Annotated in this window: 47 protein-coding genes and 1 riboswitch (2 of these 48 cut by a window edge); of the genes, 13 read left to right on the plus strand and 34 right to left on the minus strand. The window is 45.9% G+C overall.

Features of this window, described 5'->3' with window-relative positions:
- The 5 genes from PAENI_RS08635 to PAENI_RS08655 all read right to left on the minus strand — a co-directional run.
- On the minus strand, window positions 1-132 hold the 5' end (the start) of the coding sequence (locus PAENI_RS08635; RefSeq protein WP_042191506.1) for a sugar phosphate nucleotidyltransferase. It extends 600 nt beyond the left edge of the window; only the first 132 of its 732 coding nucleotides appear in the window; the start codon lies at window positions 130-132; its stop codon lies beyond the left edge, outside the window.
- Between the two features lie 47 nt (window positions 133-179).
- Window positions 180-917: a glycosyltransferase family 2 protein gene (locus PAENI_RS08640; protein ID WP_042191509.1), complete on the minus strand. Its 738-nt coding sequence runs from the start codon at window positions 915-917 to the stop codon at window positions 180-182.
- Complete coding sequence (locus tag PAENI_RS08645) at window positions 914-1,897, minus strand: glycosyltransferase family 2 protein (protein ID WP_143764120.1); 984 nt, start codon at window positions 1,895-1,897, stop codon at window positions 914-916. Before PAENI_RS08645 ends, PAENI_RS08640 begins: the two co-directional genes overlap by 4 nt.
- Window positions 1,894-2,736 carry a glycosyltransferase family 2 protein gene (locus tag PAENI_RS08650; RefSeq protein ID WP_316502762.1) on the minus strand — a complete coding sequence of 281 codons (843 nt, stop codon included), beginning with the start codon at window positions 2,734-2,736 and terminating at the stop codon, window positions 1,894-1,896. Before PAENI_RS08650 ends, PAENI_RS08645 begins: the two co-directional genes overlap by 4 nt.
- Before the next feature lie 207 nt (window positions 2,737-2,943).
- On the minus strand, window positions 2,944-8,703 hold the full coding sequence (locus tag PAENI_RS08655) for a WIAG-tail domain (RefSeq protein ID WP_149644981.1): 5,760 nt from the start codon (window positions 8,701-8,703) through the stop codon (window positions 2,944-2,946).
- Window positions 8,704-8,942: 239 nt separating this feature from the next.
- Here PAENI_RS08655 and PAENI_RS08660 point away from each other — a divergent pair, with 239 nt between their 5' ends.
- Together PAENI_RS08660 and asd are read left to right on the plus strand one after the other, a co-directional pair.
- Window positions 8,943-10,037: a YheC/YheD family endospore coat-associated protein gene (locus tag PAENI_RS08660; protein ID WP_149644982.1), complete on the plus strand. Its 1,095-nt coding sequence runs from the start codon at window positions 8,943-8,945 to the stop codon at window positions 10,035-10,037.
- Window positions 10,038-10,123: 86 nt separating this feature from the next.
- Entirely contained in the window at window positions 10,124-10,915 is a 792-nt protein-coding gene (gene asd / locus PAENI_RS08665; RefSeq protein ID WP_042191516.1) for an archaetidylserine decarboxylase, read from the plus strand.
- Window positions 10,916-10,988: 73 nt separating this feature from the next.
- Here asd and PAENI_RS08670 read toward each other — a convergent pair whose 3' ends face one another.
- From PAENI_RS08670 to pdxR, 5 genes are all read right to left on the minus strand, one after another.
- Complete coding sequence (locus tag PAENI_RS08670; protein WP_262495559.1) at window positions 10,989-17,855, minus strand: glycoside hydrolase family 3 C-terminal domain-containing protein; 6,867 nt, start codon at window positions 17,853-17,855, stop codon at window positions 10,989-10,991.
- 665 nt (window positions 17,856-18,520) lie between these two features.
- On the minus strand, window positions 18,521-19,516 hold the full coding sequence (locus PAENI_RS08675) for an ABC transporter substrate-binding protein (RefSeq protein WP_149644984.1): 996 nt from the start codon (window positions 19,514-19,516) through the stop codon (window positions 18,521-18,523).
- A gap of 218 nt (window positions 19,517-19,734) precedes the next feature.
- Entirely contained in the window at window positions 19,735-20,478 is a 744-nt protein-coding gene (gene gpmA, locus PAENI_RS08680) for a 2,3-diphosphoglycerate-dependent phosphoglycerate mutase (RefSeq protein WP_042191518.1), read from the minus strand.
- A 471-nt stretch (window positions 20,479-20,949) separates the two neighbouring features.
- Complete coding sequence (locus PAENI_RS08685) at window positions 20,950-21,735, minus strand: helix-turn-helix domain-containing protein (protein WP_042191520.1); 786 nt, start codon at window positions 21,733-21,735, stop codon at window positions 20,950-20,952.
- Window positions 21,736-21,906: 171 nt separating this feature from the next.
- On the minus strand, window positions 21,907-23,412 hold the full coding sequence (gene pdxR, locus PAENI_RS08690; RefSeq protein WP_149644985.1) for a MocR-like pyridoxine biosynthesis transcription factor PdxR: 1,506 nt from the start codon (window positions 23,410-23,412) through the stop codon (window positions 21,907-21,909).
- A 143-nt stretch (window positions 23,413-23,555) separates the two neighbouring features.
- On the opposite strand from pdxR, the gene PAENI_RS08695 reads away from it, so the two are divergent.
- From PAENI_RS08695 to PAENI_RS32575, 3 genes are all read left to right on the plus strand, one after another.
- Entirely contained in the window at window positions 23,556-24,173 is a 618-nt protein-coding gene (locus PAENI_RS08695) for a pyridoxamine 5'-phosphate oxidase family protein (protein ID WP_149644986.1), read from the plus strand.
- Between the two features lie 178 nt (window positions 24,174-24,351).
- Entirely contained in the window at window positions 24,352-25,653 is a 1,302-nt protein-coding gene (locus tag PAENI_RS08700; RefSeq protein WP_149644987.1) for an aminotransferase class I/II-fold pyridoxal phosphate-dependent enzyme, read from the plus strand.
- Window positions 25,654-25,801: 148 nt separating this feature from the next.
- The gene (locus PAENI_RS32575) at window positions 25,802-25,924 is read left to right on the plus strand and encodes a YjcZ family sporulation protein (RefSeq protein WP_262495560.1); all 123 of its coding nucleotides are present in this window, start codon (window positions 25,802-25,804) and stop codon (window positions 25,922-25,924) included.
- A 141-nt stretch (window positions 25,925-26,065) separates the two neighbouring features.
- On the opposite strand, the gene PAENI_RS08705 is transcribed toward PAENI_RS32575, so the two are convergent.
- From PAENI_RS08705 to PAENI_RS08725, 5 genes are all read right to left on the minus strand, one after another.
- Complete coding sequence (locus PAENI_RS08705; RefSeq protein ID WP_149644988.1) at window positions 26,066-27,286, minus strand: ABC transporter permease; 1,221 nt, start codon at window positions 27,284-27,286, stop codon at window positions 26,066-26,068.
- A gap of 1 nt (window position 27,287) precedes the next feature.
- A complete protein-coding gene (locus tag PAENI_RS08710) occupies window positions 27,288-28,034 on the minus strand; it encodes an ABC transporter ATP-binding protein (protein WP_076285232.1) in 747 nt (248 codons plus the stop codon).
- A complete protein-coding gene (locus tag PAENI_RS08715) occupies window positions 28,031-29,533 on the minus strand; it encodes a DEAD/DEAH box helicase (RefSeq protein ID WP_149644989.1) in 1,503 nt (500 codons plus the stop codon). The genes PAENI_RS08710 and PAENI_RS08715 overlap by 4 nt, the downstream gene beginning before the upstream one ends.
- 97 nt (window positions 29,534-29,630) lie before the next feature.
- Window positions 29,631-30,407 (minus strand): SDR family NAD(P)-dependent oxidoreductase, encoded by a 777-nt coding sequence (locus PAENI_RS08720; RefSeq protein WP_076300333.1) that lies wholly within the window; start codon window positions 30,405-30,407, stop codon window positions 29,631-29,633.
- Window positions 30,408-30,435: 28 nt separating this feature from the next.
- Window positions 30,436-30,891 carry a chemotaxis protein CheX gene (locus tag PAENI_RS08725; RefSeq protein ID WP_042130872.1) on the minus strand — a complete coding sequence of 152 codons (456 nt, stop codon included), beginning with the start codon at window positions 30,889-30,891 and terminating at the stop codon, window positions 30,436-30,438.
- Between the two features lie 253 nt (window positions 30,892-31,144).
- Here PAENI_RS08725 and PAENI_RS08730 point away from each other — a divergent pair, with 253 nt between their 5' ends.
- A complete protein-coding gene (locus tag PAENI_RS08730) occupies window positions 31,145-32,047 on the plus strand; it encodes a LysR family transcriptional regulator (protein ID WP_042191539.1) in 903 nt (300 codons plus the stop codon).
- A gap of 69 nt (window positions 32,048-32,116) precedes the next feature.
- Window positions 32,117-32,926 carry a histidinol-phosphatase gene (locus PAENI_RS08735; protein WP_149644990.1) on the plus strand — a complete coding sequence of 270 codons (810 nt, stop codon included), beginning with the start codon at window positions 32,117-32,119 and terminating at the stop codon, window positions 32,924-32,926.
- Window positions 32,927-33,025: 99 nt separating this feature from the next.
- Here the strand turns inward: PAENI_RS08735 and PAENI_RS08740 are convergent, their stop codons facing one another.
- From PAENI_RS08740 to PAENI_RS08770, 7 genes are all read right to left on the minus strand, one after another.
- Window positions 33,026-33,766, minus strand: a complete 741-nt coding sequence (locus PAENI_RS08740) for an NADPH-dependent oxidoreductase (protein ID WP_149644991.1) — start codon at window positions 33,764-33,766, stop codon at window positions 33,026-33,028.
- 174 nt (window positions 33,767-33,940) lie between these two features.
- A complete protein-coding gene (locus tag PAENI_RS08745; RefSeq protein WP_052404410.1) occupies window positions 33,941-34,483 on the minus strand; it encodes a GNAT family N-acetyltransferase in 543 nt (180 codons plus the stop codon).
- Window positions 34,484-34,514: 31 nt separating this feature from the next.
- Window positions 34,515-35,459, minus strand: coding sequence for a metallophosphoesterase (locus PAENI_RS08750; protein WP_149644992.1), 945 nt, complete (start codon window positions 35,457-35,459; stop codon window positions 34,515-34,517).
- A gap of 19 nt (window positions 35,460-35,478) precedes the next feature.
- Window positions 35,479-36,270, minus strand: coding sequence for a DUF3891 family protein (locus PAENI_RS08755; RefSeq protein ID WP_149644993.1), 792 nt, complete (start codon window positions 36,268-36,270; stop codon window positions 35,479-35,481).
- A gap of 188 nt (window positions 36,271-36,458) precedes the next feature.
- Window positions 36,459-37,223: a succinate dehydrogenase iron-sulfur subunit gene (gene sdhB, locus PAENI_RS08760; protein ID WP_042130877.1), complete on the minus strand. Its 765-nt coding sequence runs from the start codon at window positions 37,221-37,223 to the stop codon at window positions 36,459-36,461.
- Window positions 37,224-37,297: 74 nt separating this feature from the next.
- Window positions 37,298-39,040: a succinate dehydrogenase flavoprotein subunit gene (gene sdhA, locus PAENI_RS08765; RefSeq protein ID WP_042191550.1), complete on the minus strand. Its 1,743-nt coding sequence runs from the start codon at window positions 39,038-39,040 to the stop codon at window positions 37,298-37,300.
- 68 nt (window positions 39,041-39,108) lie between these two features.
- Window positions 39,109-39,774: a succinate dehydrogenase cytochrome b558 subunit gene (locus tag PAENI_RS08770; protein WP_042130879.1), complete on the minus strand. Its 666-nt coding sequence runs from the start codon at window positions 39,772-39,774 to the stop codon at window positions 39,109-39,111.
- Between the two features lie 401 nt (window positions 39,775-40,175).
- On the opposite strand from PAENI_RS08770, the gene PAENI_RS08775 reads away from it, so the two are divergent.
- Complete coding sequence (locus PAENI_RS08775) at window positions 40,176-41,078, plus strand: LysR family transcriptional regulator (protein ID WP_149644994.1); 903 nt, start codon at window positions 40,176-40,178, stop codon at window positions 41,076-41,078.
- A gap of 72 nt (window positions 41,079-41,150) precedes the next feature.
- Here the strand turns inward: PAENI_RS08775 and PAENI_RS08780 are convergent, their stop codons facing one another.
- Both PAENI_RS08780 and PAENI_RS08785 read right to left on the minus strand, forming a co-directional pair.
- Window positions 41,151-41,819, minus strand: coding sequence for a potassium channel family protein (locus PAENI_RS08780; protein WP_042191554.1), 669 nt, complete (start codon window positions 41,817-41,819; stop codon window positions 41,151-41,153).
- Between the two features lie 13 nt (window positions 41,820-41,832).
- Complete coding sequence (locus PAENI_RS08785; RefSeq protein ID WP_149645076.1) at window positions 41,833-43,128, minus strand: TrkH family potassium uptake protein; 1,296 nt, start codon at window positions 43,126-43,128, stop codon at window positions 41,833-41,835.
- A 134-nt stretch (window positions 43,129-43,262) separates the two neighbouring features.
- A riboswitch (cyclic di-AMP (ydaO/yuaA leader) is annotated at window positions 43,263-43,444 on the minus strand.
- 314 nt (window positions 43,445-43,758) lie between these two features.
- Between PAENI_RS08785 and PAENI_RS08790 the strand changes: the two genes are divergently transcribed.
- Entirely contained in the window at window positions 43,759-45,444 is a 1,686-nt protein-coding gene (locus PAENI_RS08790; protein ID WP_149644995.1) for a CPBP family intramembrane glutamic endopeptidase, read from the plus strand.
- Between the two features lie 89 nt (window positions 45,445-45,533).
- On the opposite strand, the gene uvrC is transcribed toward PAENI_RS08790, so the two are convergent.
- Both uvrC and trxA read right to left on the minus strand, forming a co-directional pair.
- Window positions 45,534-47,486: an excinuclease ABC subunit UvrC gene (uvrC, locus tag PAENI_RS08795; RefSeq protein ID WP_316502764.1), complete on the minus strand. Its 1,953-nt coding sequence runs from the start codon at window positions 47,484-47,486 to the stop codon at window positions 45,534-45,536.
- A gap of 121 nt (window positions 47,487-47,607) precedes the next feature.
- Complete coding sequence (gene trxA / locus PAENI_RS08800) at window positions 47,608-47,925, minus strand: thioredoxin (protein WP_042130884.1); 318 nt, start codon at window positions 47,923-47,925, stop codon at window positions 47,608-47,610.
- Between the two features lie 358 nt (window positions 47,926-48,283).
- Between trxA and PAENI_RS08805 the strand changes: the two genes are divergently transcribed.
- The gene (locus tag PAENI_RS08805; RefSeq protein WP_143759540.1) at window positions 48,284-48,439 is read left to right on the plus strand and encodes a YqzM family protein; all 156 of its coding nucleotides are present in this window, start codon (window positions 48,284-48,286) and stop codon (window positions 48,437-48,439) included.
- A 165-nt stretch (window positions 48,440-48,604) separates the two neighbouring features.
- Here the strand turns inward: PAENI_RS08805 and dnaI are convergent, their stop codons facing one another.
- The 3 genes from dnaI to PAENI_RS08820 all read right to left on the minus strand — a co-directional run bounded on the left by dnaI (window position 48,605) and on the right by PAENI_RS08820 (window position 51,707).
- Window positions 48,605-49,561, minus strand: a complete 957-nt coding sequence (gene dnaI / locus PAENI_RS08810) for a primosomal protein DnaI (RefSeq protein WP_149644997.1) — start codon at window positions 49,559-49,561, stop codon at window positions 48,605-48,607.
- A gap of 18 nt (window positions 49,562-49,579) precedes the next feature.
- Window positions 49,580-51,118, minus strand: a complete 1,539-nt coding sequence (locus PAENI_RS08815; protein WP_042191562.1) for a replication initiation and membrane attachment family protein — start codon at window positions 51,116-51,118, stop codon at window positions 49,580-49,582.
- Window positions 51,119-51,410: 292 nt separating this feature from the next.
- A complete protein-coding gene (locus PAENI_RS08820) occupies window positions 51,411-51,707 on the minus strand; it encodes a YuiB family protein (protein ID WP_042130887.1) in 297 nt (98 codons plus the stop codon).
- A 349-nt stretch (window positions 51,708-52,056) separates the two neighbouring features.
- On the opposite strand from PAENI_RS08820, the gene hemQ reads away from it, so the two are divergent.
- Window positions 52,057-52,809, plus strand: a complete 753-nt coding sequence (hemQ, locus tag PAENI_RS08825; RefSeq protein ID WP_042191564.1) for a hydrogen peroxide-dependent heme synthase — start codon at window positions 52,057-52,059, stop codon at window positions 52,807-52,809.
- Between the two features lie 59 nt (window positions 52,810-52,868).
- On the opposite strand, the gene PAENI_RS08830 is transcribed toward hemQ, so the two are convergent.
- Together PAENI_RS08830 and PAENI_RS08835 are read right to left on the minus strand one after the other, a co-directional pair.
- The gene (locus tag PAENI_RS08830) at window positions 52,869-53,147 is read right to left on the minus strand and encodes a hypothetical protein (protein WP_042191567.1); all 279 of its coding nucleotides are present in this window, start codon (window positions 53,145-53,147) and stop codon (window positions 52,869-52,871) included.
- 1 nt (window position 53,148) lies between these two features.
- Window positions 53,149-54,342: an NAD(P)/FAD-dependent oxidoreductase gene (locus tag PAENI_RS08835; protein ID WP_042130890.1), complete on the minus strand. Its 1,194-nt coding sequence runs from the start codon at window positions 54,340-54,342 to the stop codon at window positions 53,149-53,151.
- 331 nt (window positions 54,343-54,673) lie between these two features.
- On the opposite strand from PAENI_RS08835, the gene PAENI_RS08840 reads away from it, so the two are divergent.
- Window positions 54,674-55,648 carry an NAD(P)/FAD-dependent oxidoreductase gene (locus tag PAENI_RS08840; protein WP_094877850.1) on the plus strand — a complete coding sequence of 325 codons (975 nt, stop codon included), beginning with the start codon at window positions 54,674-54,676 and terminating at the stop codon, window positions 55,646-55,648.
- A 131-nt stretch (window positions 55,649-55,779) separates the two neighbouring features.
- On the opposite strand, the gene sda is transcribed toward PAENI_RS08840, so the two are convergent.
- Together sda and PAENI_RS08850 are read right to left on the minus strand one after the other, a co-directional pair.
- Window positions 55,780-55,923, minus strand: a complete 144-nt coding sequence (gene sda, locus PAENI_RS08845; protein ID WP_036685584.1) for a sporulation histidine kinase inhibitor Sda — start codon at window positions 55,921-55,923, stop codon at window positions 55,780-55,782.
- 314 nt (window positions 55,924-56,237) lie between these two features.
- On the minus strand, window positions 56,238-56,900 hold the full coding sequence (locus PAENI_RS08850) for a YheC/YheD family protein (protein WP_076285243.1): 663 nt from the start codon (window positions 56,898-56,900) through the stop codon (window positions 56,238-56,240).
- Between the two features lie 330 nt (window positions 56,901-57,230).
- Here PAENI_RS08850 and PAENI_RS08855 point away from each other — a divergent pair, with 330 nt between their 5' ends.
- Complete coding sequence (locus PAENI_RS08855) at window positions 57,231-57,440, plus strand: hypothetical protein (protein WP_042191571.1); 210 nt, start codon at window positions 57,231-57,233, stop codon at window positions 57,438-57,440.
- Between the two features lie 67 nt (window positions 57,441-57,507).
- On the opposite strand, the gene PAENI_RS08860 is transcribed toward PAENI_RS08855, so the two are convergent.
- A protein-coding gene (locus tag PAENI_RS08860) for a GNAT family N-acetyltransferase (RefSeq protein WP_149644998.1) crosses the window boundary here: on the minus strand, window positions 57,508-57,671 show its final stretch. The gene runs 289 nt beyond the window's last position; the window shows 164 of its 453 coding nt (coding positions 290-453); its start codon lies beyond the right edge, outside the window — the gene reads right to left on this strand; its stop codon occupies window positions 57,508-57,510.

Consider the following 57,671-nt stretch of genomic DNA (forward strand, 5'->3'; position numbering starts at 1 on the left):
TCCCCGGCGAAGCCGATCTATGCCGTAACAGACCATAGGATATTTGCCGACCGGAAGCAAATGTTTGTTCATAAGCCGGGTCAGCGGTTGAAGTCTGGATCCTGTTCCGCCCGCCAGTATGACTCCTTTCACTTACTTTCCTCCTCTTTATCTAAGTCCTTTGCCTTCGGATCTGCACTTTATATGAAACTCGTTGGATCCACATTCCATTTGTTCATAAAGAGCTTACGATTTCGTTCCACCAGCTCCTGCAGCCCAGTGTGGTATACCTGCTTGAAGCTCGCACTTCCTTCATGGTGTACAAGGCAATCCCCTGCGATGAGCAATCGGTATCCCTTTAGCCTGGCGCGATAACAATAGTCATCATCCTCGTAATGTCCAGGTGAGTATCTCTCATCCAACAGACCTACGGAAGTAAGTAGCTCTCTTTTGAATAAAAAACATAATCCTACCAAACGTTTAGTCTCCAACCATTTTTGAGGATTGGAACGGTTAGTTATCTCTGCAGCCTTATGAAAATCTAACAGACTTTCATAATCAGTCTTCACCTGTTGACGTCCACTCGCATAGTTTGTCACTGGCCCAACAATACCAACTTCAGGAGCACTATATAGCGATCTCTTCAGATTAGTTAACCATCTATGGGAAACCACCACATCATTATTCAGCAGTAACAATTCATCCCCTGATGCTAGCAGTAGACCCAAATTGCAGGCGGATGGAAAGCCTCGATTCTCAGGCAACGAAATAAACGTTATACGATTCGCGCGGCAATAGGCATCCGTTCCATCTGATGAAGCATTATCTACAACGATGATCTCGTAAGGCAGTGGAGTATAAGCACGTATCGATTCCACACAGGACCGCAGCAGTGGCAACGCGTTGTAGGTCGGAATAATAATACTAGTCATCGTCATATCCGGTTCCTCCAAGCGGCTACTTGTCTGCGGTATTCACGCTGCGTTTCGCTATTAAGTAGGCCCCCATCATCTCGACGGGAAAGCACCTCAAGGAGAGCCTCTGCGTGATCCCCTATGATCAGTTTCTCCACAGCATTTCCAGCGCCTATGTTCGCTTGACGCAGCCGATTATGCTTAATCACATTCACCGTTCCAACTTTCTCCACCCTTAGCTTCTCTAATACAGAACGAGCTTGGGCTTTAGGAGGAACTATTAATTCACGGTAGCCTATAGTCTCAAGTGCTCTCCGGGAAAGCGCGTGAGGGACAGCCGTCATAGAGCTAACTCCGAGATCGTACCGTCCAAGAGCATAATTCAGAAACAGCTTGCTGCGAGTAACATCATCGCATAATCCAAAAGAAGGCATCAGTGGATCCAAATCATTAAGAGCCACGTCAATTCCACCATCTACAGCAGCTGTGAATAATCCGAGCTGAGATGCAGGGATAACCATATCTCCGTCCAGGAAGAGCAGAATATCTCCTCGACTCAGCTTCGCACCAATAGCCCGCCCTACATCATGTCCAACTGACTCCGGACAATGCACAACTATTGCTTGACGATGTTGTCTGGAAATGGGAAAGCTGCTATCGCTGCAACCGTTAAGCACGACGATAATTTCAGTAGGTCCCAGCCGCGATACCTGTTGCAGCAGACGTCCCAAGGTCTGCTCCTCGTTACGCGCGGAGATAATAACTGACAAGGTCCCACGTAAGCTCGGTAAATTCAGCACCTCGCGACCTACCTTGGATTGCCGAGACAGAATCGGTGGCCGAGCGGTAGGGATGCCTCTTTTTACCGAACGATTCGCTACCCTTTGGCGGGGTGCCAGTGTTGTTTTGGCCTGACTAGATGCTGAACGTTTCTTTACCGTACGAGTTGCTGTTCCTCGTCGAACGGCAGAGCTACCAGACACTTGTAACAGAGCAACCATCATCTCACCATCTCTCTGCGCCGGGTTCCGTCGGTGAACCCCGCCCTGTTTCCCCGGTGTTCAAGCAAGAGGGATACAGCCTCCATATGATCTGCTGTAATCAACTGCTGCAAAGGATCTGTGCCATCTTCCTTACGTCTGACCGCATTCAGTTTCCCTACATGTACTTTGTGAGCAGCTACCACACGTAAACCATTCAGAACTGCCTGAGCATGTGCCAGAGGGGGACGAGATAATGATTGACTCCCTAAGATTTCAAGCGCTCTTCGGCTGATTGCGTGCGGAACGGCCGTCATCGAACATCCTTTTAGATCCGGACGGCCAAGCAAAATATTAAGTGCATGTTTGGACAGCACCACCGGATGGGGCGAAAGTCTCCGTACTGGTCCGGAATAATCATTAAGCGCTATGTCTGCGCCACCGCTAACAGCGGTGACGAAAGGACGTAGCCCCGAGGCAGGAATCACTAAATCCCCATCTGTAAACAAGAGAACCTCTCCCTTAGCTGCCTCTGCTCCGACACTACGGCCAGCGTCGTGTCCAAGCGGTAACTCATAGGAAATAACATGCGCACCAAGCGAAAGGGCAATTTCTGCCGTTTGATCGGCTGATCCGTTGACGACTACAATAACCTCGCAGCGCGGATGGACCCCTCTAGCTCCGGCTATCACTCCCGCAATGGTCTTCGCTTCATTCATGGCCGGAATAATAACCGAAACATAGGGATTTGGATGGTTAACAATAGGGACTGCAGCGACTTGCCGCACCGGACGCGAAGTCCGCCGCTTGATCCGAGAGACCCGCCGTCCCGTGCGGCGGGCAGAAGTACGTTTGGGCTTCATGCTCATCCACCTTCCTTACGGAGCCTATTCGTCAGGCTGAGGGTTACATCACAGTTTATGTACTACGCCGAACAGGGTAACGGCCTTTGTCTCTTGTCATGTGGAAAACAGGACAAATGTACTCACCCTCTTAATTGCTAGGAGGACAACACAACAAAAAGCGCAGCCATCGGCTGCGCTTAGCATTTTGTACATCATCATTGCGAATTAATCAAACACACGATCATCCACTGCCGGTCTGGCTAATGGAGCGCCGATAGCAATCCAAGAGATGACCCCATAGAAATGCGGAGTTTCACGCAAGCGCACCACTTGTATCACTGCATCTCCATTGGCTCTGCTCTTCAAGGAAGCATAGAAATATGGTTGATTCGTCATGGCGACGAGCACATAACCGGTATGACCAAAGTTCTCATCGAACGATACGGTCACTTCCACACTCTCAGCATCCCCATTGAACATGAATGCTGTCATTCCAAACTGCTGAAGCGCCTCTCGCTTCCCTGCTGTCTGAATCGGACTGAAGGATAGATGCTCAGCATTCACAGAACTCGGTGCCAAATGGAACCCATTTACTGCGCCGGGGGCAATATGATAATCTTGAACGCTCTCTTCCTCTAGATGACGCGCTTGAATAGCGAAGGAAGAGATTTTGGAAGCCACCACCGCTTCATCTTGAAGCTCTGTCGTTCCCACACTACCTTCACTCAGATGAGAGGACTCAATACTTCCTGCCTTCAGCTTTACTCCATCGATGCTAGCATCCGGAAGCAGCGCTGAGGTGCGAGTTTCATCTGCGAGATGCTCCAATTTGATGATACCGGGCTGCAAGTGCCGATCTTCTACGATTTTGTCAGCCAGATGCTCTCCGTACACACTCCACGACTGCAAATGTAAAGCATTCACTGAGCCTTCGGCTAACTTTTCTTCAGTAATACTGCCTTGCGGCAATAGATCGGAACTGCGGACCTCTTCTGACAAATGCTTCAAGGTGATGCTGTCTGATCGAATGTGGTGACCATCCACCGCTTCCTCTACCAAATGCCCACCAAAGACGCTACCTGGGGCCAAATGGAATGATTGGATAGTTCCGCCTTCAATCTTTCCACCTGTTATGCTGCCATCCGGTAACAGATCGGAGCTGTGCACCTCTTCTGACAGATGCTTCAAGGTGATACACCCAGATCGCAGATGACGGCTATCTATCGTATCCCCCGCTAAATGCCCCCCATACACGCTGCCTGGGGCCAGATGGAAAGCATGAATGGATCCACCCTCCAGCTTCTTACCAGGAATGCTACCATCTGGCAGCAGATCAGAACTACGAACCTCTTCTGACAGATGAGCCAGAGTAATCTCTCCGTGCCGGATATGACGGCCTTTTACTGTACTTGGACTCAGGTGACTTCCATTTACACTTCCAGGCACAAGATGATTTGAATCTACGGATGCTTCCGCCAACTTCTCTCCGGTAAGGCTGCCGTCCGGCAGCAGATCAGAACTACGAACCTCTTCTGACAGATGAGCTAGGGTAATTTCACCGTATGCGATATGACGTCCTTCTACTGTACCCGGGCTCAGATGACTGCCATCCACACTTCCTGGTACAAGATGCTTTGAATTTACGCTTTCTTCCGCTAGCTTTTCTCTGGTAATACTTCCGTCTGGAAGTAAGTCAGCGCTTCGTGCATCTTCGGCTAGATGAGCCAGTGTAATCTCACCGTATCCGATATGACGTCGTTCTACTGCACCTGAGCTCAAATGACTGCCCTCTACACTTCCTGGTGCCAGATGGTTTGAATCTACGGATTCTTCTGCCAGCTTCTCACCGGTAATACTACCATCTGGCAGGAAATCGGAGCTGCGTGTTTCTGGTGCTAGATGAGCCAGGGTAATCTCACCGTACCCGATATGACGTCCTTCCACTGTATCCGGGCTCAGATGACTGCCATCCACACTTCCTGGTACAAGATGCTTTGAATTTACGCTTTTTTCCGCTAGCTTTTCTCTGGTAATACTTCCGTCTGGAAGTAAGTCAGCGCTTCGTGCATCTTCGGCTAGATGAGCCAGTGTAATCTCACCGTACCCGATATGACGTCGTTCTACTGCACCTGAGCTCAAATGACTGCCCTCTACACTTCCTGGTGCCAGATGGTTTGAATCTACGGATTCTTCTGCCAGCTTCTCACCGGTAATACTACCATCTGGCAGGAAATCGGAGCTGCGTGTTTCTGGTGCTAGATGAGCCAGGGTAATCTCACCGTACCCGATATGACGTCGTTCTACTGCACCTGAGCTCAAATGACTGCCCTCTACACTTCCTGGTGCCAGATGGTTTGAATCTACGGATTCTTCTGCCAGCTTCTCACCGGTAATACTACCATCTGGCAGGAAATCGGAGCTGCGTGTTTCTGGTGCTAGATGAGCCAGGGTAATCTCACCGTACCCGATATGACGTCGTTCTACTGCACCTGAGCTCAAATGACTGCCCTCTACACTTCCTGGTGCCAGATGGTTTGAATCTACGGATTCTTCTGCCAGCTTCTCACCGGTAATGCTACCATCTGGCAGTAATTCTGAGCTGCGTGTCTCTGGTGCTAGATGAGCCATTGTAATTTCACCATACCCAATATGATGGCCTTCTACTGCACCCGAACTCAGATGACTACTCCCTACACTTCCAGGTTCAAGATGAATAGAACTAACGGATTCTTCTGCAAGCTTCTCACCGGTAATGCTGCCGTCCGGCAGTAATTCAGAGCTACGCGTTTCTTTTGCCAAATGAGCTAACGTAATCTCACCATTTCGGATATGACGGCCTTCCACTGCATCTGGACTCAAATGACTGCCATCTACACTTCCTGGCACTAGATGATTTGAATCTACGGATTCTACTGCCAGCTTCTCACTGGTGATACTACCGTCGGGTAACAATTCAGAGCTGCGCGTTTCTTTTGCCAAATGAGCTAATGTGATTTCACCATTTCGGATATGACGGCCTTCCACTGCGTCCGGACTCAGATGACTACCATCCACACTTCCATGTATTAGATGATTTGAATTTACAGATTCTCTCGCCAGCTTTTCTCTGGTAATACTGCCGTCTGGAAGCAAGTCTGCGCTACGTGCATCTTTGGCTAGATGAGCTAAGGTGATTTCACCGTACCCGATATGGCGGCCTTCTACTGTATCTGGGCTCAGATGGCTGCCATTCACACTTCCAGGTATAAGATGATTTGAGTTCACAGATTCTTCCGCCAGCTTTTCTCTGGTAATACTGCCATCTGGGAGCAAGTCTGCGCTACGTGCATCTTTGGCTAGATGAGCTAAGGTGATTTCACTGTGCCCAATATGACGTCCCTTCACTGTATCCGAGCTCAGATGACTGCCATCTACGCTTCCGGCCATGAGATGAATAGAACCTACGGATTCCTCAGCGAGCTTCTCGCCGGTAATACTACCGTTAGGCAGTAGCTCAGAGCTAAACGTTTCTTCTGCCAAATGAGCAAGTGTGATTTCACCATGCTGAATGTGACGACCTTCTACTGCACCCAGCCTCAGATGACTTCCGTCTACACTTGCAGGTACTAGATGAATAGAATCTACGGATTCTTCTGCGAGCTTCTCTCCGGTAACACTGCCTTCTGGCAGCAAGTCGGAGCTACGTGCATCTTCAGCTAGATGAGCCAGCTTGATCTCACCATGCCCGATATGACGTCCTTCAATCGTATCCATGCATAGATGGCTTCCGTCTACACTCCCCGCTGAAAGATGCTGGGAATCCACAGCCCCTTTTGCTAGCTTAGAGCCACTAATGCTGCCCTCCTGTATTTGAATCGAAGAGATGGAATTAGGAATGATATGGCCATTTCCGATGGACAACGGTCGGATATGCGCCCCGCCAATGCTTCCCGGATTCATATGTCTGCTCTGAACCGCACTATCGCTAATGGATTTCGAATGAACCACATTCACAGATAAATGCTCTGCCTGAACTGCCGACACTGCTAATTTACTGGAATCTACGCTTCCATCAGCAAGCTTAGCCGAAGTGACCGACAAATCACTAATTTTATCCGTCGATACACTTTCGGGGGACAGCTTTAACGATGTCACCGCATGATCAGCCAGATGATGTGGCTGCACTGCTCCAGCGGCCAAATGAATCTCTCTTACCGCAGCAGAAGCCAGCTTATCTCCCGAAACCGAGCCGGACTGAATCGCAGCGGTAGTCACACTATTTTCACCGAGATGTCTCCGTTCCACAGCTCCAGTGGCAAGATGATCTTTATCCACTACAGCATCCTGCAAGGCACGACCGCTCACGCTGGCATCTGCTAGATGTTTCTCCTCCACAGCACAAAAAGCAATATGCTCCCCACTCACCACTTCCCGAGCAATCGTGCTTCCAATCACCGATCCTGCTGCTAGTTTAGCTGAACTTACCACTCCGTCCGCTAACTTGGCGGATGTAACACTCTGTGGACGCAGATGCTCCGCACCCACAGACTCTGAAGCCAGCTTTTCTCCAGTAACAGCACCAGAGGATAGATGATCCGTATGCACAGCTTCATCCATAAGCTGCTCCGAGCCTACCGCTTCCGAAGCTAAATGGGAGTGGTTCACAGCCTCACGTTCCAGATGATTAGAGGAAACAGCTTGCATAGCGATTTGCGGTCCGCGTATGGCGGATTTGGCAATATGTCTGGTGGTTACAGCTTCATCTGCTAACTTATGTGCGAGTATGCTTTGATCAGCGATTTTCGATGAGGTGACCGCTTGTTCAACCAGCTGTGCAGTACCTACCGCACCCTCTGTTAGCTTTAAAAAGGAGATACTTCGGTCAGCTAGGTGGCGACTCGTTATTTCCCCGTCGCTGATATGGGAACCGTGTACGCTTTCTGCACTTAGGTGGATGCCTCTCACTACTTCTGCACCTAGCTGCTTGGAACCAATAGCACCATCCGCTACATGTGCACCTTCGATCACACCCGGCTGGAGCTGTCCCTTGCCAATCAGCTTGCTGGCAAGCTGCTCTGGACCGATCGCTCCCGGAGCCAAATGTCTGGCGGTGATCAGAGCATCGCTAAGATGGCGCCCCTCAATAACAGCATCAGCCAGCTTGGAGCTGCTGATTTCACCATCGGCTATAATATCGCCAGATACCGCTGCATCAGCTAGCTTGGAACGGTCAATACTCCCGTTTGCCACGTGGCGGCCTGTGATACTGCTACTTCCTATTTTTTCACCAGTAACCGCGCCATCTTCCAGTAGATCCGCCGTAATAATCAGATCGCTCAAATGACGGCTCTCTATAGCTTTATCTGCAATTTGACCGCCGCCGATAATCCGATCAGCCAGCTTCTCTGGACTAATACTACCGTTCTTCAGCTTCTCTCCACTGATGGAATGATCCAGCAGCTTTCCACCACTAACGCTTCCTTCTGCTAAATGCTCACCCACTATAGATTCAGGCGCGATTTTCGAAGAAGTAACTGCCTTGTCCGCGATATTGATACTCTGCACAGCGTAATCTTGCAGCCATGGTGTACCAATAATGCCGAACTTCAGCTTAGAACCGTCAATGGTGCGTGGAGCAATTTTGGCTCCAGTAACCGCTGCATCTGATAGATCATCTGTATAAACAGGCTGAAACCGTTCTTTCTCGGGAGCGAACCATATGGTTTCAGAAAGATTATCCGCCTGTTTCTGAAGCTGCACCTCCACCATAGGCTCCGGCTGCAGGACTGGAGCAGAAATGAGTTCCTCTTGAACGACTTCAGCTACTCCTCCTCCACTTACCTGAACTTCCGCAATCTCTGAATTGCTGACTCCGTCACTGATACTCCCTGAATCCTTAGAGCTGCTTTTGGTATCCAGCATACTCAGTTCCTCTGTATTGGGATTATCTACAAAATAAAGTCGTTTTTGTGGACTGCGCGGCTGCTTTTTTTTGGAACCCCTCACAAGCAGTCTCCTCCTTCCATCTATTGTTTCTCCTAGGCATCATATGCAGCGGTATGGGCTGATGACACCCTTTTGCGATAAGCCCTTTATAAGATTCTGATGAAATTTATACTTTCTTATATTAAAAAAAAGGCTTCTGCCACCGCGCATTCGTCCACCCTGACATGCGGGTACAAACATACAATGACTAGAGTAGTAAAAACGGGAATCACGTGACCGAAGAAACAGGAGGAACAAACATGGGGCATAAGCTCGTTGGAATACTACTAAATGCCGATATGCACCGGGGCGTTCCCCGGCTAAAAACAGGACAGGAGTCTCTATCCAATTATGAAGAGGCGGCCGCTGCATACGGCTTAGTCCCCTGCTTTCTGAAGCTCGCGGACATCGATACAGACTCAGGCTTCAGCGCCGCCTATATAAAGGGATCTCATGGATATAAAAGCGTAGTAGTTCCTACGCCAACTGTCATCCATAACCGGGCCATATACAGCCAGAATAGCCCAGGAATGCAACGTCTGCTGCGGCACCATCCTTTGGTGTACAATACTTGCAATCGATACGGTAAGGATGAGATCCATGAACTGCTTGAGCAGCATGAAGAGCTGCGTGAGGTTTTGCCAGCAACAACTGGCGTATCTGGACTCAAACAAATGATGAATCGTTACCCCGATCTTATTCTTAAACCTTGCCGTGGAAGCATCGGGAATGGGGTCATGCGACTGGTTCGTAAAGGGCCTCAGCGCTGGAGCTTAAATTATCTATCCCCCTCCATGCGGCGCTGGATAAGTACTCCCGTATATCAGGGGGCGCTGCCAAAAATGCTCCGAGCACGTCTTGCCTCTGTCCCTTATCTCGTGCAGGAGCGTATTCCCCTTGCTGAGATTGGAGGACGTCCCTTTGATTTACGTGTCACCGTTCAACGTGGCTGGGGAGGCGATTGGCAGGTTACCGGTCTCTTTGCTAAACTAGCGCCCCCTGGGGGGTTTGTCTCTAATATAGCCCGTGGAGGAGAAGCGTTAAGCTCTTCCTTTGCGCTGGAAAAAGCCTTCTCTAGAGCAATAGCGGCCCATATCCGTATGGCAGTCGAAAAACTTAGCCTTGTTATAGCTCGTTGTCTCGAACAAGACCTTCCAGGGCTGGCCGATATCGGACTGGATATAGGCATTACAAAGGATGGTCGCATCTTCTTCATAGAATGCAATGGCCGCGACCAACGCTATGGATTTCACAAAGCCGGCCTTACGGAGATTTGGAAGGAGAGTTACCGAAGACCTATGGGATACGCACGTTTTTTACTAGAAAAGAACAGCCTCATATATAACAGTTATTGATTTGTCTCCTATTCTATGTCAATATAATGCAGAGCAGAAGGCGGCCACATACGACCGTACTGCTGTATTATGGAAGGGAGATGGGCATGGTAAAACAATTGCTGCGGCTAATGACCGAGCTATCCTCGCACCGATGGCTTTCACGGTTAATGGGGTCTTTTTCTCATAGTAGACTCAGCCGTTTTCTAATCCCGGTATTTATTAAGACTTATCAAATCCCCTCCGCCCAAGCGGAGAAGAATCCTGGAGAATATCTCACTCTTAATGAGTTTTTCAGCCGCCGGCTGAAGCCTGGCATGCGGCCTATTGCAACCGATGCTGACGCTTTAGTTAGTCCCGTAGATGCAATGATTACTGCTATGGGTGACATTTCCTCTGGTACGATTATGAATGTAAAAGGGCAGGATTATAAGATCGAGGATCTACTGAATCATTCTCCGCATCTGGAGCTATACAAGAGAGGATTTTTCTTCGTCCTTTATCTAAGTCCTACGGATTATCACCGGATTCACTCTCCCCTTACTGGACATAAGGTTGAGAGTGATCATATTCGTGGACGAGCCTATCCTGTCAACGATTTCGGCATGCGACATATGAAGGGCGTACTGAATCGCAATGAACGTCTTATCACGTATATCGCCGGAGACTACGGAGAAACCGCAGTAGTAAAGGTAGGCGCGATGAACGTCAGCAGCATCGGGTATACGGATGCTAACGCTACCGAGTGGCAAATCGGCGATGATCTAGCCTATTTCGAGTTCGGCTCCACTGTAGTACTGCTTATGGAGAGCGGTACTTTTACCCCGAGACCCAAGCTTGAGGTCAACACGAAGGTAAAGATGGGGGAATTGCTGGGGACGCTACATCGGCCGCTTTAGTAAAGCTACGATATAACAAAATAAGGGTATCCTTAACCGATTGAAAATCGGCGCCGGGATACCCTTATTTTGTTTATTTCACTTTAGAGCTTGTTACGCTAGCATAGTAATCCAGTACATTGTTGATGATCACAGCTGCTTCAGCTCTTGAGGCCGAAGCTGTCGGATCCATTTTTCCACCGCTGCCTCCATTTACTATACCAAGATCTTTGAAGGCATAGACCGCTTCTTTAGCATAACCCGCAATAGAAGCATCATCTGGGAAGTCATGGTTAGTCGCTTGCGGCAATTCAACATTCAGTTTCTTCAATGCATTGAATAGAATTACACACAGATCCTGACGGCTAATGCTGCTATTAGGAGCAAACATGCCATTACCGATACCATTGATCAGTTGATTAGAAGTCCCAATCTCAACATAGTTTTTATACCAAGCATCTTTCAGAACGTCAGTAAACTGCTTTTGATTCTCGCCCATGCTGAAGTTGAAGCTTTTTACTACCATGGCAACAAACTCGGCACGGTTTACCTTCCCACTTGGATCAAAGCTTCCGTCTGTGCGTCCGCCGATAATATTTCTCTCCACCAGCGTTGCAATCGCAGATTCTGCCCAGCTAGGAATTAGAGTAGCATCTTTAAACTTATTCTTAAGCTCTTGTCTGATTAGTTCCGGTGTCTTCGTTTTTCCATCTGTTTTTGGAGGCTGAGGCTGCTGTTCTCCAGGTTTTACGACTTCTCCAGGAATCGATGGTACTGAAGGTACCGCTGGGGTAGTCGGTGTTGTTGTACTTGGTTGACCACCAGCTCCACCGCTGTAAGGTTTAACGATCACAGAGATCTGTACCTTCAGGCCAAGTGGATTAGCTATACCCTCAGGCAAGATCAGATCCCCCTTGATGGTGTACGTTCCTTCCGTATTACCGTTATAGCCTTCCTTGTTCCACTGAACAGAAACGACCTTATTCATCCCGGTATTCAAGGTTACTGATACTGAAGCTGGTAGCTCCAGTGCGTCAAAACTGGTACCATAAGCAACGCTTTTACTTGCTAGTGCTTGCACTGCCGTGATTTCCGGTATCGTAATGACCTCCGGCAGTACTTCGATCGTAATGGATGCCTTCAAGTCTTTGGGATTACTAACACCTTCCAGAGGTACTAGCGCTCCTTTCAGGATATAAGCTCCTTGCTTATCGCTATTGTAACCTTCACTATTCCAATCGATGGATATCGCCTTTGTCTCACCGTTGTTCAAAGTAGCTATGACCGATGATGGTAGCTTCAATCCATTAAATGGAGTGCCGAATGGAACACTCTTACTTTCCAAATCCTGCACTGTGACAATCTCAGCGACACGAATCACTTCCGGCATTACCTGAATGGTGATGGAAGCTTTCAGATCATTAGGGTTGATCATTCCTTCTTCTAATACCATAGTACCGCTCAGCACGTATGATCCTTCCACATTGCCGTTATAACCAGCAGGGCTCCATTTAACAACAAGTTCCTTCTGCTCATACGTATCAAGCGTTACTGTAACTGAAGACGGCAATTCCAACTTATCAAAAGCAGTACCAAATTCAACATTTTTGCCCTCCAGCTTCTCAACTTTAGTAATCTGGATAGGTTTAGTGCCTTCTGGCAGTACAACCACTGTAATAGAAACAGTTTGATGGGTACTATTCAATACCCCCTCAGGAAGCTCAAAGCTACCTGCCAGCGTATAACTCCCCGCTTTTTCACCGTTGAAATCTTTACTATCCCATTGTACAGGCAAGTGAATTACCCTTTTGTTGCCCAATGTAGCTTCCACTGTAGCTGGTAAATTCAATTCTCCTGCAGCAGTTCCGAACGGCACACTCAGCAGTTGCGGCTGAACAATCGATATAATTTCTTTAGCATGGGTATCTTCTGTCCATTTGGCATAATACACCGTGCTTATGTTCATTACCGTTTCTACGGTTAATGCATTACCAGTCCCTTCTTTATTATCAAACCAGCCAGCAAAAATGTAGCCTTCACGTTCCGGTACCCGAGGTAAGGTGCTTAATGCTTCACCTTTAAATGCGGTTACTTTGGTAGGAGCCGGTGAGTCCAGATAATTCTGATCGAAGGTGACTTCAATCGGGTCAGCATAAATGAGTTCAACATATTGTAAATTTGCATTTAATCCGTTAAAAATCATATACACATTTTGTTTTCCAGTCACTTTGGTTCTGTCTAGGAAGGTTTCCGCTGTCAAATAATGATCAATGTAAGAATTTCCAGGCGTTTGTTTAGTGCTTGCCATTCCATAATTCCCCCAAGCAGCGCCTGCTTTCTGAGCAAAACTAATGCTTGCAAATTCATTACCAAGTTCAAAAGAACCTCCGCCGCTGTAAGCATCAGCGTATGCTCTTCCTTGTGTAGTAGCTCTTTTAACTGGTTTACCCGTATTGTCAGCCTCTGTATAGAATTTAAAAGATGGAGACGATCCGCCTTCACGGGCATACTGCACTCTTACTTCCACAAGATTAGTCAAGTCAACCTGACCGAAATAAACAAGGTCATTAGAATTGACATAACTCATGGCGTCCGTACCACTTTCGAATCTGAACTGGGTATTCGTTGCATAAATCCATGGTGCATTATAAGGATAGATTCTAATACCGCTCTCTACTTTCAGCGTTTCTCTCGGAGCAATATTGATTGGTATAGACGATATGCTCAAATCTGTTATAGCCGCTTTCAAGGAAGCTATGGCTTCTGCAACAACCTCGTCGTTAATCGGCTCAGCAAGAACAGCCTTAACCTCATCCAGCACAGCGTTGAATTTGAGCTTTTTGTAAGCTGTATATGCATTCATATCGATATTTTGAGCAGCCTTGATATCCGCATCTAACACCGATGTGTCTACATTGTCCTGCTTCAGCTGGAAGGTGAGCCAGTTCAGGTCAATACCAGCACTCTCAAATACAATTCTAAGGGTATGCTCACCCGCCGACAGCTGAATATCAGGAATTCTAAAGGTTTTCCATACCCCTTTAGTCGTGGTGAGGTCGAAGGTACCCAGTAGCTTATCGCCATCATAGATGCCAAAGGACATTTGGGCGACATCCGATTGGCTAGAGCGAATTCGTGATGTGACTTTGTACATGCCTTCTTTCTCTACATTTACCTTATAGGAGATGGCTTCTCCCTTACTTGTGTTGGTGTAGCATAATCCGCCGTCTACATCATTACTGCTTACTGGCGTGATTATCGGAGTAATGGAGGCAAATTCCGTCTCGGCTACCTTCAATTTAGTATTTTTCCCAATCTTCTTTACTGCCAAAGCTACATCACTGTTGATTCTGACATAATCAAAATCAACAACAAATGGATCTGTAAGATTCTGACTTCCATTAGATGCAAGTAATCCAAACTTCGGATTGGCATAATTCGCAGTTGTACTGCCAAGTGAAATATATTCCTTGCCGTCAGCGCTGACATAACCGGAATAGCTGTTGCCTATTTTTTTCAAACGTAAATACAGCTCTTTCTTTTCTCCAAAAACACTGGTGAGCTGACTGGCAGACAGTTGTCCGATGGTAACAGGCTCCGTACCTCCGGTTTCTTTGGTCATACCGATGATCTTGCCGCTACTGTATTCATACTTCACCCAGATATAGTTATTATTATCCTGTGAAGCCGTGATGCCGACGCCGTTATAATTTTGATTTGGCGCTTTGCTCATATTAATTTTCACTGTTGCTTCCCAGTTGCCGAAGGCCTCCTGCTGGAAATAGTTCTTCAAATCTGCATGATCACTCCAGAAGTCGCCTCTTTCAGCGATGATTCTCAAATTGCCGAGAGCAGTGCTCAAAGACCAGTTTTTGTTGTTTTCTGTATTGGTAGCAGTCTCTTTATTAATCGTCCAGAAGTTGCTTAGATTTGTACTATCGAACTCATCGCTCTGTGGTGTCGTACCAAACTGTATCACATAGGAATTCGCCTGATCGGAGCTGATACATTTGATCGTCACTCTTTTATTGATGAGATCTACGTTGGCCGTCGCTTTTACACCATCATTCGTTTCAAACGTAACTTCAGGTAAAGTAGCCCCGTTACTGAGACCTACATCATAACTGAACCTAGTCTGTGCAAACCCCTCAAGCGGCTTACCATCAATAGAGATATTCTTTAAATAAGCATAGGTCGGATTCTCAAAAATCGGTTCCAAGCCTTCCTCCGAAGAGAAAATAACCTTGTAGATCCGTTTCTCTCCTCCGGCCGAAGCAGTAATTACAGCAGCCGGTCTATCTTTATCGGCTTGTCGTATACTTACGTCTACACCAGCTATCGCCGTAGCTTTGACTTCAGGATAGCTGCTAGTTTCAGTCGTTTCACCAAAGGCTTTATAGTCGAGTTTCAATGGATTAAATATTTTGATCTTTTTGCCGCCAACCGTAATATCAGAGAGCTGTGGATCTCCTGATTTGTCCGTATTCACCCGGAACCAATCTCTTCCCGGCGTATAATTGACCACATAATCAATCTTTGCCGTTCTTGCAAAGGCTGGAGATTTCATCAAAAAGCTCGTGATATTCTTGGCAGAACGCTGCAATTCTCCCAGGGTCAGACTGCCGTTAGCAAGCGATGTCATCGTATTAAAGGTACTGTTATTCCGATTCTTATGCGTTTCTGCATAATCGTTCGGAATTACCATGTAAAGGTCATTTTGGGCACGGACCATGGCTTTGCCGTTGGTTTCATCATAACGATTGGTAGTGGCATAGAAGCCCTGATCCTCACTCATCTTCGCCCACCAGTCTGTCATGACAATCCCTTCAAAGCCCCACTCTCCACGGAGGATGGTCGTATTCAGGTCATAGTTACTGGAAGCCCAAGTTCCGTTTACCGGACCATAGGACGTCATCACTGAACGCGCCTTTCCACTCTTTACTGCCATTTCATAACCTTTCAAATAAATCTCGCGAAGCGCTCTTTCAGAGACAAGTGCATTCACAAGATGTCTATCCGTTTCCTGATTGTTCGCTGCGAAATGCTTAATTGTAGGCGATGTACCGTTCTTCTGAAGACCTCTTGTCTGCGCAGCAGCCATGATGCCTGTCAGTAACGGATCCTCTGAAAAATACTCAAAGTTTCTTCCGTTCAGGGAACTTCTGTGGATATTGATTCCCGGTCCAAGCAGCGTATCGATATTGTTAATCAGCATTTCTTTACCGAGAAGATCGAACAATCTTTCATTCAGCTCGGTGTTCCACGTACAGGCAAGCATCGTCCCGTTCGGGATACTGGTTGCCTTCTCTGCATTGGTCTCCATCCGGATTCCTGAAGGACCGTCGGCAGCACTGTCGATAGGGAGTCCGAATTTCAGCAGATTTTTAGTGACACCACCAAAAGCCGCAGCGGTTCCGGCAGTAACTTTGGGGCTGGACATCCCTTCCCCTAAAATAATGGCCCCCAGATCGTTGTTGGACAATTGTGCAATGAACTGATCCATAGTCACTTTCTGATTGTATACATCCAATAAGGTATAACCCTTGTCCCCAGTTTGTGGAATGGAAGCAGGAAGATTTTGCTTGATTCTTTCATCCAAGTCGGTAGTCCGTGTCGGTACCTTTTCAGTGACAGTGGTAAAAGTACCATTTTCATTCGGTTGTCCTGGTTTGATACGATCAAATTCCTTAGTTGGCGCGAGCGCTTCCTGCAAGGTTTCTACAACCTTCAAAGCATTAAGGCTGTATACTCCTTGCTTTTCGCTGTCACTTACACTGTTGCCTACGTAAATATTATAGTCACCAGCTTCTAGAACATAAGATGAATCATGACCTGTAATTCCACTATCATCATATGAGGCCATATCTTTGGTGTCATACGTGATGGTGATCGACTGTGATTCCCCAGGCTGTAACAGCCGGGTTTTAGCAAAAGCAGCAAGCTCCTTGGCCGGCTTGCCAAGTTTACCTTGTGGTGCACCGTAATAAATCTGTACAACTTCTTTGCCTTCCACTTTACCTGTATTCTGAACAGTTACAGTCACTGCAACCTCATTCTCACCAGCGTTGACATTATCAGTCGTGATCTTGAAATTGGTATAGGACAGTCCGTACCCAAATGGATAGAGCACCTTATCCGGAGCAAAGGTCTCAAAATAGCGGTAGCCTACATAAATATCCTCGCTATAAGAATTTTCAGTTTTGCTGCCAAAATGTGCAGTAGAAGGATAGTCAGCAAGTGTAGCTGCAATCGTGTCGCTCAATTTACCGCTTGGCGTAACGTCTCCGGTCAGTACGTCGGCTACTGCGCTACCGCCTTCCATCCCCCCTTGCCATGTGTACAAAATAGCAGCTTTGGGATAGTTTTTAGCCCATGACATATCGATAACGTTGGCTACGTTCAATACGATGGCCACTCGGTCGAATTTGGCATAGACCCGGTTGAGCATGTCTACTTCAAGGTCTGTCAGCTTATAGGCACCCTTGACGTCCGTATTATCCTTATCTTCACCGGCTGTTCTGCCGATGATGACCACAGCTGTATCCGTTTTTGCTTTTGCTGCATCCACAATTTCATCGGTTAAAGGCATTTCTGCCTGTGACCATGGCTCTGCTGCCCAGCCACCACCGCCATTGTTGAAAGGATTCTTTTTGATCCAGTCGGCATAAACCTTCGCCAGATCTTCATTTAACTTGAGACTGGGATTGTTCCGAAGACCTTCCAGAATCCCATTCACATAATCTACTCTTACCGCACCGCCAGATCCTGTGCCTGACTTGTAATAATGCGCTTGTATGCGGCCAAATACCGATACATTTTCACTCTTCTTGATAGGGAGCACTTGTTCATTCTCATTTACTTGTGATCCTGCTGGTTTATACTCCGGATTTTGCAGCAGCACAATACCTTCAGCGGCCACTTCTCTGGACACATCCGCTAATCCCGGGAGAACCTTAGCCAAAACGGGAGAACTGGTACTAGGCGTTATGATTGAGGTTATCAGAATGCAGCAGAATAATACTTTAAGTAAGCGATTACAATTTTTCCTCATACTTATCACCATTCCTTTCGATTAAGGTACAGCTTAGGATAATGGGTCATCGTAAAGAGCGAGATTTCAATTAAAAATTTCTAATGCATAAACGTTCGCTTCATAAACCGATAGGATGATTTTACTTTCAGGAAGGAGTTATTCTCTAAGAGCGCTAGCCGCTGTGGAGTAAGGCTTATTCAAGCATCAAGTGTGTTACTGATTAAATCTAAACCGGTTTAGATTTTTCGCATAATTCTCCTAACTCATACTTACAAATTAAAACGTGCGAAATTGTTCATTAATTCCTCCTTTACTTTTTAAACTTACATTGAATACTATCATCAGAAATATCATCCTAACATAGAAAATCCTCATAGATTTATTGAATATACTCATGTATCACAGAATTCAAGTTTTTCAAAATAACTAAAAAGACTCACTCGGCAGATAGCTAAACTTATAAACCGAAGTTAAGATGGGCCCATTATAAAACAGTTACATTAAAAATAGCAGGGAGAATCAGCATCGCTCAATGCCGATTCTCCCTGCTATAAAAACCAAATGCAAGTTCGTGGACTTTCGTTGAAGTAGAATTATTTTGCAGATAAAAGACTCTCAGTAATGTAATTTAACTGCGCTTCAAGCGTAACGGGATCACTATATGTATCAGCGGTTGGGTCCAGTTGGAATACGTTGCCTGCTTTTACCGCAGGAAGATGCTTCCACAAGGGGTTGTCATAGACGATTTTTGGATCGCTCGTATCGCCAGCCCATGGGCATGTGAATACAATTTCTCCAGCAAATTGAGGCAGCTTCTCAAGGGAGATTGTTGCCCAACCAGTGCCGCTGTCTATGGCTTCTTTCTGCGCTTCAGGAGGTGCTTTCAGGCCAAATTCATTATAAATAATTTCTCCACCGCGCCCGTAGCTGTGACCGAATACGAATAGTCCACCGGAAAACGGATTTAGGATAGAAACGGTTTTGTCACCTACAGCTGCTAACACCTTAGGCTTCAATTCTTTGATTTTTTTGTTCCATTGTTCCACCCAAGCTTTAGCTTCGGCTTCTTTCCCCGTTAATGTACCGAAATCAAGCATTTGATCTCTGATAGTTTTTGCACCGTATTGAATGGCTACTACTGGCGCTATTTCGGCCAGCTTGTCGAGTCCTTCCATTCCGGAGAATACAACAATAAGATCAGGGTTCAGCTCTAAAATGTGTTCAAGAGATGGTTCATCCCCAAGGCCTTGAACGCCTTCCAGCATTCCTTCAAAGTAGGGACTGTTTAAGACACCATTCATAACACCAACCGGTTTGATACCTAACGCCAAGAAGTATCCAGTGTCGAAGGAGGTTAAATCGACAATCCGTTTCGGATGTCTGGGTACTTGAATATCTCCGTTACTTGCTTGATATGTAACCATGTCCACTTCGCTGGATGAGTCATTGGTGTTTGATGAAGATACGGCACTCTCTGTCCCATCTACTGAGGAGTTGTTATGCTCAACTGCTTGTCCGCAAGCTGCTAGCAGTAACGTTATAACCAAAGTAAACACAAGCAATAGATAAGTTTTTGGAGATTTAAACAAAATAATTCACTCCAATCGACATATTATATGATGATATTGATAATCATTATCAATATAACTATATAGTATTATTCTATCATTGGCAATGGAGAATATGTTAACATCTACTGCATTTACCTTTTGGACACCTACTACACACTAAAATAAAAGGACAGCCCCATGGCTGTCCCTTAATCTTTTCAAGTCATTATATGCTCTCCTTACATCTGTTACGCCTATTACACATGTCCTTGCTTAGCAACATCACGCGCCTTGGCCGCAACCTGTTCCGGATCTCCTAAATAAAAGCGGCTGATTGGATTAATGTCCTCATCCAGTTTGTACACGAGTGGTACTCCTGTAGGAATATTGAGCTCCAGCAGTGCTGCCTCATCAATATCTTCCATAAATTTGATCAACGCTCGCAGTGTATTGCCATGGGCTGAAATGAGCACCCGTTCCTTTTTACGTACAAGGGGAACGATGCGGTTTCTCCAGAAATCACCCACACGATGAACAGTATCTTCCAGGCTCTCGCCTCGCGGAATATCCTCCGGACGAATACTGCTATAACGAATATCATTTCTGGCATACCGAGGATCATTAAGCTCAAGCAGTGGAGGCCGAACCGATAAACTCCGTCGCCAGAGATGCAATTGTTCTTCACCGTATTTTATCGCCGTTTCACTTTTACTAAGTCCCTGAAGTGCACCATAATGCCGTTCATTCAGCTTCCAGGACTTTTGCACAGGAATCCACAGCAGATCCATTTCATCGAGAACATAGTTGAGTGTTTTGATCGATCGTTTGAGTACCGATGCAAAAGCTAGATCAAATGTATACCCTTCATCCTTCAAAAGCTTGCCAGCAGCCTTAGCCTCTTGAATACCTTTCTCGGTTAAATCCGGATCACTCCAACCCGTAAACAAATTCTGCACATTGTACTGGCTTTCACCATGACGTATTAGTACGATTTCGTACATTTTATCTCTCCTCCCACCTATATACTCTGGAACTCTGTTACATCATGCAATAGATCACCGTGATAATCTCTAGTATGGGCGTTTTTTGGGCAATTGAATGTAAGATATGCAACAGAATGCAAAATTACCCTCACAGGAGATTTATTCTATTGTATCAAATATACATTCTTATATTTCAAAAAAACCGGAAGCCTGTTGGCCCCGGTTATTTAAAGTCTTTGGTCATATCCAGCGATTGTATACCTGCTCAGTTTAGAACCAGCTATCTATGGCAAAAGCACTCGATTGTTTTAATCTTCTCAAACGGTTTCTAAAAAGCCCTGCCCCTCCACTTTTACAATCGGTGTTGCAGATTCGGCGTCTGATCATCATCCCATGCGTCTCCCCTTCCAAGAAGTTATGTAAATTCTCTGTAAACTAAACTGCAAAGTATTTACCCTTGGATGAAATAACTGAAACAACGAATGAGAATCAACGGATCTCAGATGGACTTTTTCCGGTATACTGCTTGAACTGGCGGCTGAAAAAGAAAATGTCACGGTATCCAAGTGCATCCGCTACCTCAGTAACATTCATCCCAGCGTAGAGCAGCAAATGCTGAGCACGCTCAATCCGAGCTCGAATGACATAAGATTGAACGGAAGAGCCAGTAAGCTCCTTAAACTTAATTGAGAAATACCGAGGCGACAGCCCTGCACGTGCAGCAAGATCCTCTACGCGATGCGAAATCCCGGGATGTTGGCTCACATAGTTCGCTATTTCGTGAATAATCTCTGTTAAATGGTTGCTAGCATAACGTTCTACAGGCTTCACTCGGTCCTCCCTAAGCAGATGAATCATTAGTTGCTTTAGAACAAGCTGCCCTTCTTCCTCAGCCGCGTACGTATCCACTAGGAACAGCCGGACGTAACGAGCAAGCAGATGCTCAAATTCAACGGTTTCTGCAAGTACGCGATAGGGCAGCGGAACATCCGTCACCTCTCCGGTGACATCAAAATGAATATATGTAAGGACAAGTGGTCTTTGCGGATTATGAGTAGCGCTAGTATGGTCACCCGGACGGAACAAGAAGCAGCTCCCCTTGCCCACTTGGAAGGGTTCCCCGTTACGAATAACCGTCCCTTCCCCGCTCCATACATAGAATAAATCATAATTTTGCAGCGACTTCTCTCTTTTTTGCCATTTCCAGCTTGGTTCGCACACAATCTTCGCCAAGGCAGGTAATATAACAAAAGAGGATGGCGATGCGTGCAGCATAACGTTCCCTCCTAAAAGTTTTGTTAGCATAATCTACTTGAGTTACTCCGCAAAACTCACTTCGTAAGCATTCACATTGTTTTGTTAGCATAATCTACTTAAGTTACTCCGCAAAACTTGCATCGTTAGCATTCACTTCGTTTTGCTTCCCATCCCCACCATCATACCTTGTCATGTTGCAGTTTGTACATCTTCCCACGCCAAAAGCAGGCGCTTTATTCCTTCCTCCAGCTCCACAGCATTCAGATGGGCAAAAGCAAAACATGCGGCTGGCTCCCCCGGCGAAACTTGATATAACGCCACATCTCTGAAATCCGTGCCGCGCCTGCGCGCTGCCGCCCGGAATGCCACGAACTCTTCTCTACTGCGTAGCCACCGCGCATATACTTGCAGCCCCGCATCTCCAGGCAGCAGCTCAAACAGCTCATTAAGCTGTTCTGACAGCATTGCCCTAAGGATGCGACCGCGTTCACCATAAATGCGGGTCATCCGACGCAGATGACGGCCATAGCCGCCGGTATTCATAAACCGTGCCAATGCCCGCTGTTCCAGCAGTCCGACTGGTAAAGGCTCATATAGCGCCTTGGCGGCGATCGTCGGTTTTACCAGAGAGGGTGGAAGCACTGCAAAGCCAAGCCGAAGGCCAGAGAACATCGTGTTTGAGAAGGAGCCAATATACACGACCCGTTCTCCGCGATCTAGCGCTTTTAATGGCTCGATTGGACGTCCCGACCACCGAAACTCACTGTCATAATCATCTTCAATGATTACCGCTTCATGTCGCTGCGCCCATTCCAGCAAGATACGCCTCCGTTCCAAAGGCAGCACCACACCAGTAGGAAATTGGCGACTTGGTGTAACAAACAACAGACGCGCATCCCAATCCTCCGGAATTAGACCGCTATCATCCAGCTTTCCTACCAGCAATCGTCCCCCATTGATCTCTACCGCTCGGCGAATCCCATGGAAACCCGGATCCTCGACAACCGCTTCGCCCCCTGCATCCAGCAGCAGCTGGGTCAAAATAACGATGCCTTGCATCGAACCGCTAAACAATACGATATGCTCTACATCCGCACGAATCCCGCGGGTAATCCGCAGATGCGCAGCGATAGCTTTGCGAAGCCCTTCATCTCCTTCGGGAGGACAAGTGCTTTGCAGCAAACCGCCTTCTTTCCCTCCAGCATACGTTAGCGCACTGCGCCATTCGGCGTAAGGAAAGTGCTCCATCCGCATACCGCCGCTAAGGAAGCTTACAACATTATTACTATGCTGCTCATACAAGGGTGTCGGGCGCGTGAGTAGTCGTTCTCCCCATGCCGAAAGTGGGATCGTTCTCTCAGATGCAGTGCCTCCCCCAGCAGCATCTGCCACCTCACCCAAAGTCACATTTTCACGCTTATTATCTCCAGAAGCTGAAACAAAGCTATCTTTTGATACGAATGTCCCCCGTCCAGTCACCGTCCTTACATAACCATCAGCGAGCAACATTTCATACACCTGCGAGACCGATCCGCGTGACAAGTCATAGTGCATAGCCAGACTTCGTGTAGACGGCAGCTGAGTGCCACCCGGGAGAGTCCCCTCCAATATTCCAGCGCGAAGTGCATGATATAACGCTAAATATTTGTAGCGGTGTATCGCCAGATATTGATCGAATGCCAGCGTAATATTCATTGTTTCCCTCCTTGGCCAGCAAGTGGTCCATTAAAAACTATCTTAATTGGTCCTTTTTAATTGTCAACTACTCTACTATTCTTGAAAGAACATCTACATCGGAGCAAATGCTCTACACTATTAAGAAAAAGGACGTGAACCCTATGCGCAGAAAAGAATTTCAAGTAGATCAGGAGGAAGAATTGATCTCTTTTCTAGACGGAATGAGCTTCGGTTTTCTCGGTACAAGCGATGAACAGGGGCTACCGCGGGTGACACCGCTGAATTTTGTATATACAGATGGTTGTTTCTATTTCCACGGTAGTCATACTGGCGGAAAAATGAAGGCGATCCGCAATCAGCAGAAGGTCTGCTTTACCGTAGCGGATGAGTATGCACTGATTCCGTCTTATTTTAGCGATCCAGAGATGGCCTGCCCAGCAACCGCATATTTTAAAAGTGTTACCGCCTACGGCATAGCCGAGCCCGTCGAAGACATTAGCGAAAAAGCCATCGTACTCTCCTTATTTATGAAAAAACTCCAGCCCGAGGGCGGCTATAATCAGATAGATGCAGAGGACCCTAAATACCGTCCCGGTCTAAAGGGCGTCGCGGTAGTGCGCATTACCCCAGATGAGATCACGGCGAAGTTTAAGTTTGGGCAGAATCTAAAAGAAGAAGGACGTTCTGGGGTCATTTCCGGCCTATCTGAAAGAAATCATCCACGTGATGAAGAAACCATTGAAATGATGAAAAAATACTGCCCCTACCACTCCGAATAATAGATACGGATAAACCAGTTTCTCGTTCAAAATAAGCGCTACGTATAGTGTAAAACTTAAACTTCCTTAAATTTTAAAAAAACGTATCTTTCCAAGTGACGGTTGCAAGTGGCGGTGATATAATGTTAGGCAATGTTAACAGTATGTATCCCCAAAGAACCCTGGAAGGATGAAACTGATGAATCCACTAGCTGGACAATTAAACGAAAGTATCAAAGCAGGAAATGAACATGTATATGATATGCTCTCTACGCTTGGCAAAGAAATTTACTTCCCTAAGGAGGGTATCCTGAGTCAATCTGCTGAAGCAGGAGCTCACGCCAAGAAATACAACGCAACCATCGGTATTGCTACCGAAGGCGGTGTACCTATGCACCTCGGTGTCATTCAGGATAAGCTTTCCGCTTACAGCCCTAAGGATCTGTATAGTTATGCTCCTCCAGCAGGTAAACCAGAGCTGCGTACTGTATGGCGTGAAAAGATGCTACGCGAAAATCCATCGCTAGAAGGTAAAACCATCAGCAATCCTGTTGTAACCAACGCCCTGACTCATGGGCTTAGCATTGTCGCTGACCTCTTCGCTGAGCCAGGTGACGCTATCATCTACCCAGATAAGAACTGGGAAAACTATGAACTAACCTTCGGAATTCGCCGCCATGGGGAGACCATTAACTATCCGCTTTTTACAGAAGAAATGACCTTTAACAGTGCGGGTCTTGAAGAAGCGCTACTGGCTCAAAAAGAACGCGGAAAAGCGATCGTTCTGCTGAACTTCCCTAACAATCCTACAGGATATACTCCAGGGATTAAGGAAGGCGATGAAATCGTCGCAGCTATCCTTCGTGCGGCTGAGGAAGGCATTAACGTAGTTGTCGTAAGTGATGATGCCTACTTCGGACTGTTCTTTGAAGACTCACTAAAGGAATCATTATTCGGTAAGCTTGCTCATCTGCACCCACGTGTGCTTCCAATCAAAATTGACGGTGCAACCAAAGAAGAATTCGTCTGGGGCTTCCGGGTTGGCTTCATCACTTATGCCTCGGAAGACAAGGATTTGCTGGCTGCATTGGAGCAAAAAACATTAGGCATCATTCGCGCCACTATTTCCAGCGGTGCACACCCATCACAGACCTTCGTATTAGATGCACTGAAATCTCCACAATTCGAAGAGCAGAAGGAAGAGAAATTCCAAATCATGAAGGGCCGTGCGAATAAAGTAAAAGCGCTGCTCGATAGCGGCAAATACGGCGATGATGTATGGACGTATTATCCTTTTAACTCCGGCTACTTCATGTGTCTGAAGCTGCATACTGTTTCGGCTGAAGCTCTTCGGCTTCACCTGATTCATAATTACGGACTGGGCACTATCGCTCTCGGTGAAACAGATCTGCGGATTGCTTTCTCTTGTATCGAAGAAGAACAGCTCGAAGATCTGTTTGATCTTGTATACGCAGGCGTGCGTGATCTGGAAAAAGCTTAACAAATCTTTCATATTCCTTACAATCAGCTCCGTTTCTACGGGGCTGATTTTTTTCTGGACTCCTCCGGCATTGGCCTATACATGCTTCTCTCTCCACACATACAATACGATGTACTCAAGTACAACACACACCGAAAGGGGAATGAACATGAGCGAAGAAGTAAGAGGCGGGCATGGTTGCTGTCACGGAGGTAGCCCTTTCACAAGCACTGGCGCTATCTTGGTTCTCTTTATCCTGCTGGTTATCATCAGCCGTTCACTTTTTGTCTAACTAGAGAAGACAGTCTCGGGAGAGAGCCTTGAGCTCTTTCCCATTTCCCGTGGTACATTTCATTCCCCACACAAAAAAAGGCTCCCTCATCCGTAGAATTCTCTACTTTTGAGAAAGCCTTTTTTATTTTGAAATAACTTCCTACAAATCCTCGTCAGCCATCCGTGCCGCTTTACGGGACAAGTATGCCTTAAACAGAACGGATACCAGAATACCTGCTGCGAATGTACCGATCACTGGCAGTAGGCGGTCGCCTATAGAGGCTAAGAAAGGTAAACCAAGAATCAGTGCCACTACCAGATGCGCGCGGAATACGAATTGTGTTGTGTTATCCGCCTTACTGCCTTCAGGAAAGGGATACACTGTCAACCAAAAAGACTCACTATGCAATTTGCGGAGTGCCGACAATTGTACACCAATAATGAACAGGAAGAACAAATAGATGGCTGTACCGAAGTAACTGTCATGGTTCAACCAATTCAGCAGCAAAGCCAGCACCGAAATCCGCATAATGATTCCGAAGATATCTCCTCGGGCGAAGCTTTTGGTCAGCAGATAGCGGTAAGCCGTATCCTTACGCCAAGGCAGCCGAGCCCCCCATTTGGAAAGATAACGACGAGGATATACCCGTTGCTCACGGCCCGGCACATCCACGAACCAACCCAGAACCATCAGGGCGCGTCCACCTTGATTTTTTTCCATGGCGATTAGTCTTTCCCAAGGTACGGCGTGGCGTCCAGGTACGGATAGTGCAACAAGATAGGCTGCTGCTAATAGCGCCATAAATATCAGGCTTCTACCGGCAGGCTGCCACAACCAAGCGGCAATAATTAATCCTCCTACTGCCCAGCGTAAGAAAGTGAATATGCCTGCCATCGGACGCGACAGCATAGCTATCTCTTTCCATAAGCCGTAACTCGCGATTAGCTTCACAGCAATCAGAATCAATATTGTAAATAACAGCCGCTTAGGCGAGTCATCTGTACGTATGTACAACGGCCAAAGGGTAATGAGTACAAATAACAATCGAACAATCTTCCATACGTTCCCACTCACCCACGAAGGTGCGAAATATTCCTTCATTCGATGTCCTTGAGGCAATAGAAAGATCGTATCCGGAGTCTGCAAATAGGTGCGGAAGCTGCTATTTACTGCTGCAGGCAGGAGTATTGCAAGCATAATCCAGCGGATGGGAATGCCTTCAGGCACATTCTGTAACAACGATGTATACCAAGCAGAGAAGACAATCAACACAAAGAGGAAGACCATAGCTACGCCGCTTTGAATGATATATCCCACATAAGGAAGCATACTTCCCATGAATCGACCTCGCCGCGTGCGCCGCAGCTCTTTCAAATCCATATTATTTCCCTCCCTGAACCAGCTCGTAGAACAGCTGCTCCAAAGTCAGCCCCTGTAGTCCAGTGGTTGCCGCAATTTCTGCCAGCGTTCCCTGAGCAATCACCTTACCTCTATGCAGCACAATAAAGCGATCGCAATAATTCTCAATGGTAGAAAGAATATGAGAGCTAAGCAGAATAGAGGAACCTGATTTTTTCAGATCCATCATGAAATCAAGCAGAGAGCGAATCCCGAGCGGATCCAGTCCTAAAAAGGGCTCATCGATCACATATAACGCAGGGCGTGCCACGAAAGCGCACATGATCATGACCTTCTGCTTCATCCCTTTGGATAGATGAGTCGACAACGTGTCCATCTTATCTTCCATATGGAACAGCTTGGCTAGATGTAAGGTGCGAGTTTCGTAGTCACTTTGTTCTACCCCATACGCTCTTGCTGTAAATTCAACATGCTCACGTACTGTCATTTCATCATACAGAAGAGGCGATTCAGGTACAAAACTCAAAGCATTGTGATATCCGATGGGATCTTCAGCACGAGTCTTGCCCTTTACTGTGATATCGCCCTTGTGGGGCGACATCAATCCTAGGATATGCTTCATGGTCGTACTTTTTCCTGCTCCATTTAAACCAATCAAACCAACCATTTCGCCAGGCTGCACCTGAAGTGCAATATCATGCAGCACCGGCTTATTCAGGCTGTATCCACCACTGAGGCCCGTAATTTGCAATACGGGAGAATTATTCATTGACCGTCACCTCTCGGAGTTTTGTCTTTCAACCACTTTGGTGCTCCTTTATTCTTACGGTTCTTCTCACGTTCCGCATTGCTGCTGCGTTTGCTTCGTGCAGGAGTAGCACCTCCACGCGCGCCCGCAGAAGGATTCACACTGCGCCGAGAATCGCGCTGTGATTCTACGCTTGCCTCACTTGTCTGGATCGTTGCCAGTCTTTTAACAGGTTGCTGCTCTGTGCTGGTTGTAGACGGCTGAGTTCCTGCATTCCCAGATGTTCGCGCCTGTGGCTTACTGATGCGCGGAGAAGAAGCATCGCGGCGTTGTCCGCCGCTCTCATTTCGTCCCCGTCCACTATTCAAAGCGTTGCGCGCTTCATCTGCTGCTAGCACCTTGCCACCGACCATTTCCCGCTCTTCAAGGGCAATATCCAGTTCACGCGCAAATTTACGCATAATAAAGGTCTGCTGCTCTGTCACAATCGTTACGGATAATCCGCGTTTTCCCATCCGACCCGTACGACCCGCACGGTGTACATAATGCTCGGAATCAAAGGCAGGATCGAAGCTTACTACCAGTGACAAATTCTCAATATCCAGTCCTCTGGCAGCTACATCACTGGCAACAAGCACACGGAATTTCCCTTCGCGGAAACGTGACAGTACATTACTGCGCGTTACTTTATCAGCATCACCGTAAAGTGCGGCTGCGGTCAGTCCAAGATGGTTTAGCTTAGCCTCTACCTCTGCAATATCATCAGTCGCATTCACGAACACAATCGCCTTATCTGGATTGTAATGACGGATGACCCGACGCAGCATGTCTATTTTGTTGCGTTCTTCAGTAACAACGTAGTGATGCTCTAAACTCTCTGCTGTCATGACACCAGGAGCAATTCCAACCTCTGCCGGGTTCTTCATTTCACGATTTGCCAAGGCTTTTGTCTCCGGACCAATGGTTGCAGACAGCATAACGAGCTGGCGTGAACGCAGTGCGCTGCTAACAATTTTCGTTACCTCTCCGGCCCCGCTTAGCTGAAACATTTGGTCCGCTTCATCTAGAACAATCGTGCTGACTTCATGCATCTTTAACTTGCGAAGACCAATCAATTCACGAATCCGGCCAGGGGTTCCCACAACAAGCTGTGGATGCTCACGCAGTTTGTCAATCTGGCGTTTGATGGCTGCCCCGCCAATAAGACCCATTACTCGAATCCCACGGTGTTCGCCATAACGTTCCGCCTCACGTAAGATTTGCATCGCCAGCTCCTGTGTAGGGGCGAGCACCAGCTTTTGGACCACCTTCTGCTCCGGGTTGATCGTTTGAAGCAGAGGCAACAGATAGGCCAAGGTCTTACCCGTTCCAGTCTGGGAAGCAGCAATAACATCTCTTCCCTCCAGCAGAAGTGGAATCGTCTGCTCTTGTACAGGGGATGGAGCGTTAATACCGAATTCCGACAATCGGGCAACTAGGTCTTCCTGAATGCCGATAGCCGCAAAAGAAGCTTTATTCATAAGTGTAATTCATCCTTTTCGCTTGAGATAATATCTTCATTATATGCCAAAAAGGCCTCTCCACCAAATGGAAGGCCAATAATGCTGACGGCAGGCTCTATTTTCTGTTCATCGCATTATAAGTAAGCTTGTCCGCCAAGCGAGGAAACAGACCATAAAGCCGAATACCAAACCCTGCCAGACCCGGAAGATCAATCTCTTCTTTGCCAGTTTCCATGACCTTTACGATCTTGGAAGAGACATGTTCTGGTGTCATCATCATCCGAGCTACGCTCTTTTCATAATTGCCGGAAGGGTCAGCCGTTTTGAAAAAATCAGTGGCAATGGGACCAGGGTTCACAGCCGAGACGATGATTCCGCTCTTCCGCAGCTCCTGACGGAGTGCATTCGTGAATCCGAGAACAGCATGTTTGGTGGCTGTATAGGCTACCGATTTGGCTGTACCGATCTTCCCTGCCATAGAAGCCACATTTACGATCTGGCCACTTCCCCGCTCTAACATATGTGGAACAACAGCCTTCGTACAGCGAACAATCCCCATATAGTTAACATCCATCATATCATCAAACTCATGAGGCTCCATCTCTGTAAAAGCGGCGAATTTACCGTACCCAGCATTATTTAGCAAAATATCAATTCTGCCGTAAGTCGCCAAAATTTGAGCAAAGGTCTCTTGTACACCGTCGGCATCTGTTACATCGCATGTATACAGTCCAAAAACGCCCGGAATACCGGCCGCCGTTTCTTTCAACTTCGCTTCGGAACGTGCCAAAAGGATCGGAATCGCACCTTGCTTACTAAGCATTTGTGCGGTTAATGCACCAATACCGCTGGATGCTCCTGTAATCACAACAACCTTATCTTTAAGTACCATAAAAAGTATTTCAGCTCCTAACTCTTGCCTAAGAGATCATCACCTGAATATCCATCTCTCCAACCCCATCCATCAACAATGGAATACTAAGTGCTCTGCGAGGCAAAAAGGACATGCTCTCAAGCTTCATAATTTGGGGAGGACTTATATCCACTGAAACCCCCTGATTATATAGAATCGTACTAGCATTTCCACTGATCATATTGCCCAGCTCTGAAATTGCACTCTGACCCATCTCATCCATCTCCGTAATCACATAGCCGCCCATCATAATCGATACCATTCGCAAGGCTACCTGCTCTGCGATACCAAATATAATATTTCCGCTCAGCTGGCCTGTCATTCCCACTTGAATCCATATATGATTATCGATCAGTTCAATTTCTTTGATGCCCAAATTCCCAGTGGAAGGCGAGACCTGAATCACTTGTTCTATAACTGTCCGTGCAGATTCTAAAAACGGATTAATTACTTCTGCTTTCATGAAAGTCCTGTCTCCCCCTTTATCGTGCTTTAGTCATATACCAAAAGTCCCAAGTAATATGGATTTATTATACTTTATATATCGGCACAATTCAGCAAAAATTAATGTACATGTCGAATTCGAACCCAAGTTTGTTTATGTTGCAACATTGCTCTGTCGGGTATTATCTCCTATAATTTAAATCAAATGCCAACATGGAACGTAATATTTCACCCCATCACTTTCATATTTGCTTGTCCAAAGGAGGTATTCCATGAACATCAGCCAGCTGGAGACACTAATAACGATCTCCAAAACGATGAGCTTTCGCAAGGCCGGAGAACTGCTTAACTTGACCCAACCAGCGGTTTCAGCACAAATCAAGAGCCTTGAAGAAGAGTTCAAAACACAGCTGGTTGACCGGAACCAGCCTGTTACGTTAACCGATCGAGGAACTGTATTTCTGGAGCATGCGGAACAAATTGTGACGATTGTCGAGGAGCTTAAACAGAGACTTGCGGACCTTGAAGATAATCCCCAAGGACATATTATTCTTGGCACTACTACCTCTATCGCCATTCAAATTTTACCGCGTATTTTGTCCTATTTTAAAGACCAGTTCCCTCATATCAAAACATCTATTTCCTCTATGTCCTCGTCTCAAATTTATCAACATGTCGAGAATGGCATTGTCGATGTCGGCATTGGCTATTTGATCGGACGTAGTCCGAGTATGACTACTTCCATTCTTTATTATGATACATTCGAGTTGGTGGTCTCACCTAGACACCCCCTGGCTCAAGTTAAGACTGCAGGTATAGAAGCCCTAAACAAAACCCCGCTAATTCTGCTCTCACCGGATACAGTGGGCCGTAAATTTGCCGACGAGGTATTCTCCAAGCATGGCATAGAGCCACAGGTAATTATGGAACTGACCAGCAGCGAAGAAGTGAAACGGATGGTAGAACTCGATTTAGGTGCAGCCATTATTTCCAAGCAGTCAGTGACCGCTGAGGTGCGAGCCGGTTCCCTCAAAATTGTGCCTATTATTGAATTGGAAGTCACGCATCCTGTTGGCGTCATAACGAAGTCAGGAAAATACGTGAACTCAGCCATGAGACAGTTTCTTAGTGATCTCAAAGGTATGCCGGAGACACAATTTATTGGGTCTGAATAAAAAACACCCAAAAGTGGAATCGATACTTCTGAGCTAATTGCATAACCTTGTTTAAAGGAGTTGATCTTGATGAAATTTGACCTGCATACACATCATTTTCGCTGTGGCCATGCTGATGGAACAATTAGAGATTATATCGAAGCCGGAATTTCAGCAGGTTTAGGGGTAATAGGCATTTCTGATCACACCCCATATTTCGGAAGCCCTTCCGAGCAAGCTTTTCCTCTAATTGCTATGGGTAAGTCCGAATTCTCAAACTATGTTGAGGAAGTCCTCTCCCTCAAAAAAGAATACGAAGGTGTAATCGACGTTCTGCTAGGTATTGAATCAGACTACTTCCCTGAGCATGCCGAGCTTTACCGCAAAACATTATCCGCCTACCCTTTTGATTATGTGATTGGATCGGTACATAGTGTTGGTGGCGTCAGTATCTTTAACAAGGGTCGCTGGAAAGGGCTTAGCAAAAATGAACAGATTCGTGTGAAGTCTGATTATTATCGATTGATTGCTGATTCCGCCCGCAGTGGCATGTTTCAAATTCTCGGACACATTGATGCAATGAAGGGAAATTATCCTGCTTTTTCAGAAATTCCTGCTCCAAAGCCAATTGATGACTGTCTGCAAGTAATTAGTGAATGTGGCGTGGCGATCGAAATTAATACCTCAGGCGGAACCAAGCTGGTTGGCGGTTGGTATCCCTCAGAAGATATACTGGAGCGTGCACATCATTTTGGCGTTGAGGTTACTTTCGGTTCGGATGCGCATAAGCCGTCCCGAGTCGCAGAAGACCTAGATGCGGTAGCTGCACAGCTGAAAGCGATTGGTTTTACACATTGGGTTTATTACAAGCAGCGCGAGAAAATTAAAGTTTCACTGTAAAGATTTCTTATATTTTGAACAAATGCACCAAGCGTTATTGGTTTAGGGGTGGGGTTACCCTCCGTTAAACCAATCTCCGCTTGGTGCATTGTCGTTTATTTATAGGTTATCGCAGGTAAACCCCTGCTGCTTCAGGGTGCGCTTCGCATCCCCATATTCCGGGTTGATATCGTAAAAATGAGCAATCGTGCTCGTCCAATCTCTCTCCGTTAATCCCTGCTGCTGCATATATTCACGGTGGGTTTGATTATACGCCTCCAGGAGACCTTCCACATCCGGATTGTATTGTTCCTCATGAAACACCGCTTCCAGCGGCAGCCGCGGCTTCTGTGCGGTCTCTTCGGCTGGATATCCGACACAGAGCCCGACGATAGGGAATACGTACTCCGGCAGCTTCAACAGATCAATAACGCCTGCTGTATTGCGCCGGACACCCCCAATAGGGATGATCCCGAGTCCCATGGATTCTGCCGCTGCAATCGCGTTAGCCACTGAGATACCGACATCTGTAGCTCCAACGAGCAGAGCATCTACATCTTTTACCGCTTCAAAAGACTTGCCTTCCACTTTACTTGCTAATTTCGCTCTATAGAAGTCCATGCAGAACACCAGAAAGACGGGGGCTGCTGCTACATGCTTCTGATTGCCGCACAAGACCGAAAGCTGCTGCTTACGCGCAGAATCCTTGATAGCTATAATGGAGACCTGCTGTCCATGAACCCATGAGGGCGCTGCTTGGGCCGATTCGATCATTATCTTTAGCTTATCCGGCTCCACTTGTAGATCAGAATACTGCCGGAAAGAACGGTGATTCATTAACGTCTGTATTACATCATTCAAAATGTTACGCCTCCTTCTCAATTCATTCGACTGTTTGTTAATCATAAACGATCGGATTAGGTCCTGACAAAAAAAATGGACCCGAATCATCGGGTCCCAAAGCAGTATATTTTTAAAAGGGGGTCATGTACTTAGTTTAACCGGACACTGTTAGAGTTTCATAACGGCATTATTTCATTTGTGTAACAATGTGAATACTTTCATTACATCGTCCAAGGAGCCTACTCTGGGCATCACTCGCTCCAGCATCATGCCGTTCTTAAGCATCACACGTTCGGATCTAATATTATCTCCTCGGCAGCGCCCTTCGATCCGCGTGATTCCAAGCGTATGAACACTGTAATTTAAAAATAAGCCAACAGCCTCTGTCGCCAATCCGCCTCCCCAGTACGCCGGGTCTAGCATATATCCTAAAGTGGCCTTGCCCTCACGGCGGTTCCAATGCTGTAAAGCAACAATACCGATCAACTTCTGCTGCTCCTTCAAATAGATACCCGCATGTAACGCGCAAGGATCGAATGCGAATAACATCCGGTTCACCAGCTTCTCCACCTGAGCAAGGTCTGATCCAGCTCCGGTGCGTATTTGAATATGAGCCTGCACTTCTGGGTGGGAGAGCAGTTGCTGCAAATGACAGGCATCCTCGGGCGGAATCATCCTAAGGTCAACCGCCACACCTTGTTGCGTCTGGAACGATACTGCCTCATAAGTGCTCATACTCTCTCCTCCATGCAGCTAAAATATCAGCCTATTCATCCGATGAATGGTGCAATGTCAGCACCGTTAATTCAGGCCTACATAGAAAACGAAAAGGCATGACTGTTTCGCCAAAACCTCTATTCACATACACTGGCATGCGCTTGGTATCTGTATAATACAATCCATTTATGTACTTTTGAGACCCATAAGGGGTGAATGGCGCACCTACAAACGGCAGGCGAATCTGTCCTCCATGGCTGTGCCCGGATAGCTGTAGGTGAAATGAATGAGCCTCTGCTATATCAGCATAATCCGGTTCATGCATCATCAGAACGGTAAAGGTTCCTGCAGGCACACCCTTGAGTGCCTTCACAGGGTCAGGCTCGCCATGCAGCAGATCATCCAGTCCGGTCACAGCCATAACTGCCCCGCCTCTTTTTAGAAGATAAGATTCATTCCTTAGCACCCGGAACCCAGCAGATGTAAACAACTCGATAATCCGCTTCGTATTCTTGAAATCATGGTTGCCTAGCACCGCATATTTTCCTAGTGGAGCATTCAGCTCTGCCAATACAGGTATGGCATCTACAAGATCCTCAGGGTTGCTGTCCACGATGTCGCCTGTAAAGCATATAAGATCCGGTTCCTCCTTAGCGATACGTTCTGCAAGTCGAGCCAGATCACGGGCATCCTTATTAAACCCAAGGTGAGTATCACTGAAATGGACAACCTTCATGCCTGAAAAAGCAGAGGGAATATCTTTGAAGGACAACTTCAGCTTAGTAACCTGAATCCAGTTCGGCTCCCCTTGCCAAGCGTAACCACTTGTGAGCAAGCCTGCGCCGATTACAGTAGCCGCACCTCGAACCAGGAATTGCCGGCGGGTCATTGTTGTCTTGCCCTTAGATCGACGTCCAGAGGCGCTAGAGTGGGTGCCTTTACCTGAATGATTATTTTTCTTATTGGGAGAAGCCCCAGACGATTGTATCTTCATACGGAGTTTCTCCTTCCCTTCAGCTTTCGTTTAGAGCCGTCAGTACAATTCTACATTCTTCCTCTGGCGTATCACGGTATGCGGGTGCGATGCCTCTCTTAGCAATTTCTGATTGTTGGACTCGTTTCAGCATAAAGGCTACTTCCACCGTCTTTTTAAAGGGAAAAGGATCCAGCACTAACGTTGACTTATCTTTCCACTCCACGGTTATCGTACGACCTGACGTAAAACTGAAATCTTCACTGCCAGAGAATCCTTCACGCCACCATGGATGCTCCTCAGATTTCGGGCTACCCGGTTCATTTAAAGCCAAATATAGAGATAAGTCATCGCAGAATTCCAAAAGACGGGCATCGTAATACAGCTCATCCTCAGCAATCGGTTTAGATACTTCCAGTTCTCGGTGAATACGGGATCTACGTTCCTCTTCATGCTCTTGATATAAAGTCAGTTCTGGATAATCCAGTCCCGAAATCTTAATGAGTCGTTCAAAATGCAAGCTGCACAAAAGCGCTCCGTAAGGTGTCCGCGCCTCGATCTCATCAAGTCCTCGCTTATAAAAGGTCAGCTTCGGCACTACAGGAAAATCAATAAAGCTGTAAGGCGCGTGTTCCGCATCGTTCCAAAAGGGCGTCTCATCCAGATCAATCCAGCCCCGGTCATGTTCAGCTACCGCCCAAAGCACCTCATCCCGGCGTCCTTCTTCTGGCACATGCTCTTCCTTAAACCAAATGGCAAGCTCTCCAGCTAACTTCCCGTGATCATGCTGTTTAACCATTACAATTGCTCCATCATGCTCCCGACAAATCACGATTATTCCTCCCTGTTGTTCCACACCTAACGTACGTTAACAATGGATATTATAGCATATGCTATTCATTCTTCTGAGCTAGACGAATTTCCTATTCCCTACCAATTATAAACAAAAAAGCTATCCTCAGCGAATATAAATCCACCATTGAGGATAGCTCAATATTAAAGATCCGGCGGTACTACTTATTACACACCTAACCAGCGTTTGAACATATGTTTTGTCGTCTGCTTATTAATTTCTGCAATGGAGGTGGTAAGAGGAATACCTTTTGGACAAGCGCGCACACAGTTCTGTGAGTTACCACAACCGTCAATACCGCCATCTTCCATCAATGCGTCCAATCTTTCATCCGCATTCATTTCACCCGTAGGATGAGCATTGAACAGGCGTACTTGAGAGATGGCTGCGGGTCCGATGAAATCCGTCTTCTCGTTGACATTCGGACAAGCTTCCAAGCATACGCCGCAAGTCATACACTTAGATAATTCATAAGCCCACTGCCGTTTCTTCTCCGGCATACGTGGTCCCGGCCCAAGATCATACGTACCATCGATTGGAATCCAGGCCTTTACTCGTTTAAGTGCGTTGAACATCCGAGTACGGTCAATCACTAAGTCACGCACCACCGGAAATGTCTTCATTGGCTCAATGCGTACAGGTTGTTCCAGATTGTCTATAAGCGCTGCGCAGGCTTGGCGAGGTTTGCCGTTGATCACCATCGAGCAAGCTCCGCATACTTCTTCTAGACAGTTGGAATCCCAGCATACCGGAACGGTGCTGTCACCTTTGGCATTCACCGGGTTACGCTGAATTTCCATCAAAGCACTGATTACATTCATACCCGGACGATAAGGGAGCTCAAATTCCTCAACATAAGATGAGCTTTGTGGATCGTCCTGGCGGGTGATGATAAACTTTACGTTTTTGGGAGCTGTAGCAGTTTCCGCCATAATGGTTCCCTCCTCAAATTGCCTAATTTTATTTCATTAAGCTTGCCTCGCAAGCTGTTTCACTGCTGGAAAGATTAATCCTTCGAATAATCACGGACCCGTGGAGGGATCAGTGAGACATCGACTTCGTCGTAAGAGATTTGCGGACCGTCTGCAGTCCAAGCTGCTTTCGTGGTCTTCAAGAATTCCTCATCATTACGATCCGGGAATTCCGGCTTGTAATGAGCGCCGCGGCTCTCATTGCGCATAAGCGCTCCCAGTGTCATCGCTTCGGACAGCTCCAGCATGTTCCACAGCTGACGGGTGAATGCCACACCTTGGTTATTCCAGCGTGACGTATCGTTCATATTGATATTGCGATAGCGTTCTTTAAGCTCTTTGATTTTGCCAATGGTCGCTTCCAGCTTCGGATTGTGCCGTACAACCGTCATATTGGCGGTCATCCATTCGCCCAGTTCCTTGTGAATCACATAAGCATTCTCTGTACCTGACATCGCTAGCAGAGACTCATATTTGTCCGTCTGCTTTTTGTGGAAGCTATCATATACAGAAGAAGAGATATCTTGTGACGATTTCTTCAGACCTTTAATGTATTCAACAGCCTTTGGTCCAGCAACCATACCACCGTAAATGGCAGATACCAGAGAGTTAGCGCCTAAACGATTCGCTCCATGATATTGATATTCACATTCGCCTGCCGCAAACAGACCAGGAATGTTTGTCATTTGGTTGTAATCAACCCACATACCGCCCATGGAATAGTGCACAGCCGGGAAGATTTTCATCGGTATTTTACGAGGGTCATCCCCCATGAATTTTTCGTAAATTTCAATAATCCCGCCAAGCTTCACGTCCAGCTCTTTCGGGTCCTTGTGAGAGAGGTCCAAATACACCATGTTCTCACCGTTAATGCCCAGCCCTTGATCCACACACACATTAAAAATCTCACGTGTAGCAATATCGCGCGGCACCAAGTTACCGTAGGCTGGATATTTCTCTTCAAGGAAATACCACGGCTTTCCATCTTTATAAGTCCAGATGCGGCCGCCTTCACCACGTGCTGATTCCGACATTAAGCGGAGCTTGTCATCTCCTGGAATAGCCGTTGGGTGAATCTGGATAAATTCTCCGTTGGCATAATGTACGCCCTGTTGGTACACCGCACTTGCTGCTGTGCCCGTATTAATTACGGAGTTCGTTGTTTTACCAAAAATAATACCAGGCCCACCGCTAGCCAAAATAACAGCGTCTGCAGGAAAAGTCTCAATCTCCATCGTCTTGAGATTCTGGGCACTTATACCGCGGCATACACCTTCGTCGTCGACGATGGCCGAGAGGAACTCCCAGTTCTCACGTTTCGTTACAAGACCTTCGGACTCCCAACGGCGCACTTGCTCATCCAGCGCATACAAAAGCTGTTGGCCTGTCGTTGCGCCAGCAAATGCAGTGCGGTGACGCTTCGTTCCGCCGAAACGACGGAAGTCGAGTAATCCCTCAGGTGTGCGGTTGAACATTACGCCCATCCGGTCCATAAGGTGGATGATACCCGGTGCTGCTTCACACATCGCCTTGACCGGTGGCTGATTCGCCAGGAAGTCACCGCCGTAAACGGTATCGTCGAAGTGCTCCCAAGGGGAGTCGCCCTCCCCTTTCGTATTTACCGCGCCGTTGATGCCGCCTTGCGCACAAACGGAGTGTGACCTTTTTACAGGCACTAATGAGAATAATTGAACATGCGCACCGGACTCCGCCGCCTTGATGGTAGCCATCAGGCCGGCCAGACCGCCACCCACGATAATGATATTTGCTGTTGCCATGATAGTTCACTCCCTTTATTGAAAATATCAGAAAGGATTCTGGAATCTAGTCCTGAGAGGATAATTACTTAGATGAAAGTCTTTATGGACTGAGCTATAGAAGCTGCGGTTTGAAATTCAGCATCACGGAAAGTGACTAGCGAAATGAGGAACATAAACGTTACAAGAACAAATATACCGAGACAAAGGTAAGAGGATACCCGCTGTGAACGAGGTCCTACCGTGATTCCCCAGCTGATCAAGAAAGACCATAGGCCGTTTGAGAAGTGAAAGCATGCTGCAACGATACCAATAATATACAGTGTCAACATCAGTGGTTGAGTCACGATATCATGCATCAGACCGCCCAGCTCTTCATGCTCTACACTACCAACTGCCACCTGAACCCGGGTTTGGAACAAATGCCAAACTATAAAGATAAAGGTAATAATTCCTGTAATACGTTGCAGCGTATAACGCCAGTTTCTTTCAATGTTGAAGCGGTTCAAGTTCGGCTTGGATTGATAGGCAATATACAGTCCGTATACGCCATGGTACAGCAGAGGAAGCCATATACCGAACAATTCCAGGAAGAAGACAAGCGGCAGGCTATTCAGCCATATCACGCTGTCAGTGAAACCGGAAGCGCCACCCTCTACAGCCGCAAAATTCGTCATCATGTGCTCAATGAAGAAAGCTCCAAGCGGGATAACGCCTAGCAAGGAATGAATCTTTCTGGAATAAAATCCTTTCATACAAAGTAACCCCTTTCCGATTAAAACAGCGTTTTCATTATTGTGTATTCACCGCCGGAACTACATTTGACACAGGATAACGTAGACTATGTCATGACAAAACGTCTATATTTACCGCTATCCTTGGTTTCCCGGACTTTGTTTTCTTTTTCACAAAATGTGAATATCTTGTGTCACTTTTCATGTTACTCCTTTTTCCCTTATAAGGGAATTGCAATCTAATTATTAAACGTTATACAATAAACGCATAAGAATAGATTTTATATGATAATAATTCTCATTTAGAGAAACAACATTTTCCGACAAATCTTTTATTTCCTTATGGAGCAAGAAGTATTGTCTTCATGGCTATGAATTTCGTCACTACTGTTTATAGATTGCACTACGAGAGGAACATAAATATGTTTGACGATTTAGATGTTTTTGCAGCGGTTGTGGAGCACTCCAGCTTGAATCGGGCCTCCCGCCAGCTCAATCTGTCCCAACCTGCCCTATCTCGTAAAATCTCCAAGCTGGAAGAACGGCTGGGTGTCGCGCTATTTAATCGTTATGGCAAGCGTCTGGAGTTAACCGAGGTTGGGCGTCTTACTTATTCCTACGCACTTGAACAACGGCAGCAGCGCTCTAAATTTCTGGAGGCTTTGTCAAAATACAAAGAAGGCGAGCCTAAGCTCGTCACCTTAGGGGCGTCACTTACCTCACTGCAGACCACTCTGCCTCCACTAGTTAACGCATATATGGAGAAATACCCAACTGCGGAGCTGAAGCTAATCACAGGCCGAACACATGAAATTGTCTCCTCTGTCAGTGAAGGAAAGTCAGATATAGGTCTGATCGCTTCCTCTATTCAAGAACCTGGACTGCGCTGTATTTCTCTGTTTGAGGATCAACTTCGACTGGTTGTTTCTGAGCATCATCCTCTGAATCAATCTGCCAAGCTAACCATGGATGATCTGTCCCGACTGCCTATGATCCTGTTCTCCAAAGGCACCTGGTACCGACGTCTAACAGACGATCTGTTCCAGCGCTGTGGAATTGATCCAGACGTTCGGATGGAGATTGACTCCTTCGAAGCCATCGTGCGGCTGCTGCCGACAGTCAATGTGGCAGCGTTACTGCCCAAATCTTATCTGCGTCCGCAGCTGTTAAACGGCGGTGGGCTGGTCTCTCTGCATATTAAGGAGCTGGAGCAGACTCAGCGAACTACCTGCCTGATTTACCGTGACGATGGGAGCCTGAGCACAGCGGCCCGCAGCCTCGTGCAGGTCACAGAAGAGATGTTTCTAACGGAACGAGAGAAATAGTACATACCTCTGCGTGCAGCCTTAATTAAAAAAAGCCCTCCGTCCCATGTAAAGGACGGAGGGCTTATCTATTTAATCTTGGTTTACAACTTCATCCTCAAATCGATCAATACTTTCATTAGAACCAATGAGTACCATAACGTCGCCCTCACTCAAATGATCATGTGCCGTTGGAGCCACTATAATTCCACTTTCCCGGTTCAGGGCAACAATACTGCAGCCATATTTCGCTCTTGTATTTAAATCTGACAAGCTTTTCCCGTTCATGCAAGACGGAACGGTTAGCTCGACGATTTTATAATCCTTGGACAGTTCAATATAATCCAGCAAATTGGGTGTCACGAGCTGATGTGCCACACGAATGCCCATATCCCGCTCCGGAAAAATAACCCGGTCCACGCCAAGCCTGGACAACGCACGACCATGAAGGATCGAGATCGCCTTGGCTACTACTTGCTTGACTCCAATCTCTTTTAACAAAATCGCCGCCAGAATACTTCGTTCCATATTGTCGCCAATCGCTACAATCCCACAGTCAAAGTTCCGTACGCCGAGCGAGCGCATAATTCCTTCATCTGTAGCATCAGCCACTACCGCATGCGTCAGGTGATCGCTCATTTCCTCCACACGCTCCTCATGGTGATCAATGCCGAGCACCTCGTAGCCCATTTCCATCAACTCAAGTGCAAGGCTTGAGCCAAAGCGGCCTAAACCGATTACTACAAATTGCTGTGCTTTCATTTCGGATTAACTCCTATCCAATAATTATTTTACCTTCTGGGTGCTTATACAATGGTTTACCCTGTTTAGGTCCAAGCGCATACACTAATGTTAATGGACCTAGCCGACCTGCAAACATGGTCAGACAGATCAGAATCTTGCCGAAGATAGACAGTTCAGGTGTCAGCCCCATGGTTAGTCCCACCGTGGCAAAAGCTGAGGTCGTCTCAAATAATATCGCTAAGAAATTACTATCCTCTGTTGTGGACAGTAACATCGACACCGTGAGGACCAATAGCAAAGCGAGTAATGTTAACGTCAACGCTTTATAGATACGCTCCTGCGCCAATCGGTAACGGAACAGTACAACATCTTCACGTCCGCGCAGCATCGCGATTACTGCACCAATCATAATCGTAAAGGTTGTAGTCTTGACCCCGCCACCTGTTGATCCTGGAGATGCACCAATAAACATAAGAATAACCATAAAGAACTGTGAGGCTTGCCGCAGTCCGGCAATATCCACCGTATTGGCGCCAGCGGTTCGGGGCGATACCGACTGAAAGAATGCCGATAATATTTTGCCGCCGAAATTTAAATTCCCCAGTGTGCGCTGATTCGTAAATTCAAATATAAAAATAACCAAAGCGCCGATAAGAATAAGCCCTGCAGTGGTGGAGAGTACAACTTTGCTATGCAAAGATAATTTACGTTTGACACGAAACTCCACCAGATCCGACATGACAATAAAACCAATACCGCCAGAGACAATCAGAAACATCACCACGATGTTCACTAGCGGGTCATATACATAATCGGTTAAACTCCGGAAATCCCCGAAAATATCAAATCCAGCATTATTAAACATAGACACCGCATGAAATATTCCAAAATAAATGGCCTTTCCCAGTGGCATATCAAACGCCCAGCGTAAGGACAGAAGCACCGCTGCACAGCCTTCGATGACCAAGGAATAAATAAGTACTCTCCGGATCAGTCGAACAATCCCCTCCATAGAGCCTTGGTTCATTGCTTCCTGAAGGATCAGTCTGTCCCGCAAGGAAATTTTGCGTTTCATCATCATGGCAAATAAGGTCGCCATTGTCATAAACCCTAAGCCACCAACCTGGATAAGCACCATAATTACGGTTTTCCCAAAAATGGTGAATGTCGTCCCGGTGTCCAGCACCACAAGTCCTGTCACACAGGTGGCCGATGTTGCAGTAAACAACGCATCAATAAAACTCACAACATTCCCACTGGTGCTTGAAATGGGAAGCATAAGCAGCAAGGCTCCAATCAGAATGATCGATGCAAAACCAAGCACCATAATCTGAGGCGGAGAGAGCTTCAGGAACTTTGATTCAGAAACCCTGCGAAACTGTGAAGCCACTACGCTCACCCTCTTATCTAAATTTAAAGAATTCCAACAAAAAAAGCACTGGAAAACCAATGCTACCCTTGGTTCCTGCAGTAAATTAGCCTACGAGGTTAGCTGACGGATTCGGACTGTGCAGGCTGCCCTATTCGTTCCTAGAACGAAATTCACCCCTGATGAATAAAGACAACGCCTATGGCGTATACTCATCTTTTCATTACTTCTTATGGTTCCCCCGTTTTCACCTGAAATTCGGCTATATACAATTGCATACAAATTATATATGTTATTTCGATAAATCACAAAGACACTATTAATGGTGATTCATATGAAAAATGCGGTTTGGAGAGGATGTACCACTAAGAGTGCCTTTTCTCATCACTTTTCCGTGTTTTCCCTGCAATTGCATCGATTTTCATGAAAAATGAAGAAATAATCACCTTAAATTCATGGTATATATTCAGCTACCTATTCTATAATATCTCTATTACCCATAAAAAGAATATACGATGATTTTTGTAACTATCATGGCACTAATACTATAATGGAACATAACATTGTCAGTTTACAAGGAGGCGTTACATGAATCCCGTTGGCCAGCCCTTACAGCAACGTGCCCTCTCCAAGAGGCTCATCATCTCGGGCATTATCGGTCTTATTCTATTTATTATGTTTCAGATTGCTCCCTCGGTGCTAAATAGCCCTGCCGGGGAAGATACTACTGTCATCAGTAAGGCGGAAGCCCGCGACAAAGCCATATCATTCGCAGAACAAAAGCTGAACTACACCAAAGCACCAACCGATCAGTGGAATGTACTGTACGATACGGACTCTTCCTTTTATGGTTATATGTCCCGCGAGAAGCTTTTGGAGGACTATACAAAAAAGAAATTGGATCAACGATATCCTTTTGACATCTTTCGTGTAACACTTAGTCCTTCAGCGGAACAAGAGCCACTGATCTCTGTTGACCTCAATATGTATACTGGTGCAGTTGTCGCTTTCACACAAGGTGCAGAAGGATCAGGTACCGGATTACCAAACAATGTATCCACCAGTGCAAAAGAAGAGGACAAGGGTACTACCTTATCACTTGCACAAAAAGAAAGTCTTGCCCGTCCCTGGCTTCAGGAATGGGATGTAAATCCCGCCAAGCTGCAAATTGAATCGAATACGGGAAACTACGGGCTCGTGTATACAGATCGTTCCGTTCAGATCGGCGAATCCTTACTACACTATTATTTCGATTTCACTGGCGAACAGGTATCCAGCTTTAAAGCAGGATTCACCGCTCCAGCCTGGCATACCTCCTATGTAAAGGACCAGACCTCTCTCGCGGAAAAGTTTACTTTATTCGGCTACGGTTTGCCTACTTTAGCTTTAGGAATTCTGGCACTCATCTACAGCATACTTAGAAGAGAACATACCTCCTTTAAGCGTGGAATATTCCTAAGCTCAGCTTATTTTGTAATCATGATGATCAGCACCTATAATATGCTCCCTGAATCCTCAGGCGAAGGACTCGAGGCTCAGATAACTTCCGTCATAATGTTCATCATTTATGCCTTATATAGCCTCCTAATGTCCTCCCTGCTCTATTTTTCTTTAGTTGGAGGGGACGGCCTATGGAAAAAAGAAGAGGGGATGAACCCATGGCCTCGTGCTAAAGAGCCTGGCTATGGAAAATATGTTCTGGATAGTATCCGGGCTGGATACGTCTGGGCATTCGTGCTGCTAGGGGTGCAGACCCTTATGTTCATCGTATTATCACTTACCTTGCAGAACTGGTCCACTACTGACGCTACTCAATCTCCTTACAACATGAGATATGCTTGGCTGCTGCCCATCGTTGCATGGCTCGCTGGTTTATCCGAGGAAGCCATTTATCGTTTTTTCGGAATTCCTATGTTGAAAAAAGTATTCCGTAGCACGTTCATTGCTTGCCTGATCACCACGCTGGTTTGGGCGTTTGGCCATACGCTGTATCCGATCTATCCCATCAGTTCCCGTCCTATTGAGCTGACCGTGATCGGTTTGCTTTTTAGCTATATTTTCCTTCGTTACGGCTTTATTGCCGTCATGTTCAGTCACGTCGTGTTTGACAGCATTCTGATGGGCGCTACGCTGATCTTTATGAAGGAAAGCGTGAATGTAGGGGCTGGTATCTTCGCGATTATCATGCCGTTCATAGTTGCCTACATCGTCTATCGGTTTAATCCACCGCAAAAATCAGAACCTAAGCCGGTTGAACCTACATCTGTAATTTAAACCTATAATTAAAAAAGGTGTCACAGCAGAAAACTGCTGTGACACCTTTTTTTATATTTACGTATACATCATTCCAGTATTTCGAATGCCTATGTCGCTGGCTCTTCATCCTTGAGCGCCTCAAGAATTTGACTAGCCAGCTTTTCGCCAATAGAAAGTGATTTAAAATCTTCTACGGAGGCTTCTTTAATTTTCTTTAGCGATCCGAAATGCTTAAGCAGCGCCTTGCGCCGCTTCTCGCCAATACCTGGTATGGAGTCCAGTTTAGAAGTAACCATAGACTTCCCACGTTGTTCACGGTGGAAGGTGATGGCGAATCTATGCACCTCATCCTGAATCCGTTGCAACAGATAAAATTCCTGACTATCCCGAGCCAAAGCAACAGGTTCTGGCGGATCTCCAACCAAAAGCTGAGCCGTCTTATGCTTATCATCCTTGACGAGACCACAGACCGGAATGAATAACCCCAGCTCGTTCTCCAGAATATCAATAGCTGAGGATATCTGCCCTTTACCACCATCGACTACGATAAGATCTGGTATCGGCAGGTTCTCTTTCAGCACCCGTTCATACCGCCGCCGGATGACCTCGCGCATCGTTCCATAATCATCCGCACCCACCACCGTACGAACCTTATATTTACGATACTCTTTTCGTGCGGGCTTGCCATCAATGAAGACAACCATCGCAGAAACCGGATTAGTCCCTTGAATATTCGAGTTATCGAACGCCTCGATCCGGCTTAAGCGTTCGAGCCCCAAACTCTCGCCTAAGCTCATTGCAGCACCAGAGGTACGTACTTCATCTCGTTCAATAAGCCGGAACTTCTCATCGATTGCGACTGTAGCATTTTGGCAGGCCATACCGACCATCTGCTTCTTGAGGCCACGCTGTGGCACTAGCACTTTGGTGCCGAGCCACTCCTGTAGAATAGAGGCGCCACCTGCAGCATCAACGACACCTGCTGCTGATGCTTCCGCAGCGGCCATTTCACGCGCCTCAACTTCTTCAGGCGATTCAGGGGTATCTTCCCCCTTTTGTAGATCTTCTTCGGCTGGAGCAGCAATGACAATCGCCGGTTTAGCTTCTTTATCAACCACTGCTTCCTCGTCAAGCACATCCGGCAGAAGAATCTCCTGCGGCAGAGCAGGATTATCACTGTAATACTGCGTCACATAAGACATAAAGTCACTGTAGGCTTCCCCATAGAACGGAAAGACAGAGGAGTGGCGCTGAATCATCTTCCCTTGTCTCATGTACAGAATCTGTACACACATCCATCCCTTGTCTACCGCATAACCAAATACGTCACGATCTTTAGTATCTGTGGTGTTAATCTTTTGTTTCTCCATCAATGCATCAATATGGATAATCTGATCCCGCAGTTCCTTCGCACGTTCAAAATATAATTCCTCAGCAGCTTCCTGCATCTTCTGCTGTAGATCCTTCTTAACCGCATCATGACCTCCGCTAAGAAAAGCAGCAATATCTTGCGTAATCTGCTCATACTCAGATTTCTGCACTTCCTTCTCACAAGGCGCCAAGCATTGGCCCATGTGATAGTAAAGACAGACCTCCTTTGGCATTACGCCACATTTACGGAGCGGATACATACGATCGAGGAGCTTTTTCGTTTGCTGTGCAGCATAACCATTAGGATAAGGGCCGAAATATTTTGCTTTATCTTTAATCACCCGGCGTGTGACTTCAAGCCGAGGGTGAGTTTCATTCGTTATTTTGATATAAGGAAATGTCTTATCGTCCTTCAGAAGTACGTTATAACGCGGCATATGCTTCTTAATCAGATTGCACTCGAGAATGAGCGCTTCCATGTTACTGGACGTAACAATATATTCGAAATCAGCAATGTTAGCGACAAGCCGCTGAGTTTTACCATTATGACTGCCTGTAAAATAAGAGCGAACCCGGTTCTTAAGCACCTTCGCCTTACCCACATAAATAATGGTGCCTTCTTCATTCTTCATCAGATAGCACCCGGGCAGGTCGGGTAATAGAGCCAGTTTGTTGCGGATATTGTCCAAAATGATCCCCTCCAGCTAAATTGGACCCATAATTAATTGGCATTCAGCACACAAAACGCCTCCGGAATGAACCGAAGGCGCTGAGCGGCAGGGCCGAGGCCCGAACAGTAGCATTTAACAATTATTGATGTTTAGCTACGATATTTTTCAGGGATTCTTTGGAGTTCAATCCCACAACTTTATCTACCGGTTGACCGTCTTTGAAGAAGATCAGGGTTGGGATACTCATCACGCCAAAACGGGAAGCCGTTTCCGGATTCTCATCCACATTCAATTTTGCAATCTTCACGCTGTCTCCCAGTTCTGCGGACAATTCGTCCAAGATTGGAGCAATCATCTTACAAGGACCACACCAAGGAGCCCAGAAGTCTACTACTACAGTACCTTGACCTTCCACTTCGTTACTGAAGGTTTGGTCAGACACGTTCACGATAGCCATGATATTGTTCCTCCTCTAAAGTTTTACGAAACATTACTCCACTCTAAACCAAAGCTTAGTTTATGGAAGCTGCTCCGAAAATATAAGTTAATAAATTGTTTCATGTAATATGATAACCAAATTACCACTTACCGACACAATTCCAGTATAACATATCTTTAAGGGATATGTTATATATCACATACAATTATATTGCTCTCAAACTAATTTTATTTACGTTACTCTTTTCTTTACAATCTCCCCAGCCTTTCGGTATACTCTAAGAAAGCGCATTAAATGTCAATGACTTATTTCATAATGGTCAACTCAATTTGCATCTTAACAATACAGGCATTGTCCCTGTAAGGAGGCAGAAGCTATGGATGTCAACGCGCAAGCACGGGACCCACGAGAACATATCAACGAAGAACCCCGCAATGATCTAGGCGATTTAATGAATGGATTTTTCGGAATGACTGCATTTATGACCGTTGTCTTTTTCGGCATGGTTATCATTAAGTTCATTTCGGAGTAAGGGAATCATCGCAATATAAACAGAGGCCGTCTCAAAAGTAGTAAATGCTACTTAGGGGGCGGCTTCTTTTTTTGAGAGTAAATAAGAAAAAACAGAGAGCAACGATCCTCCAATAAAAGGAGAAACGCTGCTCTTTTGAATGTTACGGTTATGAATATTTCGAGTTTATCTAATCGTCCCCCGTTGATTCTCCCCATGCAGTGGAATAACATCCACAAAAGGAGCAATACGATCCATCAAACGTTGACCTTTATAAATCTCCTCGCCATCCTTGCTCGTAAAGCTAAGATGTTTCTCCAACCCATCGAGCGGATAATTTGAGGTATAGAAGGTTGGCTTACGGTTCATCCGATAATTCAGAATCGCACCAAGCACATGATCACGCGCCCATGGATTCAAGTTCTCCGCACCAATATCATCAAAAATAAGTAAATCGCAGTTTTTCAACGTATCTACGGTTTCCTTCATCTTCTGGCCGTCCATCATGATCGACTTCAAATCCTCGATAAAATCTGGCATATATACGATAACTCCAGTATAGCCGGCAACAGCAAGCTCATGAAGCAAGTAACACATCAGAAATGTTTTGCCTGTTCCGAAAGTCCCATGTAAATAAATCCCGCGCGAGGTCAGACCCTCTTCTTTAACACTCGTGATATAATCAAATATTTTATTAACCGCTGAGACCCGGCGTGGATCCTTGCCCATAATATCTATTTCATCATAACCGCCATTGAGCACACGCTCGTCCACATAAAAGCTACGGATACGTTTGCGGATGTTATCCTGATTATCCTGTGCCACTTTAAGCCGGCATGCCGTCTTGCGCTCATATAAGTCCGCCGAACCATTCACGCTCTCGACCGTAAGTTTGCTAAAGTGACCAGGGAAATCATTCGGACATTTCTCTAGACCCGGACAGTTCGCACAGTGGCGGCTTTCCTCTACATATTGATACAGGCGGCTCATATGAAGCCGCAGTCGCGAATCATCTAACTCAGGATGTTCAGACTGTAATGCCTTCACAAGTGGATGATTGAATAACTCCTGTTCAAGATCGCGTTGACGCTGCCGTAGAGTTGGATTGTTAATCGAACGAAGCACATCGCCCATAGACTCCATAGTTCCACCTCTCTTTCATTACGGCGCTTGGGAAACGCCTTTTTTCTTGTTGGCTTTAATTTCTGCCGCTTTCTTCATCATCGCCGCGAATTCCTCTTCCGATACCGTTCCGGCACTTCCATCGTCCAGCACAATCGGAATTTCCGGTTTAGCGGATCGACCTGTATTTTTAGCATATGAACGTGATCGAGATCCTGCCGCCGTGTTAGTTGTAGCTCCCTTGCCTTTCACTTTGGACTGATCCCTGATATATTTTACAGCCTTTTCGTAGGTGTTCACCTGTTTAACCAGCATATTGGAAGCGATAGCCTCCACAAAATTGCGGTTCATTCGCTGTTCTCCACCTGAGGCTACCATAGTCATTAAGTAATGAATAAGTACATTGATTACTTCACCGCTTAGCTTATAGTTCAAATCTATTTTCTCAAACATATCCATCAAATGACTGGGTACTGCACCTGGGAAAAAAGTTTGAAGCAGCCGCGTATAAGGTTCGTTCCGCAGCATCATATTATATTGGTGGATGTCACATTTGGACAAAAATTGTGGTGGTACTTCTACATAATACTCCATCTCTACAGATTGCTCCGGTGGTGCTATAGAATCATCATTCTCTTCAGAGGCACTGGAACGGATGGAAACAACCTTAGCAGCAGCAACTTCACGCTTTTCTTGTCGTTTCATATCCTGCCTGAAATGCTGGCTCGCTTTATATTGCAGTGCATCCAGAATAACCTCGCCATCCGGTGAGAACACGCCATCTTCATCCAGCAGACGACATAAATCCTGCGGACTGAGTTCGTACTTATGAGCTACATAGTTAATAACACCCATTTGAGTATGGTCAAAACGCAGTTTTTCTACATGAGCCCGGTTCACGGATTCCCTTGGAAAACGCAAAATAATATCACTATATCCAATCGCTTGTTCTCCAGATTCACGCATACCAGGCTGACGCACAGTGGCTACTTCTGCAAGTGCCTGCTCCAGCTCATAATCAATGACATGTGTATTAAGTTGAAAAATATCATAAAAAGGCACGGAGATATTCTCTTTGCCTATGGATCTGCGACTCCATTCTTCTGGCTCTCGATTCCAGAATTGTTCCCGTAAGGACAGCACAGCAAATTTGCCGATTTTATCGCGTAACAGCAACGTCAAATGCTGAGTGGCAAAAAAGTCAGCTGGCGATAGCGGCGGCATAAGCTCATATTCATATAAGTAATCATCGGTTTCCGGCACATAGATTCGACAGGTCTGTAGCAGACCTACCGCTTCTAAACGGGAAGCCTGATCTATTAAATATTTGCGGCCTTTCTCATTTGGTTCAACGCCTAGCGTCATAAATAATCTGCGCTGTTGCTCCACTCCAGAATAGCCAATGCTATCTGCTGGTACATGTTCAACCAGCAAGCGATAGAAACTGATTGCAAAAGCTCCTACCATAGGCTGATACACAGAGCTAAGCATACGTCCATCTATAACACTAAGACCAAATTCGCGGGAAACGCAGTACCGATGATGTTCGGTGAAATGATGTAAGTTACTCATGCGCATCTACGGATACCCCCTTGTTTTCACGAATTCATACAGGATTCTATTCTATCATAAAAAACGTCGCCGGAAATGTAAATAAACTACCAATTCCGACTCTTTTCGCTATATAATCAGCTTTTTCATACGATTATCTACCTCTATTAAACAAGAAGAAACGGCTTCGCTGTCCTCTGGAAGAGGAAGGTTCCGTTTCTCGCTGAATTTCAAAATTGATTCTTAGCGTAGAACTAAAAGCTTATATGTTCAAAAAAACGACTCTCACATCAGAGCCGCAGGTCTTCCGATTAAATCTTTAAAACATCTTGTAACCGCCAAAGCGCAGTTTTTGAATGGTCCATCCACTCAATATAGCACCTGCAAGACCAGCGACACCAGTTAAGTAATCAACAAAGTGGAAACTGGAGAGATGCTCCCAGAGCGACATCGCGCTTCTATCCCAAATGGAATAGACTACGACGGGTAGAATAATAAGTACGAATAGATAAGCGGGAAACCAGGTTGTCTTCATTAACATGTTAAGAATAAATCCAATACCAAACATCATCACAAAGAATAAAACGGTTAGGATAAACACTGGAATAAACCCCATCTTACCGTCACTACCCCTTTCTATAAAGAAGCGCACATCTTATACGAGCTAGTAGTAAGTTTACTAGAAAAAATGTCACGAAGCAATGAACTTTATTCAAAATTAGGTCTAATACTCTTACAACGGAATGTCATCATTTGCTCTAAGCAACTTGATTGCGATACAATGCATATAGATTAATAAATCATACATAGTCTATGATGCAGGAGCTTCGTAGCTAGTTTTACTCGATGTTATTTCAAGCGGAGCCTATGCTTCGTAAAACTAAGCGTATGCTTCCGATGTTAGTTTTACGCGATGTTATTTCAAGCGGAGCCTATGCTTCGTAAAACTTTTAAGGAGTGAGATCATGAACGAAGCCGCTATGACACTGGAAGGCTGGTATGCATTGCATGACTTCCGCTCACTGAACTGGACCGCATGGACGGCAGCAGATGATGAAGAACGTGCCGTTGCTCTGGAAGAATTACATGCTTTTATGCAAGAATGGAGTCCTGTCGAAGAAGCCAAACAAGGCAGCTCCGCGGTATATTCCATCGTTGGCCAGAAGGCCGATTTCGTAATGATGTTCTTGCGCGAAAGCTTGGAAGATCTGAACCAGCTTGAGACGGCCTTTAACAAAATCGCTTTTGCTCAATATACAACTAAAGCCTATTCCTACGTAAGTATTGTTGAATTAAGCAATTACCTTGCGGGGGGCAGCGATGGTAGTGATCCTATGCAGAATCCGCATGTTATCGCACGTCTAAAACCTGTTTTGCCGCAAGCGAAGCATATTTGCTTCTATCCAATGAACAAGAAACGCGAGCTCGCCGATAACTGGTATATGCTTGATATGGATAAACGTCGGGAGCTGATGGCTTCTCACGGATTAATCGGACGTGGTTATGCGGGTAAGGTGAAACAAATTATCACCGGCTCCGTAGGTTTTGATGATTGGGAATGGGGCGTAACCCTGTTCGCTGAAGATCCGCTGCAATTCAAGAAGCTGGTTTACGAAATGCGCTTTGACGAAGTCAGTGCTCGCTACGGCGAATTCGGACCTTTCTATGTCGGCAACCTGCTGACTGAGGATTCTTTTGAAGAAATGCTTAAATTGTAATTGTAATAATAAAAAGGGTGAGTCTCCAGATCTTTATGGAGACTCACCCTTTTTAAATGCTATAACGAAGTTCCTGCTTCCTCATCCTCTTCGCTGTCATCTTCATCATCACGCAGACTTTCCAAATATTCAGCCGTAGCCCTGTCACGCGCTCGCCCTTTTTCCTTTAAGCGTTCAATGCCAGGGAGAATGAGCAGATCAATTTCCTTTTGAACAACATACGCTAGATCGTACTGATTCTGATCCTCCAGATAAGATCCAACCTCAATCAGTCCGTTATATCGGTCCAATTCTTCTCGGGTCAGCAATCCACGCACCTGCACGCTGCAGTGACGCATCTTATAAGAATCTTCCTTTTTTCAGAACCAGCGGAATCCCACCGATAATGAACAAATAGCGCATATCCACAACTTTTTTCAATTGAGCTGCAGTCCAGCCCTTGTAAGTTTTGCTGCCAACTACAGCAATCCCTTGACCTTTACCTAGAGAAGCTACTGTTCCTTTATTGCTGAATGCGAATTTCTTGGGTTGTTGATTACGGATCGCAGCCACCAAATTATGTGCACAGCACTCTCCCTGTTGCATAGCAATTTGTGCCGTTGGCGGATAAGGACGCCCTTCTGGGTTAATCATCAAGGAGCCGTCTCCAATAATGAAGATATTGTCTTGGCCTGGTGCACGTAAATATTCATCTACTTTCACACGTCCACGCATAGCTTCAAATCCTGCAGCTTCAATCAGACGATTCCCTCGAATTCCGCCTGTCCAGACAATTGTAGAAGCCTTAATCTCTTCGCCTGATGCCAGAATTACACCGTTTGGTAGACATTCCTTGATCGCAACGCCCATCTTGAATGTAACACCCTTCTTAGTGAGCAAGTTCATCGCATACTCAACAAGTTCAGGAGCAAATCCAGGCAGAGCTGTTGGAGCAGCTTCTATGTTATATATATTTACCATGCTTGGATCAACGTCAAATTCTTTGCACAACCCAGGGATGCGGTCAGCTAATTCGGCCACAAATTCAATTCCGCTAAAGCCGGCACCACCGACTACGAAATTGATATGCTCCTGAGCATTGTTCTCGTTCTTATATTTGGCAAATTGATACTCAATATGTTCACGAATCAAACGAACGGAGTTGATGCTCCGGATCGTCAGTGCGTATTTATCAAGTCCTGGAATACCGAATGTTTCAGGCTCTCCGCCCAAAGCAATGACGAGATAGTCATACGAAAGAGTACCATCCTCCAAAATAATCTTTTTCTGCTGGGTACGAATTTCCTGAACAGATGACTTAACGAGATCGATCTTGAATTCATCGATTAGTTTAGAAATAGACACCCGAGTGTGTTCAATACTATCTGTACCCGCGGCAGGCATATGTAGATGGGTAGTAAAATAGTGGTACTCGTGACGGTTTACGAGCGTGACATCCGCTTCATTATAGTTCAAAGCCTTCTGTAAGCGCTGTGCGGTCAAAATACCCCCATAGCCCGCGCCTAAGATTACGATTTTGGGAATACTACTCATGTTCCGGCTCCTTCCAAGAGGTAAATCTGTCTTTGTATTTTTTATTGAAACAATGTACGGTCCTTTTTGTGAATTTATACACTTATATTTAGAAGAAATTCCAATCAAACTTAAAGGATTTCTAAATTGACCATATCCATTGTAAACCTTAGTGTACTATTAATCAAACATTAAAATACTAAAAAACGTCACATTCTTATTGTGTTCTAAAGTCTTTCTTTGCAGGTATGTGTCACAATGTTTATAATAAGAAAGAATACAAGTATGGCAAAATGAATATATCAACTCGGAGGTGTAATATCCCGTGACACAAGAGCAATCCGGCGTTCCTATGAGCGACCTTTTAATCATAGGTGGCGGTCCAGCTGGCATGTTTGCCGCATTTTACGGTGGGATGCGTCAGGCATCAGTAACACTTATTGAAAGTATGCCCCAATTGGGAGGACAACTTGCTGCACTTTATCCTGAAAAATACATTTATGATGTAGCAGGTTTTCCAAAAGTAACTGCACAAGAATTGGTTGACAACCTGACACGGCAAATGGATATGTTCCAATCGAATATCCGGCTGGAGGAGAAAGTAATTTCTGTTCAGAAACGGGACGAACGCCATTTTGTAGTTACAACCGATGTAGCAGAATATCACAGTAAAGCTATTATCATTACAGCTGGCGTAGGCGCTTTTGAACCTCGTCGTTTAGAACTGCCAGACGCAGGACGGTTTGAAAAAGCCAACCTTCATTATTTTGTAAATGATTTAAATGCCTTTAAAGATAAAAAAGTTCTGATTAGCGGTGGTGGAGATTCCGCAGTAGACTGGGCACTAATGCTGGAACCGATCGCGGAGCAAGTAACCCTGATTCACCGCCGGGATAAATTCCGTGCGCATGAGCACAGCGTAGAGAATCTGATGGCTTCCAAAGTTAACGTAATTACACCTACTGAAATTACAGAACTGCATGGTGACGAGTTTATTACTAAGGTTACCTTATCTCATATCAAGACCAAGGAAACACAAGAAATCGAAGTCGACAGTGTAATCGTCAATTTCGGATTTGTTTCCTCTCTGGGACCCATTGCAGAGTGGGGTATCGATATTGAAGGGAACTCCATTGTCGTTGACTCACGTATGGAAACGAGTATTCCGGGAATCTTTGCAGCCGGCGATATCACCACATATCCAGGTAAGCTGAAGCTAATTGCTGTAGGATTCGGCGAAGCCCCAACGGCTGTGAATAATGCAAAAGTCTACATCGATCCGGAAGCCAAGCTTTCACCAGGACACAGTAGTAATATGAAACTCTAATTCTATCTACCACAATAAAAAAGGGTATTCTGACAGGCCTATCAATACTAGCCTATCAGGATACCCTTTTATGTTTGTGACTCGCGGTTTATTTATATGTAGCCTGCTACAAAGGTATACTTTGCGCTCTTTTAATGAAGAACCGCATGAACTGGAGAGTGTAAGTTTCGTTTGCGAATCTCAACGAGTAGAAGAGCGATGAAATCATGCTCTAGTTGCAGTTCTATCGCTCTATGGTAAGAGTCTAGAAGCATCTCATCGGACAATTCAACCATAACGTTCATCTACCTTTCCTGTATTTGGATCTGAATCTATCATATCAAACTATCATTTTTCGAACAAGCGTTCGTGTTATCCACAAGTACATGTGGAAATCCTGTGTATAATATGTGCGTAAGCGTTACAAAGGTGATAACTGCACAGTGGAATATGGGGATAATAGTTATACACAGGACTGAACCACTTGTATACAGCTAAAAATATATTTTTATTGTAAATAAATCACAATATAATTTACCCCAAAAGAACGCAACTAAACGCAATTTTATCTTACTACTCTATTATCGTCAATTCTAAAATTTTTGTTAATTTACTGAGGTCTTGTATTAACCTCCAGAATCCATATTTTACCTGAATAATCCACGGCGTAATCAAAACCCAGTTCGCCTATTCCAGGGAAATGCCGCTCCATCAGTTCGATACATACGAGCGTCAGCCTGCGCATTTCTGCTTTCTTCGCTGAGGCTTTAATTCGAGGCAAGGATCTGCGAAGTCCTTCTCGACAAGAAAGCATCGTGCCTCCTTTACATAAATTAGTTACGAACAGGCCAGGTCGGGCCAATCTTCCCACCATAGAGCGAAACTCCCAAACACCGCCATTTCTCACTACTTTGACCCGATAATCAATAGGACGCCCACCAATTCTGGCGAGAGAAATCCCCTGTTGAATCAAATATTTACGTCTAACCTTGACGAAATGAAGCGCTCGTCTCATGGATCTAAAGTCCTTGTAAATTCGAGTTCTGTCCATATAAGTAAATCCAAAACCTCGACTATCCCGAAACACTTTAATTACACCGTAACCTCCACCGCCAACTATTGGTTTAATAACAACATTTCCGTATCTCCGGAGCATGGCTAACAGTGAGTCAGCCGAATACACCCTCGTCATTGGTATATAATGAGAAACCCTCGCGTCACTGAGCAATGCTTCTGTCTTCAACCATTTGCTAGCCAATTGTCTTCCCGACATCGTCCTTTCCCTCCTTTCACATTCCAGCCTACCCTATACATTACTCAGAAAAGGCCCCACCCTCTTGTATGATTGTCCGTGTAGGAGGAAGCTCTTAGCAAAAAGGGCTTAGAGCTTGTATCGACAACATTCTCAACCTCGCAGGTTAGATTGCAGATTTTGTAGAACCTCATTTCTGAACATTCGACATCTAAATCGCAATGGATGAGTTCACTATAACTAGAATAATCTTCAAAATCGTTGTATTATTAATAGCGGTTACATTTTCAATTCCTACTATATAATAATGAATTAGAGGCTCGCTAAAAAACAGCGCGGGGAGGGCTCGGAATGGCTCAGTTTTTCGAGGTATTATATTGGGTGGCCATGCTTGGGATGTCCATCGTATTGGCTGGAACGACTATACTGATCTGCGCTATTGGCTTTAAATTCATTAAAGACAGACGCAGAGCACTGGGTGCTGGCTGTATTGCCTTTTCCCTTGGAGCCGCAGGGCTCATCGTGTTTATGATTAATTACAAGTTTATTATTCCAGCCTAATTGTACGCAGGAACAAACAAAAGCCCTCTCGAGGAATTCCATCGGAGGGCTTTTGTTTGTATGTCACTCATATATCTAGCGTAAGACGGATCATATCCACTACCTTGATCCCATTTTCAACAATCTCTTCACTATAATGTCTGATAAAAAAATCTCTATCGATTCCGGTAATCCTAAATCCACATTTCTGATAAAGAGCCAGTTGTCCTACACTAGAATTTCCCGTACCCA

The organism is Paenibacillus sp. B2(2019) (assembly GCF_008370385.1).
Classification (GTDB): Bacteria; Bacillota; Bacilli; order Paenibacillales; family Paenibacillaceae; genus Paenibacillus_AQ.

What these genes read in the sequence shown, in the direction of transcription:
- PAENI_RS08820 (WP_042130887.1), bottom strand. Translation starts at nt 51,707, where the DNA reads ATGGGGTTTATTCCAGTGTTTATCCTAACCGTTTTATTCTTTGTGATG.
- PAENI_RS08750 (WP_149644992.1), bottom strand. Translation starts at nt 35,459, where the DNA reads ATGAAGATACAATCGTCTGGGGCTTCTCCCAATAAGAAAAATAATCAT.
- PAENI_RS08790 (WP_149644995.1), top strand. Translation starts at nt 43,759, where the DNA reads ATGAATCCCGTTGGCCAGCCCTTACAGCAACGTGCCCTCTCCAAGAGG.
- PAENI_RS08780 (WP_042191554.1), bottom strand. Translation starts at nt 41,819, where the DNA reads ATGAAAGCACAGCAATTTGTAGTAATCGGTTTAGGCCGCTTTGGCTCA.
- trxA (WP_042130884.1), bottom strand. Translation starts at nt 47,925, where the DNA reads ATGGCTATCGTGAACGTGTCTGACCAAACCTTCAGTAACGAAGTGGAA.
- hemQ (WP_042191564.1), top strand. Translation starts at nt 52,057, where the DNA reads ATGAACGAAGCCGCTATGACACTGGAAGGCTGGTATGCATTGCATGAC.
- PAENI_RS08695 (WP_149644986.1), top strand. Translation starts at nt 23,556, where the DNA reads ATGCGCAGAAAAGAATTTCAAGTAGATCAGGAGGAAGAATTGATCTCT.
- PAENI_RS08660 (WP_149644982.1), top strand. Translation starts at nt 8,943, where the DNA reads ATGGGGCATAAGCTCGTTGGAATACTACTAAATGCCGATATGCACCGG.
- PAENI_RS08715 (WP_149644989.1), bottom strand. Translation starts at nt 29,533, where the DNA reads ATGAATAAAGCTTCTTTTGCGGCTATCGGCATTCAGGAAGACCTAGTT.
- PAENI_RS08735 (WP_149644990.1), top strand. Translation starts at nt 32,117, where the DNA reads ATGAAATTTGACCTGCATACACATCATTTTCGCTGTGGCCATGCTGAT.
- PAENI_RS08850 (WP_076285243.1), bottom strand. Translation starts at nt 56,900, where the DNA reads ATGTCGGGAAGACAATTGGCTAGCAAATGGTTGAAGACAGAAGCATTG.
- pdxR (WP_149644985.1), bottom strand. Translation starts at nt 23,412, where the DNA reads ATGAATATTACGCTGGCATTCGATCAATATCTGGCGATACACCGCTAC.
- PAENI_RS08745 (WP_052404410.1), bottom strand. Translation starts at nt 34,483, where the DNA reads ATGAGCACTTATGAGGCAGTATCGTTCCAGACGCAACAAGGTGTGGCG.
- PAENI_RS08805 (WP_143759540.1), top strand. Translation starts at nt 48,284, where the DNA reads ATGGATGTCAACGCGCAAGCACGGGACCCACGAGAACATATCAACGAA.
- PAENI_RS08685 (WP_042191520.1), bottom strand. Translation starts at nt 21,735, where the DNA reads ATGCTGCACGCATCGCCATCCTCTTTTGTTATATTACCTGCCTTGGCG.
- PAENI_RS08640 (WP_042191509.1), bottom strand. Translation starts at nt 917, where the DNA reads ATGACGATGACTAGTATTATTATTCCGACCTACAACGCGTTGCCACTG.
- PAENI_RS08730 (WP_042191539.1), top strand. Translation starts at nt 31,145, where the DNA reads ATGAACATCAGCCAGCTGGAGACACTAATAACGATCTCCAAAACGATG.
- sda (WP_036685584.1), bottom strand. Translation starts at nt 55,923, where the DNA reads ATGGTTGAATTGTCCGATGAGATGCTTCTAGACTCTTACCATAGAGCG.
- PAENI_RS08785 (WP_149645076.1), bottom strand. Translation starts at nt 43,128, where the DNA reads ATGGTGCTTGGTTTTGCATCGATCATTCTGATTGGAGCCTTGCTGCTT.
- PAENI_RS08775 (WP_149644994.1), top strand. Translation starts at nt 40,176, where the DNA reads ATGTTTGACGATTTAGATGTTTTTGCAGCGGTTGTGGAGCACTCCAGC.
- sdhB (WP_042130877.1), bottom strand. Translation starts at nt 37,223, where the DNA reads ATGGCGGAAACTGCTACAGCTCCCAAAAACGTAAAGTTTATCATCACC.
- PAENI_RS08815 (WP_042191562.1), bottom strand. Translation starts at nt 51,118, where the DNA reads ATGCGCATGAGTAACTTACATCATTTCACCGAACATCATCGGTACTGC.
- PAENI_RS08720 (WP_076300333.1), bottom strand. Translation starts at nt 30,407, where the DNA reads ATGGTACTTAAAGATAAGGTTGTTGTGATTACAGGAGCATCCAGCGGT.
- PAENI_RS08710 (WP_076285232.1), bottom strand. Translation starts at nt 28,034, where the DNA reads ATGAATAATTCTCCCGTATTGCAAATTACGGGCCTCAGTGGTGGATAC.
- PAENI_RS08855 (WP_042191571.1), top strand. Translation starts at nt 57,231, where the DNA reads ATGGCTCAGTTTTTCGAGGTATTATATTGGGTGGCCATGCTTGGGATG.
- PAENI_RS08705 (WP_149644988.1), bottom strand. Translation starts at nt 27,286, where the DNA reads ATGGATTTGAAAGAGCTGCGGCGCACGCGGCGAGGTCGATTCATGGGA.
- PAENI_RS08830 (WP_042191567.1), bottom strand. Translation starts at nt 53,147, where the DNA reads ATGCGTCACTGCAGCGTGCAGGTGCGTGGATTGCTGACCCGAGAAGAA.
- PAENI_RS08835 (WP_042130890.1), bottom strand. Translation starts at nt 54,342, where the DNA reads ATGAGTAGTATTCCCAAAATCGTAATCTTAGGCGCGGGCTATGGGGGT.
- PAENI_RS08645 (WP_143764120.1), bottom strand. Translation starts at nt 1,897, where the DNA reads ATGATGGTTGCTCTGTTACAAGTGTCTGGTAGCTCTGCCGTTCGACGA.
- PAENI_RS32575 (WP_262495560.1), top strand. Translation starts at nt 25,802, where the DNA reads ATGAGCGAAGAAGTAAGAGGCGGGCATGGTTGCTGTCACGGAGGTAGC.
- PAENI_RS08770 (WP_042130879.1), bottom strand. Translation starts at nt 39,774, where the DNA reads ATGAAAGGATTTTATTCCAGAAAGATTCATTCCTTGCTAGGCGTTATC.
- PAENI_RS08700 (WP_149644987.1), top strand. Translation starts at nt 24,352, where the DNA reads ATGAATCCACTAGCTGGACAATTAAACGAAAGTATCAAAGCAGGAAAT.
- asd (WP_042191516.1), top strand. Translation starts at nt 10,124, where the DNA reads ATGGTAAAACAATTGCTGCGGCTAATGACCGAGCTATCCTCGCACCGA.
- PAENI_RS08840 (WP_094877850.1), top strand. Translation starts at nt 54,674, where the DNA reads ATGAGCGACCTTTTAATCATAGGTGGCGGTCCAGCTGGCATGTTTGCC.
- sdhA (WP_042191550.1), bottom strand. Translation starts at nt 39,040, where the DNA reads ATGGCAACAGCAAATATCATTATCGTGGGTGGCGGTCTGGCCGGCCTG.
- PAENI_RS08725 (WP_042130872.1), bottom strand. Translation starts at nt 30,891, where the DNA reads ATGAAAGCAGAAGTAATTAATCCGTTTTTAGAATCTGCACGGACAGTT.
- PAENI_RS08650 (WP_316502762.1), bottom strand. Translation starts at nt 2,736, where the DNA reads ATGAAGCCCAAACGTACTTCTGCCCGCCGCACGGGACGGCGGGTCTCT.
- gpmA (WP_042191518.1), bottom strand. Translation starts at nt 20,478, where the DNA reads ATGTACGAAATCGTACTAATACGTCATGGTGAAAGCCAGTACAATGTG.
- dnaI (WP_149644997.1), bottom strand. Translation starts at nt 49,561, where the DNA reads ATGGAGTCTATGGGCGATGTGCTTCGTTCGATTAACAATCCAACTCTA.